Source organism: Actinophytocola oryzae, assembly GCF_004364325.1.
Taxonomy (GTDB): domain Bacteria; phylum Actinomycetota; class Actinomycetes; order Mycobacteriales; family Pseudonocardiaceae; genus Actinophytocola; species Actinophytocola oryzae.
Genome location: NZ_SOCP01000005.1, coordinates 394157 through 449684, shown reverse-complemented (window position 1 = coordinate 449684; position 55528 = coordinate 394157). Strand labels below are relative to the sequence as shown.

General features: G+C 69.1%; 58 protein-coding genes (2 of these 58 cut by a window edge). 34 read left to right on the top strand and 24 right to left on the bottom strand.

Annotation, left to right across the window (positions count from 1 at the left end):
* Window positions 1-140: the 3' end of a hypothetical protein gene (locus CLV71_RS16765; protein WP_208297588.1), read on the top strand. The gene continues 403 nt to the left of window position 1, outside the view; the window shows 140 of its 543 coding nt (coding positions 404-543); the start codon falls outside the window, past its left edge; the stop codon is at window positions 138-140.
* Between the two features lie 60 nt (window positions 141-200).
* On the opposite strand, the gene CLV71_RS16760 is transcribed toward CLV71_RS16765, so the two are convergent.
* Entirely contained in the window at window positions 201-662 is a 462-nt protein-coding gene (locus CLV71_RS16760; RefSeq protein WP_166664123.1) for an FxsA family protein, read from the bottom strand.
* An 85-nt stretch (window positions 663-747) separates the two neighbouring features.
* Here CLV71_RS16760 and boxC point away from each other — a divergent pair, with 85 nt between their 5' ends.
* From boxC to CLV71_RS16740, 4 genes are read left to right on the top strand one after another with little or no spacing between them, the layout of a single operon-like run.
* On the top strand, window positions 748-2340 hold the full coding sequence (boxC, locus tag CLV71_RS16755; RefSeq protein WP_133903671.1) for a 2,3-epoxybenzoyl-CoA dihydrolase: 1593 nt from the start codon (window positions 748-750) through the stop codon (window positions 2338-2340).
* A gap of 1 nt (window position 2341) precedes the next feature.
* On the top strand, window positions 2342-3763 hold the full coding sequence (gene boxB, locus CLV71_RS16750) for a benzoyl-CoA 2,3-epoxidase subunit BoxB (RefSeq protein WP_133903670.1): 1422 nt from the start codon (window positions 2342-2344) through the stop codon (window positions 3761-3763).
* A 23-nt stretch (window positions 3764-3786) separates the two neighbouring features.
* Complete coding sequence (locus tag CLV71_RS16745) at window positions 3787-5364, top strand: benzoate-CoA ligase family protein (RefSeq protein WP_133903669.1); 1578 nt, start codon at window positions 3787-3789, stop codon at window positions 5362-5364.
* A complete protein-coding gene (locus CLV71_RS16740; protein ID WP_133903668.1) occupies window positions 5364-6215 on the top strand; it encodes an amidohydrolase family protein in 852 nt (283 codons plus the stop codon). Before CLV71_RS16745 ends, CLV71_RS16740 begins: the two co-directional genes overlap by 1 nt.
* A gap of 127 nt (window positions 6216-6342) precedes the next feature.
* Here the strand turns inward: CLV71_RS16740 and CLV71_RS16735 are convergent, their stop codons facing one another.
* Both CLV71_RS16735 and CLV71_RS16730 read right to left on the bottom strand, forming a co-directional pair.
* Window positions 6343-7056: an SAM-dependent methyltransferase gene (locus CLV71_RS16735; protein WP_243866520.1), complete on the bottom strand. Its 714-nt coding sequence runs from the start codon at window positions 7054-7056 to the stop codon at window positions 6343-6345.
* Window positions 7053-7955: a GNAT family N-acetyltransferase gene (locus CLV71_RS16730; RefSeq protein ID WP_133903667.1), complete on the bottom strand. Its 903-nt coding sequence runs from the start codon at window positions 7953-7955 to the stop codon at window positions 7053-7055. The genes CLV71_RS16735 and CLV71_RS16730 overlap by 4 nt, the downstream gene beginning before the upstream one ends.
* A gap of 149 nt (window positions 7956-8104) precedes the next feature.
* Here CLV71_RS16730 and CLV71_RS16725 point away from each other — a divergent pair, with 149 nt between their 5' ends.
* Both CLV71_RS16725 and CLV71_RS50135 read left to right on the top strand, forming a co-directional pair.
* Window positions 8105-8458, top strand: a complete 354-nt coding sequence (locus tag CLV71_RS16725; RefSeq protein WP_133903666.1) for a YybH family protein — start codon at window positions 8105-8107, stop codon at window positions 8456-8458.
* A 15-nt stretch (window positions 8459-8473) separates the two neighbouring features.
* A complete protein-coding gene (locus CLV71_RS50135; RefSeq protein ID WP_279588736.1) occupies window positions 8474-8605 on the top strand; it encodes a hypothetical protein in 132 nt (43 codons plus the stop codon).
* Between the two features lie 636 nt (window positions 8606-9241).
* Here the strand turns inward: CLV71_RS50135 and CLV71_RS16720 are convergent.
* The 8 genes from CLV71_RS16720 to CLV71_RS16685 form a co-directional block, all read right to left on the bottom strand.
* Complete coding sequence (locus CLV71_RS16720) at window positions 9242-10075, bottom strand: PaaX family transcriptional regulator (RefSeq protein ID WP_133903665.1); 834 nt, start codon at window positions 10073-10075, stop codon at window positions 9242-9244.
* 11 nt (window positions 10076-10086) lie between these two features.
* Entirely contained in the window at window positions 10087-10617 is a 531-nt protein-coding gene (locus CLV71_RS16715; RefSeq protein WP_133903664.1) for a methylated-DNA--[protein]-cysteine S-methyltransferase, read from the bottom strand.
* Between the two features lie 18 nt (window positions 10618-10635).
* Window positions 10636-10896: a helix-turn-helix transcriptional regulator gene (locus tag CLV71_RS16710; protein ID WP_133903663.1), complete on the bottom strand. Its 261-nt coding sequence runs from the start codon at window positions 10894-10896 to the stop codon at window positions 10636-10638.
* Window positions 10893-11732, bottom strand: coding sequence for an ABC transporter permease (locus CLV71_RS16705; protein ID WP_133903662.1), 840 nt, complete (start codon window positions 11730-11732; stop codon window positions 10893-10895). The genes CLV71_RS16710 and CLV71_RS16705 overlap by 4 nt, the downstream gene beginning before the upstream one ends.
* Entirely contained in the window at window positions 11729-12610 is an 882-nt protein-coding gene (locus CLV71_RS16700) for an ABC transporter ATP-binding protein (RefSeq protein WP_208297604.1), read from the bottom strand. Before CLV71_RS16700 ends, CLV71_RS16705 begins: the two co-directional genes overlap by 4 nt.
* Before the next feature lie 182 nt (window positions 12611-12792).
* Complete coding sequence (locus CLV71_RS16695; protein ID WP_133903661.1) at window positions 12793-13602, bottom strand: enoyl-CoA hydratase/isomerase family protein; 810 nt, start codon at window positions 13600-13602, stop codon at window positions 12793-12795.
* A 9-nt stretch (window positions 13603-13611) separates the two neighbouring features.
* Window positions 13612-14430, bottom strand: coding sequence for a siderophore-interacting protein (locus CLV71_RS16690; RefSeq protein ID WP_243866519.1), 819 nt, complete (start codon window positions 14428-14430; stop codon window positions 13612-13614).
* A complete protein-coding gene (locus CLV71_RS16685; protein ID WP_133903660.1) occupies window positions 14427-15755 on the bottom strand; it encodes a lysine N(6)-hydroxylase/L-ornithine N(5)-oxygenase family protein in 1329 nt (442 codons plus the stop codon). Before CLV71_RS16685 ends, CLV71_RS16690 begins: the two co-directional genes overlap by 4 nt.
* Window positions 15756-15861: 106 nt before the next feature.
* On the opposite strand from CLV71_RS16685, the gene CLV71_RS16680 reads away from it, so the two are divergent.
* The 4 genes from CLV71_RS16680 to CLV71_RS16665 all read left to right on the top strand — a co-directional run bounded on the left by CLV71_RS16680 (window position 15862) and on the right by CLV71_RS16665 (window position 20050).
* The gene (locus tag CLV71_RS16680) at window positions 15862-16809 is read left to right on the top strand and encodes a methionyl-tRNA formyltransferase (protein WP_133903659.1); all 948 of its coding nucleotides are present in this window, start codon (window positions 15862-15864) and stop codon (window positions 16807-16809) included.
* Between the two features lie 41 nt (window positions 16810-16850).
* A complete protein-coding gene (locus CLV71_RS16675; RefSeq protein WP_424923886.1) occupies window positions 16851-17666 on the top strand; it encodes an ABC transporter ATP-binding protein in 816 nt (271 codons plus the stop codon).
* A 57-nt stretch (window positions 17667-17723) separates the two neighbouring features.
* Window positions 17724-17912, top strand: coding sequence for a hypothetical protein (locus CLV71_RS16670; RefSeq protein ID WP_133903657.1), 189 nt, complete (start codon window positions 17724-17726; stop codon window positions 17910-17912).
* A 1097-nt stretch (window positions 17913-19009) separates the two neighbouring features.
* Window positions 19010-20050: an MBL fold metallo-hydrolase gene (locus CLV71_RS16665; protein ID WP_133903656.1), complete on the top strand. Its 1041-nt coding sequence runs from the start codon at window positions 19010-19012 to the stop codon at window positions 20048-20050.
* On the opposite strand, the gene CLV71_RS16660 is transcribed toward CLV71_RS16665, so the two are convergent.
* The 3 genes from CLV71_RS16660 to CLV71_RS16650 all read right to left on the bottom strand — a co-directional run bounded on the left by CLV71_RS16660 (window position 20028) and on the right by CLV71_RS16650 (window position 22472).
* Window positions 20028-20174, bottom strand: a complete 147-nt coding sequence (locus CLV71_RS16660; protein ID WP_243866518.1) for a hypothetical protein — start codon at window positions 20172-20174, stop codon at window positions 20028-20030. The two genes, CLV71_RS16665 and CLV71_RS16660, sit on opposite strands and share 23 nt — an antisense overlap.
* 568 nt (window positions 20175-20742) lie before the next feature.
* Window positions 20743-21528 (bottom strand): ABC transporter permease, encoded by a 786-nt coding sequence (locus tag CLV71_RS16655; protein WP_133903654.1) that lies wholly within the window; start codon window positions 21526-21528, stop codon window positions 20743-20745.
* On the bottom strand, window positions 21525-22472 hold the full coding sequence (locus tag CLV71_RS16650; protein ID WP_243866517.1) for an ATP-binding cassette domain-containing protein: 948 nt from the start codon (window positions 22470-22472) through the stop codon (window positions 21525-21527). Before CLV71_RS16650 ends, CLV71_RS16655 begins: the two co-directional genes overlap by 4 nt.
* Window positions 22473-22550: 78 nt before the next feature.
* Between CLV71_RS16650 and CLV71_RS16645 the strand changes: the two genes are divergently transcribed.
* The 5 genes from CLV71_RS16645 to CLV71_RS16625 all read left to right on the top strand — a co-directional run bounded on the left by CLV71_RS16645 (window position 22551) and on the right by CLV71_RS16625 (window position 29283).
* The gene (locus CLV71_RS16645) at window positions 22551-23330 is read left to right on the top strand and encodes a TetR/AcrR family transcriptional regulator (RefSeq protein WP_133903652.1); all 780 of its coding nucleotides are present in this window, start codon (window positions 22551-22553) and stop codon (window positions 23328-23330) included.
* A 43-nt stretch (window positions 23331-23373) separates the two neighbouring features.
* Window positions 23374-23829 carry a GNAT family N-acetyltransferase gene (locus CLV71_RS16640; RefSeq protein ID WP_208297587.1) on the top strand — a complete coding sequence of 152 codons (456 nt, stop codon included), beginning with the start codon at window positions 23374-23376 and terminating at the stop codon, window positions 23827-23829.
* Between the two features lie 246 nt (window positions 23830-24075).
* On the top strand, window positions 24076-26301 hold the full coding sequence (locus CLV71_RS16635) for a (Fe-S)-binding protein (protein WP_166664122.1): 2226 nt from the start codon (window positions 24076-24078) through the stop codon (window positions 26299-26301).
* A gap of 76 nt (window positions 26302-26377) precedes the next feature.
* Window positions 26378-28240, top strand: a complete 1863-nt coding sequence (locus CLV71_RS16630; RefSeq protein WP_243866516.1) for a 2-oxoacid:acceptor oxidoreductase subunit alpha — start codon at window positions 26378-26380, stop codon at window positions 28238-28240.
* A complete protein-coding gene (locus tag CLV71_RS16625; protein WP_133903898.1) occupies window positions 28237-29283 on the top strand; it encodes a 2-oxoacid:ferredoxin oxidoreductase subunit beta in 1047 nt (348 codons plus the stop codon). The genes CLV71_RS16630 and CLV71_RS16625 overlap by 4 nt, the downstream gene beginning before the upstream one ends.
* Here the strand turns inward: CLV71_RS16625 and CLV71_RS16620 are convergent.
* Window positions 29236-29436: a hypothetical protein gene (locus CLV71_RS16620; protein WP_133903650.1), complete on the bottom strand. Its 201-nt coding sequence runs from the start codon at window positions 29434-29436 to the stop codon at window positions 29236-29238. The genes CLV71_RS16625 and CLV71_RS16620 overlap by 48 nt on opposite strands.
* A gap of 208 nt (window positions 29437-29644) precedes the next feature.
* Here CLV71_RS16620 and CLV71_RS16615 point away from each other — a divergent pair, with 208 nt between their 5' ends.
* From CLV71_RS16615 to CLV71_RS16605, 3 genes are read left to right on the top strand one after another with little or no spacing between them, the layout of a single operon-like run.
* Complete coding sequence (locus CLV71_RS16615) at window positions 29645-30121, top strand: aromatase/cyclase (RefSeq protein WP_133903649.1); 477 nt, start codon at window positions 29645-29647, stop codon at window positions 30119-30121.
* 12 nt (window positions 30122-30133) lie between these two features.
* Window positions 30134-30862: an AMP-binding protein gene (locus CLV71_RS16610; protein WP_133903648.1), complete on the top strand. Its 729-nt coding sequence runs from the start codon at window positions 30134-30136 to the stop codon at window positions 30860-30862.
* Window positions 30859-31368 (top strand): flavin reductase family protein, encoded by a 510-nt coding sequence (locus tag CLV71_RS16605; RefSeq protein ID WP_133903647.1) that lies wholly within the window; start codon window positions 30859-30861, stop codon window positions 31366-31368. Before CLV71_RS16610 ends, CLV71_RS16605 begins: the two co-directional genes overlap by 4 nt.
* A 338-nt stretch (window positions 31369-31706) precedes the next feature.
* On the opposite strand, the gene CLV71_RS16595 is transcribed toward CLV71_RS16605, so the two are convergent.
* The 4 genes from CLV71_RS16595 to CLV71_RS16580 all read right to left on the bottom strand — a co-directional run bounded on the left by CLV71_RS16595 (window position 31707) and on the right by CLV71_RS16580 (window position 35460).
* Entirely contained in the window at window positions 31707-31997 is a 291-nt protein-coding gene (locus tag CLV71_RS16595; RefSeq protein WP_133903645.1) for a hypothetical protein, read from the bottom strand.
* Window positions 31998-32075: 78 nt separating this feature from the next.
* Entirely contained in the window at window positions 32076-33881 is a 1806-nt protein-coding gene (locus CLV71_RS16590; protein WP_133903644.1) for an AMP-dependent synthetase/ligase, read from the bottom strand.
* A gap of 176 nt (window positions 33882-34057) precedes the next feature.
* Complete coding sequence (locus tag CLV71_RS16585; protein WP_243866515.1) at window positions 34058-34873, bottom strand: enoyl-CoA hydratase-related protein; 816 nt, start codon at window positions 34871-34873, stop codon at window positions 34058-34060.
* A gap of 20 nt (window positions 34874-34893) precedes the next feature.
* A complete protein-coding gene (locus tag CLV71_RS16580; protein ID WP_133903643.1) occupies window positions 34894-35460 on the bottom strand; it encodes a TetR/AcrR family transcriptional regulator in 567 nt (188 codons plus the stop codon).
* 51 nt (window positions 35461-35511) lie between these two features.
* Here CLV71_RS16580 and CLV71_RS16575 point away from each other — a divergent pair, with 51 nt between their 5' ends.
* Genes CLV71_RS16575 through CLV71_RS16565 form a run of 3 tightly spaced genes read left to right on the top strand, consistent with a single transcriptional unit; the run spans window position 35512 to window position 38628 of the window.
* Window positions 35512-36684: an FAD-dependent monooxygenase gene (locus CLV71_RS16575; protein WP_133903642.1), complete on the top strand. Its 1173-nt coding sequence runs from the start codon at window positions 35512-35514 to the stop codon at window positions 36682-36684.
* Window positions 36685-36696: 12 nt separating this feature from the next.
* Window positions 36697-37368 (top strand): M50 family metallopeptidase, encoded by a 672-nt coding sequence (locus tag CLV71_RS16570; RefSeq protein WP_243866514.1) that lies wholly within the window; start codon window positions 36697-36699, stop codon window positions 37366-37368.
* Between the two features lie 15 nt (window positions 37369-37383).
* The gene (locus tag CLV71_RS16565; RefSeq protein ID WP_133903641.1) at window positions 37384-38628 is read left to right on the top strand and encodes an aldehyde dehydrogenase family protein; all 1245 of its coding nucleotides are present in this window, start codon (window positions 37384-37386) and stop codon (window positions 38626-38628) included.
* A 193-nt stretch (window positions 38629-38821) separates the two neighbouring features.
* Here the strand turns inward: CLV71_RS16565 and CLV71_RS16560 are convergent, their stop codons facing one another.
* A complete protein-coding gene (locus tag CLV71_RS16560) occupies window positions 38822-39841 on the bottom strand; it encodes a LacI family DNA-binding transcriptional regulator (protein WP_133903640.1) in 1020 nt (339 codons plus the stop codon).
* A gap of 150 nt (window positions 39842-39991) precedes the next feature.
* Between CLV71_RS16560 and CLV71_RS16555 the strand changes: the two genes are divergently transcribed.
* The 8 genes from CLV71_RS16555 to CLV71_RS16520 all read left to right on the top strand — a co-directional run bounded on the left by CLV71_RS16555 (window position 39992) and on the right by CLV71_RS16520 (window position 49003).
* Window positions 39992-40693, top strand: coding sequence for a cupin domain-containing protein (locus tag CLV71_RS16555; RefSeq protein WP_133903639.1), 702 nt, complete (start codon window positions 39992-39994; stop codon window positions 40691-40693).
* Between the two features lie 92 nt (window positions 40694-40785).
* Entirely contained in the window at window positions 40786-43182 is a 2397-nt protein-coding gene (locus tag CLV71_RS16550) for a PQQ-dependent sugar dehydrogenase (RefSeq protein WP_133903638.1), read from the top strand.
* A gap of 49 nt (window positions 43183-43231) precedes the next feature.
* Complete coding sequence (locus CLV71_RS16545; protein ID WP_133903637.1) at window positions 43232-44092, top strand: ABC transporter permease; 861 nt, start codon at window positions 43232-43234, stop codon at window positions 44090-44092.
* A 12-nt stretch (window positions 44093-44104) separates the two neighbouring features.
* Window positions 44105-45127 carry an ABC transporter substrate-binding protein gene (locus tag CLV71_RS16540; protein WP_133903636.1) on the top strand — a complete coding sequence of 341 codons (1023 nt, stop codon included), beginning with the start codon at window positions 44105-44107 and terminating at the stop codon, window positions 45125-45127.
* Window positions 45124-45909 carry an ABC transporter ATP-binding protein gene (locus tag CLV71_RS16535; protein ID WP_243866512.1) on the top strand — a complete coding sequence of 262 codons (786 nt, stop codon included), beginning with the start codon at window positions 45124-45126 and terminating at the stop codon, window positions 45907-45909. The genes CLV71_RS16540 and CLV71_RS16535 overlap by 4 nt, the downstream gene beginning before the upstream one ends.
* Before the next feature lie 12 nt (window positions 45910-45921).
* Window positions 45922-47070, top strand: a complete 1149-nt coding sequence (locus CLV71_RS16530; RefSeq protein ID WP_133903635.1) for a Gfo/Idh/MocA family protein — start codon at window positions 45922-45924, stop codon at window positions 47068-47070.
* Between the two features lie 5 nt (window positions 47071-47075).
* On the top strand, window positions 47076-48212 hold the full coding sequence (locus tag CLV71_RS16525) for a dihydrodipicolinate synthase family protein (RefSeq protein WP_133903894.1): 1137 nt from the start codon (window positions 47076-47078) through the stop codon (window positions 48210-48212).
* Window positions 48209-49003: a sugar phosphate isomerase/epimerase family protein gene (locus CLV71_RS16520; protein WP_133903634.1), complete on the top strand. Its 795-nt coding sequence runs from the start codon at window positions 48209-48211 to the stop codon at window positions 49001-49003. Before CLV71_RS16525 ends, CLV71_RS16520 begins: the two co-directional genes overlap by 4 nt.
* An 8-nt stretch (window positions 49004-49011) precedes the next feature.
* On the opposite strand, the gene CLV71_RS16515 is transcribed toward CLV71_RS16520, so the two are convergent.
* Window positions 49012-49836 carry a phosphotransferase family protein gene (locus CLV71_RS16515; protein ID WP_243866511.1) on the bottom strand — a complete coding sequence of 275 codons (825 nt, stop codon included), beginning with the start codon at window positions 49834-49836 and terminating at the stop codon, window positions 49012-49014.
* Window positions 49837-49962: 126 nt separating this feature from the next.
* On the opposite strand from CLV71_RS16515, the gene ctaD reads away from it, so the two are divergent.
* The 3 genes from ctaD to CLV71_RS16500 are packed head-to-tail and all read left to right on the top strand — an operon-like array spanning window position 49963 to window position 53735.
* Entirely contained in the window at window positions 49963-51732 is a 1770-nt protein-coding gene (gene ctaD / locus CLV71_RS16510; RefSeq protein ID WP_133903633.1) for an aa3-type cytochrome oxidase subunit I, read from the top strand.
* A 6-nt stretch (window positions 51733-51738) separates the two neighbouring features.
* Window positions 51739-52968, top strand: coding sequence for a phosphoserine phosphatase SerB (serB, locus tag CLV71_RS16505; RefSeq protein ID WP_133903632.1), 1230 nt, complete (start codon window positions 51739-51741; stop codon window positions 52966-52968).
* On the top strand, window positions 52965-53735 hold the full coding sequence (locus CLV71_RS16500; protein ID WP_133903631.1) for a peptidyl-tRNA hydrolase: 771 nt from the start codon (window positions 52965-52967) through the stop codon (window positions 53733-53735). The genes serB and CLV71_RS16500 overlap by 4 nt, the downstream gene beginning before the upstream one ends.
* A gap of 140 nt (window positions 53736-53875) precedes the next feature.
* Here the strand turns inward: CLV71_RS16500 and CLV71_RS16495 are convergent, their stop codons facing one another.
* Window positions 53876-54577 carry a Crp/Fnr family transcriptional regulator gene (locus tag CLV71_RS16495; RefSeq protein ID WP_133903630.1) on the bottom strand — a complete coding sequence of 234 codons (702 nt, stop codon included), beginning with the start codon at window positions 54575-54577 and terminating at the stop codon, window positions 53876-53878.
* Between the two features lie 121 nt (window positions 54578-54698).
* Between CLV71_RS16495 and CLV71_RS16490 the strand changes: the two genes are divergently transcribed.
* Complete coding sequence (locus CLV71_RS16490) at window positions 54699-55052, top strand: hypothetical protein (protein WP_133903629.1); 354 nt, start codon at window positions 54699-54701, stop codon at window positions 55050-55052.
* On the opposite strand, the gene CLV71_RS16485 is transcribed toward CLV71_RS16490, so the two are convergent.
* On the bottom strand, window positions 55049-55363 hold the full coding sequence (locus CLV71_RS16485; protein ID WP_133903628.1) for a hypothetical protein: 315 nt from the start codon (window positions 55361-55363) through the stop codon (window positions 55049-55051). The genes CLV71_RS16490 and CLV71_RS16485 overlap by 4 nt on opposite strands.
* Window positions 55360-55528 carry the end of an ATP-dependent DNA helicase gene (locus CLV71_RS16480; protein ID WP_133903627.1) on the bottom strand. It continues 1874 nt past the right edge of the window, so only the last 169 of its 2043 coding nucleotides appear in the window; its start codon lies off the right edge, out of view; its stop codon occupies window positions 55360-55362. Before CLV71_RS16480 ends, CLV71_RS16485 begins: the two co-directional genes overlap by 4 nt.

Sequence of the window (55528 nt, the reverse complement as noted above, 5' to 3'; positions counted from 1 at the left end):
TGAACATCACCGCCGAGGGTGGCCCGGGCAACCTGCTCGGCAACCTCCTCTGCGCGGTCGCCAACCTGCTGAACGGACCGTCGCTCGACCTCAACGGTCTGATCGCACTGCTCAACCAGATCCTGGCGATCCTGCGCTAGCGCAACCAAGGGCCCCGGCGGGCCGTTACCCCGCCGGGGCCCTGGCGCGCGCGTCAGGCCTCAGTCCTCCCGACGCGAGTCGATGACGATGGGCTGTTCGATCACGACAGGGGGCTCGTCGACGACCTCCCCGTCGACCACCTCGCCGTTCACCACCGGATAACCCCTGCGCCGGCCGGCCGCCCGCCGCAGGAGCCTACGACGCACCAGTGCGCGGGTCGGCGGGAACAGCAGGAACAACGCGGCGACGTCGCTCAGGAACCCCGGGAACACGACGAGGGCCGCGGCCACCGCGAGCAGCGCCCCGTCCGTCACCTCCGGGCTCACGTCCCGCCGTGCACGGGCCCCGTCGGTGAGGTTCATCAGGGTTCGCAGGCCCTGCCTGCGCAGCAGCGTCATCCCCAGCGCCGAGACCCCGATGAGCAGCAGGATCGTCAGCAGCACTCCGATGGCCTTCCCGACCGCGATGATCACGGCGAGCTCGGCGACGACGGCGATGAGCAGCAGCACGAGAACAGGCATATCCCCCCAACGCGCGAGCCGCCGGAATGGTGCCAATCTTCTACATAACCTTGACGGTCGCTGATGACGTGTCGACAATAGGTCCATGGTGTCGTTCGAGACACATCCGGACCGGTACCGGCACTGGCGGCTGCGGGTCGACGGCGAGGTCGCGTGGCTGACCCTCGACGTCGACGAGCAGGGCGGTCTCCAGCCCGGTTACGAGCTCAAGCTCAACTCCTACGACCTCGGCGTCGACATCGAGCTGTACGACGCCACCCAGCGCCTCCGCTTCGAGCACCCCGGCGTCCGCACGGTCGTCGTGACGAGCGGCAAGGACAAGGTCTTCTGCGCGGGCGCCAACATCCGCATGCTCGCGGCCGCCTCGCACGAGTGGAAGGTCAACTTCTGCAAGTTCACGAACGAGACCCGCAACGGCATGGAGGACGCCACCGCGAACTCCGGCCAGACCTATCTCGCCGCGGTCAACGGCGCCTGCGCGGGCGGCGGGTACGAGTTGGCGCTCGCGTGTGACCACATCGTCCTGGTCGACGACAACTCCTCGACCGTCGCGCTGCCCGAGGTCCCGCTGCTCGGCGTGCTGCCGGGCACCGGCGGCCTGACCCGCGTGGTCGACAAGCGCGGCACCCGCAAGGACCTCGCGGACGTCTTCGCCACCCGCTCCGACGGCGTGAAGGGCCGCACCGCGGTCGAGTGGAAGCTGGTCGACGAGCTGGCGCCGCCCCGGCGGTTCGCGGAGGCGGTCACCGAACGCGCGAAGCAGCTGGCGGCCCGCTCGACCCGCCCACGCGACGTCGACGGTGTCGAGCTGCCGCCGCTGCGACGCGACCGGTACGTCACCTCGGTGCCCGACCGGGACGCGGGCACGGTCACCATCACCGTCCACGTGCCGGAGGCGGCGGGCGCACTCGCGGACGGCGCCGAGTTCTGGCCGCTGGCCATGACCCGCGAGCTGGACGACCTGATCCTCGACCTGCGGGCCAACGAACCGGAGCTGGGCACCTGGCTCCTGCGGACCGAGGGCGACCCGCAGGTCCTCCTCGACGTCGAGCGCCTGTTGGACACCGACCACTGGCTGGCGAACGAGATCGTCCACTACTACAAGCGCGCGCTCAAGCGCCTGGACGTCACCAGCCGGACCCTGATCGCCCTGGTCGAGCCGGGGTCCTGTTTCGCGGGCATGCTCGCGGAGCTGGCCTTCGCCTGCGACCGCCAGTACCTCCTCGACGACGAGGAGGCGGGGGAGGCGGGCAGGCTGATGCTGACCGAGGCGAACTTCGGGCGTTACCCCATGGGCAACGGACTGTCCCGCCTCGAGTCCCGCTTCTGGGGCGACCGGTCGCATGTGGACACCCTGCGCAAGGAGACCGGCGCCCTGCTGACGCCGGGAGCCGCGAAGGAACTGGGCCTGGTCACCGACGTCCTCGACGACATCGACTGGGCGGACGAGATCAGGATCGTCGTCGAGGGCAGGAATGCGCTGTCGCCCGACGCCTGCACCGGCATGGAGGCCAACCACCGCTTCGTCGGACCGGAGACCGTGGAGACCAAGATCTTCGGCCGCCTCTCCGCCTGGCAGAACTGGGTCTTCGTGCGCCCCAACGCGTCCGGCGAACAGGGCGCGCTCCGCCGGTACGGCACGGGCCAGAAAGCGGTATTCGACAGGAAACGGGTGTGAGATGACGACCTCGGTCAACTACGAGGACAAGATCCCGAACAACGTCGACCTCTCGTCGGACCGCAGGCTCCAGCGCGCGTTGGAGGGCTGGCAGCCGAAGTTCATGAACTGGTGGGCCGAGATGGGGCCCACGCTGGAGACCCAGGGCGTCTACCTGCGCACGGCCGTCGCCGTCGGCAGGGACGGCTGGGCGCACTTCGACCACGTGAACGTGCCGGACTACCGCTGGGGCATCTTCCTCGCCGAGCGCGACACCGACCGCCGCATCGCGTTCGGCGAGCACATGGGGGAGCCCGCCTGGCAGCAGGTGCCCGGCGAGTACCGCGCGGACCTGCAGCGGCTCATCGTCATCCAGGGCGACACCGAGCCGGCGTCCGTCGAGCAGCAGAAGCTGCTGGGGCTCACCGCGCCGTCGCTCTACGACCTGCGGAACCTGTTCCAGGTCAACGTGGAGGAGGGCCGTCACCTGTGGGCGATGGTGTACCTGCTGCACGCGTACTTCGGCAAGGAGGGCCGCGAGGAGGCGGAGGCGTTGCTGCTGCGCAACTCCGGCAGCCCCGACTCGCCACGCATCCTCGGCGCGTTCAACGAGGAGACCGCCGACTGGCTCGCGTTCTTCATGTTCACCTACTTCACCGACCGCGACGGCAAGTACCAGCTGGGCACGCTCAAGGAGTCCGCGTTCGACCCGCTGTCCCGCACGTGCGAGTTCATGCTCAAGGAGGAGGCGCACCACATGTTCGTGGGCACCACCGGCGTGGACCGCGTGGTGGAGCGCAGCGCCGCGCTGATCCGCGAGCACGACACCCTCGACATCGCGCCACGCGGCGGCATCCCGCTCGACATCATCCAGAAGTACATCAACTTCCACTACACGGTCTCACTCGACCTCTTCGGCAGCGAGACGTCCACGAACGCGGCCAACTACTTCACGGCGGGACTCAAGGGCCGGTGGCAGGAGACACGCCGCAAGGACGACCATAAACTGACCGAGGACGGGTTCTTCCTGGCCCGCCCGACGACTCAGGGCACCTGGGAGGAGGACGAGATCCCCGCGCTGCTGGCGCTGAACCTGGACCTGCGCGGGGAGTACATCGCGGACTGCGAGACCGGTATCAAGCGCTGGAACAGGATCCTCGAGTCCGCCGAGATCGACTTCCGCTTCGCGTTGCCGCATCCGGGGTTCAACCGGTCGGTCGGGGTCAGCGCGGAGTACCACGTCACACCGGAGGGCACCGTCGTCGACGAGGCGACCTGGCAGGCGGCGAAGCACAGGTGGCTGCCGACGAGCGAGGACCTCGCCTTCGTGCGGTCGATGATGCGTCCGGTGTACGAACGCGGCAAGATCGCCAGCTGGGTGGCACCACCACGCAACGGCATCAACGGCAAGCCCTTCGACTACGAGTACGTCTACCTCGCCTGAACCCCGAACCGAGGCGGTCACCGATGGCACCCACCACGTTCAACGCCACCGACTACTTACTCAACCGGCACGTGCGGGACGGTCTGGGTGACCGCACGGCCGTCGTCTGCGCCGGTCAGTCGCTGACCTACTCGGAGCTCACCGACGAAACCCAGCGAGTCGCCGCCGGGTTCCGCGCACTGGGTGTGCGGCCGGAGGAGCGGGTGATGCTGTGCATGGCAGACGGCGTCGAGCTGCTGACCGGCATCCTCGGTGCGATGTACCTCGGCGCCGTGCCGGTACCGGTGTCCACAATGGTCACGGGTGGCGAGCTGGCGACCGTCCTCGCCGACTCCCGAGCGCGGATCCTGTGCGTGTCGACGGAGTTCGCCGAGGCCGCAGGGATCGCGCTGGCGTCGTCGTCGGACGTCACGGACGTCCTCGCCGACGGCGACACCGACCTGCGTGCGACCCGGTGGTCCGAGCTGCGCACCCACGGCCAGGTAACCGAGCCGTACGGGACGTGGGCCGACTCGCCCGCGTTCTGGCTGTACACGTCCGGCACCACGGGCAAGCCGAAGGGCGCCATGCACCGGCACGGCAGCGTCCGCGACGTGGCCGAGCTGTACGGCCGGGGTGTCCTCGGTGTCGAGCCGGAGGACCGCACGCTGTCGGTGGCCAAGCTGTTCTTCGCCTACGGCCTGGGAAACTCGGGCTTCTTCCCGCTGTCGGCCTGCGCCACGACGATCCTGGAACGTGCCCGCCCGACCCCCGCCGTGATCGCCGAACGGGTGCGCGCCACGGAGCCGACACTGTTCTTCGGCGTGCCGACGTTCTACTCGGCACTGCTCAACTCCGACATCCCCGACGACACGTTCTCCTCGGTGCGCCAGGGAGTCTCGGCAGGCGAGCCACTGCCGCCCGTGTTGTTCTCCCGCTTCCGCGAGCGGTTCGGCGTGGAGATCCTGGACGGCCTCGGTTCCACGGAGGCACTGCACATCTTCCTGTCGAACCGGCCCGGCAGGGCGCGCCCCGGCTCGTCGGGCACACCGGTGGGCGGCTACCGCGTCGAGCTGCGTGACCAGACCGGTGCCCCGATCGCCGAAGCGGGTCAACCGGGCGACCTGTACCTGTCGGGCCCGTCGGTGGCCACGGGTTACTGGTGCCGCACGGAGACCACCCGAGCGGTGTTCCAGGGCGAGTGGCTGCGCACCGGCGATACCTACGCCCGCAACGAGGACGGCACGTACACCTGCCTCGGCCGCTCGAACGACATGCTGAAGGCGGGCGGCATCTGGGTGTCACCCGCGGAGGTCGAGGAGCGGCTGCTGCAGCACCCGGACGTCGCGGAGGCGGCGGTGGTCGCGGGACGGGACACGGACGGCCTGGACAAGCCGATCGCGTGCGTGGTCCCGGTGCCCGGTGCCACAGTGGACCCGGCGGCGCTGGTGCGGTGGTGCCGTGAGGGACTGGCCGCGTACAAGCGCCCGAGGGCCGTGGTGGGGATGACGGAGCTGCCGAAGACGGCGACGGGCAAGATCCGCCGCAACGTGCTGCGCGAGGTGGTGGCGGACGAGCTGGTGGTGCGCCCCGTCGCGCCGGAGGAGACGGTGCTGACCTGATGCTGGACGGAATGCCGTTGGTGGACGCGCATGTGCACGCGCCACGACTGTCCACTCTGAAGCCGGCCTGGCGCGAATGGGCAGCGGAGTTCGGCGCAGGCTACGACTGGCGCTCGACCTACGACGATGACGGCAACCCGATCCCGGCAAGGTTGGATGCGCTGCTGGAGTCGGAGGGCGTGGACCGGGCCCTGCTCTTCTGCGAGTACAGCCCGAGAGCCACCGGTATACAGTCCATAGAGGACAACCTGCCGATACTGGAACAGAACCCGGTGCGCTTCCGCCTGGTGGCGAACGTGAACCCGCACCTGCATCACCCCGTGGCGTCCGAAGTAGAGCGCCAGCTGTCGCTGGGTGCGGTAGCCCTGAAGATCCATCCGGTCCACGGCGCCTTCGACCCGGGCGACAAGGAGCTGTACGCGGCCTACAGCGTCTGCGCGGACCGAGGCGTGCCGGTGATCGTGCACACGGGTACGTCGACGTTCCCGGGTTCACGTGCCCGCTACGGAGACCCGGCACTGATGCTGGATCCCGTGGAGGACTTCCCCGGCGTGAACTTCGTGTTCGCACACGCGGGCCGTGGCTGGTGGTACGACGCGGCGGCGGTACTGGCGATGCAGAAGCCGAACGTGTGGCTGGACCTGGCGGGCCTGCCACCGAAGAACCTGCCGAAGTACTTCCCGAACCTGTCGCGCCTGGCGCCGAAGATGATCTTCGGTACCGACTGGCCGGGTGTGCCCGGCGTGGCACACAACGCGCGCGCGGTACAGGCCCTGAACTGGCCGGACGACGTGCTGCGTGGCGTACTGGCAGGCAACGCGGCAAAACTGTTCCCAGGTCTGGACATCTGACCCGAGACGGTCACCAACCGCAACTCCCGCACCCTGCGACTGCCGTATCCCTGTACGACTCTCGTGCCTTCCGCGATTGTCGTACCTCCGTGGGACAATGGAACCGGGGGGCCGGAGGCCACGGCGCCTACCGCGCGAGCACCAGGTACGCGAAGCCCAGCACCCCGCGATACGCCGTCAGGTACTCGCGCTCCCTGGCGTCCTGCGTGGCCCGGACCACGGCCGCCTTCGGGTCGGAAGGGTTGGCCAGCAACCACTCCCGCGACCCCGCCCGGTGACGCGACTCGAAGTCGTCCCACTCCCGCTGGTCCGCGGTGCTCAGGTGCATCACCTGCCAGCCCTCCTCACCGAACGCCGCGACCAGGTCGGCGAGTGGCAGGACGTCGTCACCGAAGATCTCGTGCGCGGCCTCGGTCGGCGGGCGTTCCCAACAGCCGTCGCCCACCAGCACCCGGCCGTGCGGCACCACTGTCGCCAGCCTCGCAGGCATCGCGTGGCCGCCACCCAGCGTGTGCGACGAGCCGACGCACAGCGCGCGGTCCGCGGTGCCGCGCCAGTCGGCGGCCTGCTGCTCGACGAAGGTGACGTCGAGCCCACGGTCGAGGGCCGCTCGCCGCCCGCGGTCCAGGCCTGCCGGCTCGATGTCGACGCCGGTGACCTTCGCACCCGTTCGTGTCGCCACGCGGAGGAGCAACTCGCCCCAGCCGCAGCCGAGGTCGACGACGCTCGTCGCACCGGCCAGGTCGAGGTGGTCGAGCAGTTCGTCCGCGTGGGTCTCCGACAGCGGGGTGTTCCACCGCATCGCGGCGTACCGCGCGGCGGCGAGCGTCCTCTGGTTCACTTCAGGTAAAGCCTTTCCTGGACGATCGGGTAGCCGGCACGCCTGAACGTGGCTGCCATGGGCGTGTTGGTCGTGTCGGTCTCGGCGCCGATCCGGTCCACGCCCGCCTCGACGAGCAGGTGCGTCGCCTCGACGAGCAGGTCGAACGCGTACCGGTTGCCGCGCTGTTCCGGCACGACACCGATGATCCCGATGACCGGCCTCGTGTAGTTACGCCCCGGCACCGTCAGTCCGACAATTTCACCAGAAGGTGTGAAAGCAAGCCGCCACCAGTCGCGCGATGACGGCATCCAGTGCAGGAACTCGAGGTTGTCCCGGGCGGCCTCGTCGACGCCGCCCTTTTCGCGACTGCGCCGGTCGTGAGCGTCGAGGGAGCCCTCGGCGATGCGGCGGAGCACGTCGAGGACGACGTCGTCGTCGGCTTCCGGCCGGTACTCCAGCCGTCCCGGACGGGGCGGCAGTGTGTTCGCCGGTGTCCACAGGTAGTTGAGCCGCTCGATGAACGGCCGCATGCCGACGCGTTGCGCGACGTCGACACGGGCCTCGCCCGCGGCACGTGTCTCGGGCCGGTCCCGCCAGGCGGGTGGCAGGACGAGGCAGTACTCGGCGTCGAAACCGGCCTTTCGCAGGAGTTCGACCGCTGTCCCGTCCTCGCCGGGGGCGAAGTCGAGCCAGTCGAGCGCCATGGGTGCGTCGTCGTCGGGCCCGGCCCACCAGGCCGCGCGGGCCACGACCGCGCCGTCACGCAGCGCGACCCACGTCCACTCGAGACGATACTGGCCGAGGGCGAGCAGCTCGCGGTAGTCCCGGCCGACGCTCTGAACGCCGACGAGCGCGGGTTCTTGCAGGGACAGGAACAGATCTTCCTCACCCGCGGTGAGCGGGCGGAGTTCAAGCATGTCAGTCCTTAAGACAGGGAGTGACGTGCTCCGCGGTGGGAGCACGTGAACGTCGGAGTGGTCACGGTCTCACCTCCTTTCGCGGTCGGGCTTCAGCCAATCACGCTGGTCAACCGGTTTTGTCGGTGCATGGTGGCAGGGTGCCGGGCATGACGGCACACACCGAACGGGCAACGGCTCCCAACGACCTGGCCAGGCTTTTCGTGGAACGCGCGAACGCGGGTGACGTGGAGGGCCTGGTGGCGCTCTACGAGCCTGGCGCCGTGCTGGCGTTTCCACCGGGCAACGTCGCGACCGGACACGAGGAGATCAGGGCGGTGTACAGGGACTTCCTGGCGTCGCGGCCGGTCCTGTCGCACGGCAGGCAACGCCCGGCGCTGGTGAGCGGCTCGCTGGCGCTGACCTCGACGGAGCTGACCGCGGGCGGCCTGACGGTCGAGATCGCCCACCGCCAGCCGGACGGCTACTGGTTATGGGCGGTGGACCAACCGGCGGCGTCGTAGGCGTGGTGGCCGGCGGTGGCAGTCGTGAGTGCCATGGACCGCCGGCTGGATGACCTGCGCGCACGCAAGGCGGCGCGGGCCGCCGACCGCGCCGCCTTCGAGGAACGCCGACGCCACGGTTTGACGGCCCGCCACCTGGCGAACTGACCTACCTGAACGCCCGTGCCGCAGAGGCGGCCCGCACAGAAGAGGAGAACCGCGAGGACCCTGACAACTCAATACCGCCGCCAGAACAAGCCACGGCACCGGACGCGGCATAGGGAACAACGGCGGCTTGGCACGGCGAGCAACCGAGCCTGCCTCGGGTGCCCGGCCTGTGGCCGGCATCCGAGGGCGAGGCTTGGTGAGGGTGGTGCTCACCCTCACCAGGCTTGGCGTATTGGCTCGCGGCCAGTCCCACCTGACCCCTCCCAGCCTCGACGGGATCGCGTGATGGCCCGCACCGCGGGCCGTCACGGGGGCTGGGCCGTCACGGGGGCTGGGATGGTCCTGGCGGGTGTGGCGTTGGCAGCTCTTCTTATCCGCCCGCCGACCTGGGCCAATCCTTCTCCTTGGCCCGCCACCCTGCTGTGCCCGACAGCCATTCCTCTGTCGGCCGATGCCCCACAACGCTGGCCAGCCGACGGCCTTTCGGCCTGAGGTGGCCCATCAAGCGGCGGCCTCGGGTGGCCGCCGCCTGAGGCCGCCCCCTGCCACGGCTCCGGCTCGGATGGGCTCCCGGCAAGACAACTCGGCCAGAAAGCACCGCAGAGGAGGTGCCAGGCCGGGGGAGAAGACGCGCCCTCAGTCGCCCGCCAGCTCGGACCAGCGTTCCTGTGCCCGGGTGCGCCACCGAAGGTGCAGCTCGTTGAAGAGATCCGTCGCCGTGGTGCCGCTCCACTTCGCGGGCAGCAGCTCCGCAGGCAGCTGCGGGTCCAGGAACGGGAAACGCCGCCACTCGTGTACGAGGAGGGTCTGCGCGCGCAGGAACCCGTCCGGTGTCGTGGGCCGCATGGCCGAGAACTCGTCGACGAAGGACTGGTACCGCGCACCGACATCGGCCAGGTTCCACGCCCGTTCGACCATGGCCCGTTCCGAACCGAGCGCACCGTACGTCGCCAGGTACGACATGGCCTGCGACGACAGGTCCAGCTCGTCCAGGATCAGCTTCGCGTCCGCCTCGGCCGACAGGTGGGGCGTGATCCACACACCCGCCGTCGGTGAGCCGAACCCTGCCCACGTCAGACGAGTCCGCAGCTTGTGCCGCAGGTCCCGTAGCGTTTCCGGCACCGACACCAGCACGACCAGCCACCGGCCGTCCCACTCCTGCGCACCACTGCCGAACCCGTAGATCCGCCCCGCACCCTCGGCCAGCAGGTGACGGCCCGCCGACGTCAGGGTCCAGCGCACCCGGCGCCCGACCCGGTCCGACTCCAGCCAGCCCTCGGCCGCGGTCCTCGACAGTGCCTGACGTGCGGCTTTCTCCTCCACGTCGAAGAGAGCCAGCGACTCGACGAGCGTCGACGTCCACACGGGCCGCTCAGCAGGCAGGACGTACTCGCCCAACAGTGTCGTCAGGAGAGATCTCGCGCTACCACCGCTCACCTCGCGGCGGCGGCTGACCACCGGGACCGACATGGATGCCTAGTCTAGAAGAGAGTCGGCGGCAGATAGCCTTCGAGCGTCAACAAACGGCGTTTCGACTCCACACCGGTACCGCCGCTGAAGCCACCGAGACCATCGCCGGCGACCACGCGGTGGCACGGCACGACGATCGGAATCGGGTTGCTGCCCATGATCGAGCCTATGCCCCTCGGCGGAATCCCGCTGCCGCTCCTGGCCGCCAGCTCGCCGTAGGTCACGACACAGCCGTACGGCACGGTCGAGTACAGCGTGCCGAGCACCCGTCGCTGGGCCTGCGACATCAGCCGCCAGTCGACCGTCACCTCGAAGTCCTGTCGCGAGCCTGCGAAGTACTGGCTCAGCTGAGCCAGAATCCCGGCCAGCGCGGACGACGAGTCCGTTGCCGGGAGGCCGAGCCGCGTGGCGATCGCGGCTCTGATGTGTGGCGAGTCGGTGAAGGCGGTGGCCACCAGACCGTCGTCGGTGACCGCCGCCAGTACGTCGCCCAGTTCGGTCGGCACACTGCCGAACGCCACCGTGCCAGCGCTGTCCACCATCCGGCCATTATGCGCGCTCTAGGCCGACTGTTCCGACCCGCCGATGCGCGGGAACGGCGCGGTCGAGAACACCACCTCGACCGCGACCCCGAAGTACTCGGCTATCCGCAGCGCCAGGTAGAGCGACGGGCTGTACTCGCCGCGCTCCAGGTAGCCGATCGTCTGGTAGTGGACGCCCAACGCCTCCGCGAGCTGCCGGCGCGACACTCCGCGTTCGACGCGGAGCATCGCGATCCGGTTGTAGATCGTCTCGTTGCTGGACGTGCTCTTGCCTGTCATGTCACCCGCTGAAGTGCCCGTTCGCGACGCGCCGCAACACTCGAACCCGACTCACGGCGCGCCATCCTGCGCATCACCATAGGGGCAACGAGAATTCCGACAACCGCCCACGCCGCGAGCACGCCGAGGGTCTCCAGGTGGCGCCACGACTCGCCGATCTCCACCGCCGACAGCGAGTCCGGCAGCATTGCCGAGCGCATGCCGAGGCCGAGCCAGTAGATCGGGAACAGCTGCGCGACACCCTGCAGCCAGTCCGGCATCGAGCTGATCGGGTAGAAGATGCCCGATACCGCGGTGAGCCCGATCATCGGCAGCATGATCAGCCCCGCGTTGCGCGGGTTGGAGAACAGGGAGCCGATGGTCGCGCCGATCGGCAGTGTCGCGACCAGCCCGAGCACGACCACCCACACGAGCGTGAACCACTTGATGTCGATGCCGTCCAGCATGAACAGGCTCGGCACCAGGATCAGCACCTGCGAGCACACGACCATGCCCGACACCAGCACGATCTTGCCGATCAGGTACCCGAGCATGCCGTTGGGAATCGCCTTGGCACGCAGGAGTGTGCCGTCCTCGCGCTCCACCGCGAGCCCCATGGCCAGCGTCACCATGCCGGTGAACGCGACGCCCATGCCGATCGCGCTCGGCAGCGTGCGCGAGCCGAGCGAGAAGTTCGTGCCGGGCACCGCGGCGCCCTTCATGAAGAACATGACGATCAGCAGGGTCACCGTCGGGAAGACGTAGTTCCACAGGTCCTGGCCGCTCGTGAACGTCTGCTTCAGCTCGGTGCGGCCGCGCAGGAACCCTGTGCGGAACGTTGCCATGAACGGGTTCATCGTGCCACCACCTCGAACTCACGTACGGCGTCCTCGTGGCTGCCGGACTCGAACTGCCTGACCATCGCCATGTAGGTGTCCTCGAGGCTGGCTCGGCGCACCTCGAGGTCGGCGATCTTCTCGTCGTGCTCGCGGAACAGCTGCCGCACGAACTCCGTCGCGTCGGTCGTCGAGTGCACGAACCGCTGCCCGTCGACCATCCACCGCACCTCGGCCTCGGTCGACATCCGCCGCGCCAGCTCGTCGGCCGAGCCGTCGGCGATGATCGTGCCGCCCGCCAGGATCAGGATCCGGTCGGCCAGCTTCTCCGCCTCGTCGAGGTCGTGCGTGGTCAGCAGGATCGTCGTGTTCGCGTCGGAGAGCCGGTGCACCAGGTCGTGGAACTCCCTGCGCGCCTCCGGGTCGAACCCGGCGGTCGGCTCGTCGAGGAACAACAGCTCCGGCCGTCCCACGATGCCGATCGCGACGTCCAGCCGTCGCCGCTGCCCGCCCGAGAGCCGGGAGATCTTCTTCTGCGCGTGCTCGGTCAGCCCAACGGCCGCGATCAGCTCGTCCACGTCCCACGGACGGGTGATCTTCTCGGTCGAGTAGGGCGCGTAGTAGAGACCGAGGTGCGAGAGCAGCTCACGGACCCGCCACTTGCCGTGGTCGCGCCACGACTGCAGCACCACGCCCAGCCGGGCCCGCCAGTGCTCGTCCCCGTGCGCCGGGTCGGCCCCCAGCACGTCGACGTCCCCCGCCGAACGCATCCGGAACCCCTCGAGGATCTCGATGGTCGTCGTCTTGCCCGCCCCGTTCGGGCCGAGCAGTGCGACCACCTCACCCGGATGTGCCACGAAGTTGACGCCCGTCAGCACATCCTTCGTGCCGTACCGCATCCGCAGATCACGGACGTCCAAAACGTACGTCTCGTCCACCGGTCGACTCCCCCGCGTCAGTGCCCCCATGTGATCAACCACGGCCACGATCCACCTCCCATCGTTCTGATGCTGCGAACGATAGCAGGTGTACTACATATGAAGGTAGAAGTTTTATGCTTTGTTGTGTGTACGCAGCGTGGTCATTCCGAGGCGGGACCCGAGAACGTCGCCCGCCGCTTCTCGCGGATCGCCGACACGCCTTCCCGCACGTCAGGCCCGCCGAACCCGAGGAACTCCAGGCCGAGTGAGGTGTCGAAGATCGGCCCGGCCTGCCGCAGCCAGTTGTTGAGCGCGTACTTCGTCCACCGGACCGCGCTCTGCGACCCGTTCGCCAGCCGGGTGGCGATCTTGCGTGCGCGGTCGTGCAGCTCGTCGCCCGGCACGCACAGCGAGACGAGCCCGATCCGCTCGGCCTCCTCGCCGGACACCGGCTCGCACGTCAGCAGGTAGTACTTGGCCTTCGCCATCCCGCACAGCAGCGGCCACACGATCGCCGCGTGGTCGCCCGCCGCCACGCCGAGACGGGTGTGGCCGTCCATGATCCGGGCGTCCGGCGCGGCGATGGACACGTCCGCGAGCAGCCCGACCACCAGCCCGGCGCCGACCGCGGGTCCCTCGATGGCCGACACGATCGGCTTCGAGCAGTTGATCACGTTGTAGACGAGGTCACGGGCCTCGCGCAGCACCCTGATCCGGACGTCGAAGTCGGACGCCATGTCCGACACCAGGTCGAGGTCGCCGCCCGAGGAGAACACGCCGCCCTCGCCCCTGATGATCGCGACGCGCACGTCCGGGTCGGTGTCGACGGCGGTCCAGACGGCGGCCAGCTCGCGGTGCCCGTCGTGGCCGACGGCGTTCAGCCGCCCCGGCGCGGACATCGACACCTCGAGCACGCCGTCGCCGAGGTCGGCGAAGCGCAGGGTCGGGAACTGTGTGGAGTAGTCATGCACCCCACATGCCTACTCGATCGCGCCGCCCAACAGCCAGTAGCCCGAGAAGTAGACATCCTTTCGGTCGACACCGCGCTCGTTGACCAGGTGCCGCCGCAGTCCCGTGACCGCGCTGGACTCGCCCGCCAGCCACGCGTAGGGCCGCCCGGCCGGAAAGTCGGTCCGCGCGATGGCGCCACGCAGCAGCCCGCCGGGAGTCCCGGGTGCCCCGTCCCGCGACAGCCAGGTGATCCGCGCGTCGCCGGGGCAGGGCAGGTCCTTGATCTCCGCCGTCGACTCGACCTCGAGGAACACCAGCGCGCGTCGCCCGGCGGGCATGGCGGCCAGGATGCCGGTGATCGCGGGCAGCGCCGTCTCGTCGCCCGCGAGCAGGGTCCAGTCGGTGTCCGCGTCCGGCCGGTACTCGTAGCCGTAGATCGTGGGGCAGAGCAGGTTCGGGCCGAGGATCGCGACGCGGTCACCCGGTGTGGCGCGACCCGCCCACCTCGACGCGGGCCCGAGGTCGCCGTGGAGCACGAAGTCCACGTCCATCTCGCACACGTCCGGCCGCAGCGCGCGGATCGTGAACGTGCGCATGGCCGGCTTGACGTCCTGCGGCATCGCGCGGTAGTCGGGGAACCAGTTCGGCCCCTCCGGCACGACCGGGTCGGTCTCGCCGGCACGCGGGAAGAACATCTTGATCCGCTGGTCGTGGCCCGCGGTGACGCAGCCGGCCAGCTCCGGCCCCGCGAACGTCACACGCAGCATCTTCGGGCTCAGCCGCTCGGTCCGCACCACCTCGACGCGGAAGAGGACGTAGGACTGGACCTCTGTCTCTGTCGTGGTCACTTCGCGCTCACCGCCAGCTGTTCGGGCACCGTCGTGGCGATCGAGTCGAGGATCTGCCCGGCACGCACGGCCGTGGTGGACAGCAGCGACGACGAGATGCCGTGCGTGTGCTCGGTGCTGCCCTGCAGGTAGAGGCCCGCGGCCAGCTCCGGCGCGGTCTCCAGCCGGTAGTCGCGGGCGACGAGTGGCCGCCCCAGGTCGTCGCGCCTGCAGTGCCCGGCGAGGTCACCGAGCAGCGCCAGCGGGTTGGTCGGCCGGTACCCGGTCGCGTACACGAGGACGTCGCAGTCCAGCACGGTCTTCTCGTGCGTGGTCAGGGACTCCACGGTCGCGCGTACCCCGTCGTCGGTCTCGACGGTCTCCACCACCTTCGACACGTTGAACATCTTCAGCCGCCGCGTCCCCAGCACCTTCTCCTGGTAGACCCGCCGGTACAGCTCCTCGATGAGGTCGGTGTCCACCACCGAGTAGTTCGTGTTGGCGTGGTAGCCCATGATCAGCTGCTTGACCTCGGGCGGTGCCACGTAGAACTGGTCGACGGCGTCCGGGTCGAACACGCGGTTGGCGAACGGGCTGTCGTCGGACGGGCTGTAGCCGTAGCGGGAGAAGACCGCGCACACCTCGGCGTGCGGGAAGCTGTCGTGCAGGTACTTCGTCACCTCGGCGGCACTCTGGCCCGCGCCGACGACAGCGAACCTGACCGGCGGCGGGTAGGCGGTCGACCGCTGGAGGCGCTCGACCTTGTCGAGCAGGTCGCGGTTGTGCCACACGCGCTCCGACAGCGCCGCCCCCGAGGGCAGGTACGGCGTGAGGCCCATGCCGAACACCAGGTTGCGTGCGCGCACGGTGGTAGTGCCGCCCGGACCCGACGCCGTGACGTCGAAGCCCTCGACCCTGCCGTTCTCCGTCACCGGCTCGACGGTCGTCACCTCGTGGCCGTAGCGGACCTCGTCGGTGAACCTCGCCGCCGCCCACTCGAGGTAGTCGTGGAACTCGACCCGCAGCGGGAACAGGGACTTCTGGTTGATGAAGTCGACGAGCCGGTCGGCACTGTGCAGGTAGGACAGGAAGCTGAAGTCGCTGGTGGGGTTCCGCAGGGTGACGAGGTCCTTCAGGAAGGACACCTGCATCGTGGCGTCGTCGATCAGCATGCCTCGGTGCCAGCCGAAGCGCCGCTGCCTCTCCAGGAACAGGCTCCGCACCGGCACCGCGTCCTGCCGGGCGTTGTGTTCCGCGACGGCGATCGCCAGTGCGAGATTTGCTGGTCCGAAACCGACGCCGACCACGTCATACGTGTCCGGCTCCCCGACGAGTTCCTGTGGCATTACCGTCCTTCCCTCGATCCCACCGAGGTAAGGCTAACCTAATGTCACTCAGTAAGGATAGCCTCGCTTCACTTAGTGAACATCACTCGGCAGGAACGGAGAAGTCATGCGCGTGGTGCTTTTCGGGTACCAGACCTGGGGGTACCGGACCCTGGAGGCGCTGCTCGGGTCGGAGCACGAGGTCGTGCTGGCGGTCACGCACCCGGCGAGCGACCACGCGTACGAGTCGATCTGGAGCGACTCCGTCGCGGAGTTGGCCGCCGCCAACGGGGTTCCGGTCGTGACGCGCAACCGGCCGGACGAGAAGGTCGTGGCAGCGCTGGCGGAGGCGCGGCCGGACATCATCGTGGCGAACAACTGGCGGACGTGGATCCCGCCGCACATCTTCGACTTCCCGCCCAGGGGCACGCTGAACGTGCACGACTCGCTGCTCCCGGCCTACGCGGGCTTCGCGCCGGTGATCTGGGCGCTCATCAACGGCGAGGCCGAGGTCGGCGTGACCGCGCACATGATGAACGACACGCTCGACGCGGGCGACATCGTGCTGCAGCGGTCCGTGCCGGTCGGTCCGAAGGACACCGCCGCCGATCTGTTCCACCGCACGGTCGACCTCATCGGACCGATCGTGGTGGACGCGCTGGCCAGGATCGCCCGTGGTGACACGGATTTCGCGAAGCAGGACCCGGCGAAGGCGTCGTTCTTCCACAAGCGGTCCGTCGAGGACAGCCGGATCGACTGGCAGTGGTCGGCCGAGGAGCTGGAGCGGCTGGTCCGCGCGCAGTCCGACCCGTACCCGAACGCCTTCGTCTACCACGGCTCGACGCGCCTGCGGGTGATCGAGGCGGACGTCTCCGAGGGCCGCTACGGTGGCACGCCCGGCCGGATCTTCATCAAGGAGGGCGACGGCGTGGTGATCGTCGCGGGTGCCGACGCCCGCCGAGGACGTAGCCAGGGCCTGCTCCTGCGCAGACTGCGCCTCGACGACGGCACCGAGCTGGCGGCCACCGAGTACTTCCGCACGATGGGCGGCTACCTCACCTCTCACCCCTCCTGAGGTATACCTAACCTAACCTCGACGCGTAGGGTGAGCCTGTGATCGAGTTACGCGCCGAGCACCTCCGCCTGGCCTACGACGACCGGGTGGTGGTCGACGACCTCGACCTGCTCGTGCCCCCCGGTCGCATCACCGTCATCGTCGGCGCCAACGCGTGCGGCAAGTCCACTCTGCTGCGTGCGTTGGCGCGACTGATGGCCCCGCAGGCCGGAACGGTGTACCTGGACGGCCGCTCCGTCCGCAGCACGCCGACCAGGCAGGTCGCGCGGCAGCTCGGCATCCTGCCGCAGTCGCCGGTCGCGCCGGACGGCCTGACCGTGGTGGACCTCGTGACCAGGGGGCGCGCGCCGCACCAGAGCTGGTGGCGCCAGTGGTCCGCCGACGACGAAGCCGCGGTGGCGGCGGCCCTGCGTGCCACGGAGCTGACCGACCTCGCCGACCGGCCAGTGGACGAGCTGTCCGGCGGGCAGCGGCAGCGGGCGTGGATCGCGATGGCGATCGCGCAGGAGACCCCGGTGCTGCTGCTGGACGAGCCGACCACGTTCCTGGACCTGGCGCACCAGATCGACGTGCTGGACCTCGTCGTCGATCTCAACCGGCGCGAGGGCAGGACCATCGTGATGGTTTTGCACGATTTGAACCAGGCATGCCGTTATGCCGACCACGTGATCGCGATGAAATCGGGCCGAATTGTCGCCGAGGGGTCACCGAGCGCGGTCGTCACGCCCGAATTGGTCGAGGGTGTATTCGATGTCCGGTGTCAGGTGACAACCGACCCCGTGAGTGAAACACCCCTGGTCATCCCCACCGGGCGCCATCATTCGATCACTCTTCGTGAGAGCGAGCACTCTCGGTAACATTCAAGCCGGTCCCCACGAAAAACAAATTGTCGTGCACTTTTTGTTGGGGGAGTGATGGCTACCCGCTGGATCCTCGGTCTCGTTTCAGGACTCGCTTTCGTGGTGGGTCTCGCCTATCAGCTGCTGATGGTCGCGCTGGTGGGACTGCTCGGCCTGCTCGGCGTGGTGGTGATCCACCCACGGCCCGGCATCAACCCCCTGACCGAGGCCTACCGGGACGTACGCCCGTTCGATCGGGTCTAATTGCTGTGTCTAATTGGCTCGCTCCGCTCGCTGGTGAGCGGGCTGTGTGCATGGCCTCGCTCCGCTCGGCGGTGAGCGGGCCTTCTCCCGGCGTCTTCCCTCCTGCGCGCGGAAGTCCCTGGGCTCGCTTCGCTCGCGCAGGGACTTCCGTGCTCGTCAGTCCAGACGCCGGCGGCCCGCTCACGGTGACATTGGCTCGCTCCGCTCGCGGGTGAGCGGGCCTTTGTCCGGCGTCTTCCCTCCTGCGCGCGCAAGTCCCTGGGCTCGCTTCGCTCGCGCAGGGACTTCCGTGCTCGTCAGTCCAGACACCGGCGGCCCGCTCACGGAGACATTGGCTCGCTCCGCTCGCGGGTGAGCGGGCCTTTGTCCGGCGTCTTCCCTCCTGCGCGCGCAAGTCCCTGGGCTCGCTTCGCTCGCGCAGAGACTTCCGTGCTCGTCAGTCCAGACACCGGCGGCCCGCTCACGGAGACATTGGCTCGCTCCGCTCGCGGGTGAGCGGGCCTTTACCCGGCGTCTTCCCTCCTGCGCGCGGAAGTCCCTGGGCTCGCTTCGCTCGCGCAGGGACTTCCGTGCTCGTCAGTCCAGACGCCGGCGGCCCGCTCACGGAGACATTGGCTCGCTCCGCTCGCGGGTGAGCGGGCCTTTACCCGGCGTCTTCCCTCCTGCGCGCGGAAGTCCCTGGGCTCGCTTCGCTCGCGCAGGGACTTCCGTGCTCGTCAGTCCAGACGCCGGCGGCCCGCTCACGCCTTGCGTGGTTGCACTGTCTCTTCGCTTTCGTAGCGGGGGCTTCACCGGAGCCGTCGCTTCCCCGTTGGGTCGGGTCGGTCGTTCGGTTCGGTGCCTTCGCTGTCTGGTCGGGCCTGGCGCTGGCGGTGCGGTGAGAGTGGTTTGCGCCGCTTGTTGGTGAGTCGGCGGCTCATTCTCGGCGTTGTGTGGTTGTGGGCGTCTGATCTCTCGGGGCGGGGGCGCTCTTGGTGGCTTTGCCTCTTGCCTGGTGCTCAGGAGCGTTGTGCCGGTGCTGTCTGTGGCATTGGCTAGCTCACACCCGTAAGTGAATCAAGATTTGCTAAGTTCGGGTTGCTGACGAGGAGGTGGCCATGGCCGACGAACAGGACGACCGGCACGCGTGGTTGGAGCCGGGTGCGTTCGAGGTCGCCCCCGGAGTGCACCGGATCCCGCTGCCCCTGCCGATGGACGGCCTGCGTGCGGTCAACGTCTATGCCGTGGAGACCGGCGGCGGCCTGGTCATGATCGACTCTGGCTGGGCGCTCGACGTCGCCGAGAAGCAGTTGGAGCGGGCGCTCGGCGCGATCGGGTTCGAGTTCGGTGACATCCAGCGCTTCCTTGTCACCCACATCCACCGCGACCACTACACGCTCGCCATCCAGCTGCGCCGGGTCTACGGCACCAAGGTCGCGCTCGGCATCGGCGAGCAGCCGTCGCTGGAGCGTGCCATGACTCGCAGGCCACCCGACGGTCAGGCACGTCAGATGGTTCGCTGGGGCGCGGAGCCGCTGGTGAAGCAGTGGATCGAGTCCGTAGGCGAGCGCGGGGTCATCGACCACTACGAGGAGCCGGACGAGTGGCTCGACGGCATCACGACCATCGAGTTCGGCGACCGCACGCTCACCGTGCTGCCGACGCCCGGCCACACGCAGGGCCACGTCGTCTTCGTCGACGAGCAGGCTCGAACCCTGTTCGCGGGTGACCACGTGCTGCCGCACATCACGCCGTCGATCGGGTTCCAGCCGGAGCCTGCCAAGCTGCCGCTCGCCGACTACCTCGAGAGCCTGCGCCTCGTGCGGTCCTATCCGGACCTGCGGCTGCTGCCCGCCCACGGGCCGGTCGCGCCCAGCACGCACGCGCGGGTCGACGAGCTACTGGCCCATCACGAGGAACGCCTCGCCGAGACCCTCGCCGCCGTTCGGGACGGGGCGGGTACGGCCTTCGAAGCAGCCGGCCGGCTGGGGTGGACTCGTCGGCGCCGGCGCTACGACGAACTCGACCTGTTCAACCAGACACTCGCGGCCGGGGAAACCGCGGCGCATCTGGATGTACTGGTACTTCGTGGTGAACTCAGCTCGACCATGGTCGACGGAGTGGCCGAGTACGCGGTTACTCCGCCGTCGGCACCCTGATCGCGCCGTTCTCGTCGAGCTGGTCGAGGCCCAGCATCGCGAGGAGGCTCGCGCAGTCCTGCGCGTCGGAGGCGTGGCACGCGACCGTGCGCGCGGCCTTCCGGTTCTGTACCGCGTAGTGCATCTTCTCGCTAGCCCGTGCTTCCGCGAAGCGGCCTTGCTCAAGGGTCGGACTGGCGTGTCGTGCCCAGGTCATGTGGAGCCTTTCTGCCTGCGTGCCGGTAGTCGGGGGCCTACCCGCAGCTTTATTGTTGACCGTGTTCGCTCGGTAACCAACACCGGCTAGTCGCGGTCGGGCCGGGATACGGTCCCGGCGCCGGGCATCCTGACACCCGCCTCGTGGTTCACACCACCCCCGGCCTGGTCTGACCGAGTGGATTTCCCAGTTGATCGTAAACGTTTTCGAGCAGGTAGACCATACTTTATTGATTTAGGCTCTCAGGTTTTTCCCAGCTTTCACGGATATCGACGTTGTGCACGTTCCGGGGCCGTTCGGTTACCGCGGGTGGGCGGTTCACATATCGATCACACTGGCTGACATCGCTGTAACGTCACTCTCCGTAGAGTTTTCTCGTTCGCGTAGCCGTCCGGGTAGCGGGTGACACAACAGGGGACGTGGCGAGTCGGCGACCGGTTCATGTGGTAACGGCGGTTCTCGTCCCGGTGACGCTCGCGCGTCACCGGGACGAGCGTCACCGGTTCAGTCCCTGGAACCGCCGCACGGAGAGCGGGAAGAAGACCGCGATGATGACGACCGGCCACACGACCGCCATGAGGAGCGCGTGCTCGGCGGCCCAGGATCCCCCGCCCCAGGAAGGGTTCCCGAAAAGCTCCCGGGTGGCGGCGACGGTCGAGGAGAGCGGGTTCCAGTCCGCGGCGGTGCCGAGCCACCCCGGCATGGTGTCCGGCGCGACGAAGGTGTTGGCGAGAAAGCTGACCGGCCACACGAGAATCTGCACGATCATCGCGCTTTCCGGGCCCCTGATGACGAGCCCGAGGTAGATCCCGAGCCAGAGAAGGGCGAACCTCAGCAACAGCAACAGTCCGACCGCGGCGAGCACGGGCAACAGTCCATTGTGGGCACGCCACCCGACGAGCAGGCCCGCCGCCATGATGACTGCCAGTCCCAGCACCGAGTTGAGCATGTCCGCGCCCGCTCTGCCTGTCACCACAGCGGAAGGCGCCATGGGCATGGACCGGAACCGGTCGGTCACCCCCTTGGTGGCGTCGGTGCTGACCGCGATCATGGTGGTCTCGAGGCCGAACGCCATCGTCATGGCGAACATGCCGGGCAGGACGAACTCGCGGTACCCGTCACCGCCGCCCGGCACGGCCATCGCCCCGCCGAACAAATACCCGAACATGACGACCATCAGAACGGGAAAAAGAAGTCCGACAATTACCGGACCGGGGTCCCGAACCCAGTGCAGAACATCACGCCGGGTCATCGTCAGTCCGTCCGCGAACGCCCATTTCATGCCGGTACCCCCTCTTTCCTGTCGCCGGTCAGGTGGAGGAAGACCTCGTCCAGTGTCGGGCGGCGCAGGGTCACGTCCTCCACCGCGAGACCCGCCGCCCGCAACGCGTGCACGGCGTTCGCGAGTGCCGCGAGCGGGTCGCTCACCTGGGCGCTGACCCTGCGGTCGTCCTCGTCGGTCTCCGCGACGGCGTCGGTCACCGCGGCCACCACCTCCGCCGCCCTGGGCAGCTCGGCCACGTCGTGGAGCACCACATCAAGCCGGTCACCGCCGAGGCGGGACTTCAGCGTCGCCGGGCTGCCCTCCGCGATCACACGGCCGTGGTCGATCACCGAGACGGCGCTCGCCAGCTGGTCGGCCTCGTCGAGGTACTGGGTGGTCAGCAGCACTGTCGTGCCCTCGCGGACCAGCGAGCGCACCGCCTCCCACACCTCGTTGCGGCCGCGCGGGTCAAGCCCGGTCGTCGGCTCGTCGAGGAACAGGACCCGTGGTCGCAGGATCAGGCTCGCCGCCAGGTCCAGCCGTCGGCGCATGCCGCCCGAGAACTGCTTGACCGGCTTCTTCCCGGTGTCCGCGAGACCGAACCGGGTCAGCAGCTCCTCGGCTCTGACCCGCGCCCTCGACCCGGACAGGTGGTAGAGGCGGCCGAACAGCTCGAGGTTCTGCCGCGCGGACAGTACCTCGTCGACGGCGGCGTGCTGGCCGACCAGCCCGATGTGCGCCCGGACCTCGCCGGGTGAGCGTCTGACGTCGAAGCCGGCCACCGTGGCGTGGCCCGCGTCGGGTCTCAGCAGCGTGGTGAGGATGCGCACGGCCGTCGTCTTGCCCGCGCCGTTGGGCTCGAGCACCCCGTGGACGGTGCCCTCGGCGACGGCCAGGTCGACGCCGTCGAGCGCGGTCTTGTCGCCGAACCGCTTGCGCAGCGCCTCTGCGGCGATGGTCACCAGATGTCTCCCTAGTCGTACGTTGTACGTAGTTGCACGCTACCGTACATCGTACGGAGATTCTAGGATGTTACGGCGATGGCAGCCAAGGACGAGAGCAGGCACTACGGCGGGCGGGGCGACCCCGTGCGCAGCATGGAGCTGCTGTGGGGCACCGGCCCCGCGCCGAGGTCACGCGGACCCAGGCAGGGGCTGACCGTCGAGCGGATCGTGCGGGCGGGCATCGAGATCGCCGACGCCGAGGGGCTCGCCGCGCTGTCGATGCGACGCGTGGCCGACCGGCTCGGGGTGGGCACGATGTCGCTGTACACGTACGTGCCGTCGAAGGCCGAGCTGGTCGACGTGATGTTCGACCGCGCACTCGGCCCCGAGGACCGCCCGGTGGTCGAGGGTGGCTGGCGCGAGAGGCTGACGGCGGTCGCGTGGGCCGAGTGGGACCTCTACCGGCGGCACCCGTGGATGCTGCAGGTCATGGCCATGTCGAGGCCGCCGCTGGGCCCGAACGGCATCGCCGCCTACGACCACAACCTGCGAGCCGTCGACGGCATCGGCCTCACCGAGCTGGAGATGGACTCGGTGGTCAACATGGTCTCGGTGTACGTCCAGGGCTCGGCCCGCGCCGCGGCGCAGGCCGCCACGTCGGTCACCGACACGGGCGTGACCGACGCCGAGTGGTGGTCCACCTACGGCCCGCTGCTGGAGAAGGTCTTCGACCCGGAGAAGCACCCGACGGCCGCCAGGGTGGGCGCCGTCGCGGGCGAGACCTACCAGTCCGCCTACGACGCGAAGCACGGCTTCGAGTTCGGCCTGGCCCGCATCCTCGACGGCGTGGCCACCCTGGTCGACTCACGTGGCTGACCGTCCACGGCGGCGGACGCACTCTTCCCGAGGAGGAACCGGCATGACCGAGGTGCTGTTGCGCGATGTCGACGACGCGGACCTCGAGGTGTTCTACGAGCAGCAGCGCGAGGAGGAGGCGGTGCGGCGGGCGCGGTTTCCCGCCCGCGACCGGGACCGCTTCCTGACGCACTGGCGGACGAAGGTGCTCGGCAACCCCACCGGGCACGTCCAGACCGTCACGGTCGACGGGGAGGTCGCGGGCAACATCGTCGCGTGGTGGCAGGACGACCGGCGTTTCGTCGGCTACTGGTTCGGGCAGCGGTTCTGGGGTCGCGGCGTCGGGACCGCGGCGCTGCGGCAGTTCCTGCGGCGTGAGCAGGTCCGACCGCTCCACGCCGACCTGTTCGTGGGCAACACCGCGTCGGTGCGGCTCCTCGAGCGCTGCGGCTTCCGGTCGGTGGACACCGACCGCGACGGCGATCCCGAGTTCGTGGTGCTCAGGCTCGACGAGGGCTGACCGGACCTCCTCTGGGGTCGGGCACCTCGGGCGGAACGGCTGGTCAAGGCGGTGTCGTAGCCTAGGCAGACCGGTCGATGGTCTTTTTGTCCGTTTGACGTGCGCCTCGGGCGCGACCCGACCGATCAAGTAGGCGGCAAAGGTCACAACCCTGTTGTGCGACTCGCGACCCCATCGGAAATACTGGCGAGTAACAAGCAAGACTGACACCGTTGCAAGCCAATGTCGCCGGACGCGGGAGAGCTCGTGGTCGTTCGTCTCATCATCGGACTGCTGATCACCGTCGGCGTCCTCGCGTTCGCCGGGCGCCGCGCGAAGTTCCTCTACGAGCTGATCAAGTCCGGTCAGCCCGTCGACCGGTTCGACAACCTCGGGGCGCGCCTCTGGGCACAGGCCAGGGAGGTCTTCGGCCAGCGCAAGCTGCTGAAGTGGTCCATCCCCGGCGCGGCCCACGCGTTCACGTTCTGGGGCTTCGTCATCCTCGCCTCCGTCTACCTCGAGGCGTACGGCACCCTGTTCGACCACGACTTCCACATCTGGTGGATCGGCCGCTGGTCCGTGCTCGGCTTCGCGCAGGACTTCATCGCGGTGATGGTGGTGATCTCCCTCGTCGCCTTCGCGATCATCCGGGTGCGCAACGCCCCGGAGAAGAAGGAACGGGGCTCCCGCTTCTACGGCTCGCACACGTCCGGCGCGTGGCTGATCCTCTTCATGATCTTCAACGTCATCTGGACGATGTTCCTGTTCCGCGGCGCGTCCGCGGCCCTCGGCAACTTCCCGTACGACTCGGGTGCCTGGGTCTCGCTCGGCGTCGGCGACCTGCTGCGGCCGCTCGGTGACACCCCGAACGAGTGGATCGAGTCGATCGCGCTGCTGCTGCACATCGGCGTGATGCTCTCGTTCACGATCATCATCCTGCACTCCAAGCACCTGCACGTCTTCATCGCGCCGATCAACGTCTCCACCAAGCGCCTGCCGGACGGCCTCGGCCCGCTGCTGCCCATGGAGTCCCACGGCAAGCCGATCGACTTCGAGGACCCCGGCGACGAGGACGTCTTCGGGCGCGGCAAGATCGAGGACTTCACCTGGAAGGGCATGCTCGACTTCGCCACGTGCACCGAGTGCGGGCGCTGCCAGAGCCTGTGCCCCGCGTGGAACACCGGCAAGCCGCTCTCGCCGAAGCTCGTGATCATGGACCTGCGTGACCACCTGTTCGCGAAGGCGCCGTACCTGATCGGCGGCCAGGAGATCCCCGACCACAGCGACGTCGACGTCCTGGAGCTGGCCGAGAACGGGCACAAGGGCCCGGCGCACGGCGGCGTTCCCGAGTCCGGCTTCGGCCGCGTGCCTGCCAAGGGTGCCGCCCAGGCGACCCGCCCGCTCGTCGGCACCGCCGAGGTCGGCGGCGTCATCGACCCCGACGTCCTGTGGTCCTGCACGACCTGCGGTGCGTGCGTCGACCAGTGCCCGGTGGACATCGAGCACGTCGACCACATCGTCGACATGCGCCGCTACCAGGTCATGATCGAGTCGGAGTTCCCCTCCGAGCTGGGCACCCTGTTCCGCAACCTGGAGAACAAGGGCAACCCGTGGGGCCAGAACAACTCCGAGCGCATGGACTGGGCCAAGGACCTGCCGTTCGAGGTCCCGGTCTACGACGGCGAGCTGGCCGACGACGTCGAGTACCTGTACTGGATCGGCTGCGCGGGCGCGTTCGACGACCAGGCCAAGAAGACCGTCCGCGCCACGGCCGAGCTGCTGCACATCGCCGGTGTGAAGTACGTGGTGCTCGGCAAGGAGGAGTCGTGCACCGGCGACCCGGCACGCCGCTCCGGCAACGAGTTCCTCTTCCAGATGATGGCGCAGCAGACCGCGGAGCTGCTCAACGGCGTGTTCGAGGGTCGCGAGCCGACCAGGCGGAAGATCGTCACGACCTGCCCGCACTGCATGAACACGCTCGGCCGCGAGTACCCGCAGCTGGAGGGCATGATCCCGAGCTTCGAGGGCACGAACGGCCACTGGGACGTCATGCACCACACGCAGGTGCTGAACCGCCTGGTGCGCGACGGCAAGCTGACGCCGGTCAAGCCCGCCGACGGCGGCGCGCCCGTCACCTACCACGATCCCTGCTACCTGGGCCGTCACAACAAGGTCTACGAGCCGCCGCGTGAGCTGGTCGGTGCCGCGGGCGCGACGCTGACCGAGATGCCCCGCCACGCCGACACCGCGCTGTGCTGTGGCGCGGGTGGTGCGCGGATGTGGATGGAGGAGAACCTCGGCAAGCGCATCAACCTGGAGCGCGTCGACGAGGCGCTGGGCACCGACGCGAAGGAGATCGTGACCGGCTGCCCCTTCTGTCGTGTCATGGTGACCGACGGGCTCGTGCAGCGCCAGAGCGAGGACAAGGGCACGGACGTGCAGGTCAGGGACGTCTCGCAAATGTTGCTCGAGTCCGTGAAGCGCGGTCTCTAGGTCCGTTCCAGCCTCCTTCGTCCAGATCTCCGGCCCGGTTCCGCACACTGGGCCGGTGATCACCGGTGGAGAACCCGTGCCTGGACAACCCGTCAAGCTCGACCGGGTGGTGATCAGGTTCGCCGGTGACTCGGGTGACGGGATGCAGCTCACGGGCGACCGGTTCACCTCCGAGTCGGCGGCGTTCGGCAACGACCTGGCCACGCTGCCCAACTTCCCGGCCGAGATCCGGGCGCCTGCGGGGACGCTGCCGGGGGTGTCGTCGTTCCAGCTGCACTTCGCGGACTACGACATCCTGACCCCCGGCGACCGGCCCGACGTCCTCGTCGCCATGAACCCGGCAGCGCTGAAGGCGAACCTGCCTGACGTGCCCGCGGGCGGGACGGTGCTCGTCAACACCGACGAGTTTGTCAAGCGCAACCTGAGCAAGGTCGGTTACACCACGAACCCCCTCGAGGACGGCACGCTCGACCGCTACCAGCTGCTGCCGGTCGCGATGGCCACGCTGACCCAGGGCGCGCTCGCGGAGACCGGTCTTTCCAAAAAGGATGCCGAGCGCTGCAAGAACATGTTCGCGCTCGGGCTGCTGTCGTGGATGTACGGGCGGCCCACCGAGGGCACCGAGCGGTTCCTGCGGGAGAAGTTCGCCCGCAAGCCCGACATCGCCGAGGCCAACGTGCTGGCGTTCCGGGCCGGTTACAACTACGGCGAGACGACCGAGGCGTTCGCGACGACCTACGAGATCGCGCCCGCGTCGTTCCCGCCGGGGGAGTACCGGCAGATCACGGGGAACACGGCGCTGGCGTACGGGATCGTGGCGGCCGGGCAGTGCGCCCAGCTCCCGGTCTTCCTGGGCAGCTACCCGATCACGCCGGCGTCGGACATCCTGCACGAGCTGTCCAGGCACAAGAACTTCAACGTCACCACCATGCAGGCCGAGGACGAGATCGCGGGTGTGGGTGCCGCGCTCGGCGCCGCCTACGGTGGCTCTCTTGGCGTGACGACGACGTCCGGGCCGGGCATCGCGTTGAAGGCCGAGACGATCGGTCTCGCGGTGATGGCCGAGCTGCCGCTGTTGGTGATCGACGTCCAGCGGGGTGGCCCCTCGACCGGGCTGCCGACCAAGACCGAGCAGGCGGACCTGTTGCAGGCGATGTTCGGGCGCAACGGCGAGTCGCCGCTGCCGGTGCTGGCGCCGAAGTCGCCGGGTGACTGCTTCGGGGTCGTGCTGGAGGCGACGCGGATCGCCCTGCGGTACCGGACGCCGGTGCTGGTGCTGTCGGACGGCGCCATCGCGACGGGCTCGGAGCCGTGGCTGGTGCCGTCCGTCGACGACCTGCCGGACCTGCGGGTGACGTTCGCGACCGAACCGAACGCCGACGACGGCAGCGGCGAGCACTGGCCGTACGTCCGTGACGCGTCACTGGCCAGGGAGTGGGCCATTCCGGGCACGCCCGGCCTGCAGCACCGCATCGGCGGCCTGGAGAAGGCCGACGGCAAGGGCAACATCTCCTACGACCCCGACAACCACGACCGCATGGTGCGGCTGCGCCAGGCCAAAGTGGACCGTGTCGAGGTGCCGGACCTCGAGGTCGAGGACCCGTCCGGTCGGGCGGACGTCCTGGTGCTGGGCTGGGGTTCGACGTACGGGCCGATCGGCGCGGCGTGCCGGACTCTGCGCAGGCGCGGGAAGTCGATCGCGCACGCGCACCTGCGGTACCTGAACCCCTTCCCGGCCAACCTCGGCGAGGTGCTGCGGAGCTACGACCGGGTGGTTGTCCCGGAGATGAACCTCGGTCAGCTGGCGATGCTGCTGCGGGCCAGGTTCCTGGTGGACGCGGTCTCGTACACGAAGGTGGCGGGGACGCCGTTCATGGAGTCCGAGCTGGTGGACGTGCTCACCGGCTACTTCGGCACGACCCTGGCGGAGGCGGCCTGATGACGACGGATCTGGGTTTACCTGGCGGCCTCTCGCTCGTGCCCAAGGACGATGTGCCGCAGAAGGCGAAGGACTTCAAGTCGGACCAGGAGGTCCGCTGGTGTCCCGGCTGCGGGGACTACGTCGTCCTCAACGCCATGCAGTCCTTCCTGCCGAGCCTGGGCCTCAAACGCGAGAACATCGTGTTCATCTCCGGAATCGGCTGCTCGTCGAGATTCCCGTACTACATGAACACCTACGGCATGCACTCCATCCACGGACGTGCCCCCGCCATCGCCACCGGACTCGCCGTGACCCGACCCGACCTGTCCGTGTGGGTCGTCACGGGTGACGGGGACGCGTTGTCGATCGGCGGCAACCACTTGATCCACGCGTTGCGCCGGAACGTGAACATCAAGATCCTGTTGTTCAACAACCGCATCTACGGCCTCACCAAGGGCCAGTACTCGCCGACGTCCGAGACGGGCAAGGTCACGAAGTCCACCCCGGTCGGCTCTGTGGACCACCCGTTCAACCCGCTGTCCCTGGCGATCGGCGCCGAGGCCACGTTCGTCGCCAGGACACTGGACAACGACCGCGCGCAGCTCACCGACATCCTCACCGCCGCCGCCCAACACCGCGGCTCGGCACTCGTGGAGATCTACCAGAACTGCCCGATCTTCAACGACGGCGCCTTCGACGTCCTCAAGGACACCGGCGAGAAGGAACAGCGCCTGATCCCGGTCGAGCACGGCAGGCCGATCCGGTTCGGCGCCGACGGCGAGCTGGCCGTGCTGCGTGGCGCCTCCGGTGACCTGGAGATCGGCCCGTACGACGAGGACCGCGTGGTGGTGCACGACACCGGCCGGGTGGACCCGTCCTACGCGTTCGCCCTGTCCAGACTGTCCACACAGGACCTCTCGCACGTCGTGACCGGGATCTACCGCGACGTCGACCGGCCGGCCTACGACGACCTGGCGCGCGGCCAGGTCGCCGCCGCGACGAAGCCCGCTGACCTAGGCGCACTCCTGCGAGGGGGCGACACCTGGATCGTCGGGGGCTGAGCAGCGCAGCCACGCAGGACCGCGGGTGCCCGTCTCCCACTCGCGGTAGGCCCGCACGACCAGCGCGTGGAACCGCACCCGCACCCCCGCACCGGCGTCCACTGTGACGACCGTGGGGGTGAGACGCCGTGGCGCGCCCTGTGTGTCCACCATGTCTGCCTCCTTCCCGCGGTAACCAGCATGTGGTCAGTACCTTGAGGCGCACTCGAAACAAACAAGAAAACCAGCGGTAGCGATCTCATTACCATGAGCTGCCAGGCTGTAGACGGCTTGTCGAGCCGTCTTCGAGTCACCCTCCAGGTGCGGTGAAGAAAATCACAGGAAGCCCCGACCGCACCGGTTCACCGGAGGGAGCGAAGACATGACGGAGCTGAGGATCTGGACGGCTCGCCACACGATCAGGGTCACCGCGCCCCCGAAACGCGTGTACGAGGCGGTCGCGAACGTCGACCGCTGGCCCGCGCTGGTCGGCACGCTGAACGCCGTCGAGCACCTCGGCTTCGACGGGGCGTGCGAGCGCGTGCGGTTCGCGAAGCGGGTCGACGGCGTCGACCACGACCTGACGATGGTGCGCGAGCTCAACCCCCGGCGCCTGCGGGTGCGCTTCCGGCAGGTGAACGTGGTGCCGCCGGTCGTGTCCATGGGCGGCATCTGGCTGGTGCTGCCGAAGGGCACCGGGTCGACGGTGGTGATCGACCACTACTACCGCGTCCTGGACGACTGCCCGGTCGCCGCGGCCGGGGTCGAGGCGGACCTGGCCGAGGAGAGCACGTCGATGCTCGCCGCCCTGCGCGACGCCATGGAGTTCCACGATCTTCTCGGACAGACCTACCGCTGAGGGGGAACAGCAGTGACGACCAACGCAGACTTACCCATCGGTTCCGTGGACGTGCTCCCGAGCATCGCCGCGGCGGCGTGGCCCACCAGGGCCGCCCTGCGCACGGGTACGAGCGCCGTGACCTTCGCGGAGCTGGACCGCGCGATCTCCAGCCTGGCGGCAGGGCTGCGCAGGCACCTGGGCGGCGAGGGCCTGACGGTGGTCGTCTCGGCGCTGCCGGGTCTCGACTTCCCGACGGCGTTCTACGCGATCGTGCGAAGCGGCAACGTGGCGGCGCCGGTGGACCCGAGGATGCCCGCGGACGAGCTGGCGGACTTCCTCTCGGTGACCCGCGCGCACGGCGTGGTCCTGGGCCGGGCGATGTACGAACGCGTCGCGCACGTGCTGAGCCCGAGCCTGGAGCTGACCCTGCTGCTGGACGCCCCCACGGCGACCGGCGTCCTGACCTGTGCGGAGCTGGCCACGACCGGCCCGCTGCCGGTGGAGCCGAGGGACCGGGACGAACGCCTTCCTGCCGCGATCATGTCCGGTCTGTTGACACACCACGCCCTGAAGCGCAGAGCGGCCGCGATGGGCCTGAGCCCGGAGACGGTGGTGCTGAACGCGGCCCCGGTCTTCGACGCGACCCAGCTCTGCGCCGGCGTGCTGGCCGGCGCGACCCAGCTGTTGTCGAGGGACAACGCCCTGCGGGGCGACGCCACCCACGTGCTGACCGACCACGGCCTGCGGGACGCGTCATGATCACCACGGCCACGGTCTACCCGATCTCGACCCGCCAGGCGATGACCCGCTGGCCGACCGGTGTCGCCATCCTGACCACCGCGGACCGCGAGGGTTGGTGGTGGGGCTGCACGGTCAGCTCGGTGGCGTCGGTGTCCACGGCCCCGCCGATCGTCGCGGTGAGCATCCCGAGGGAGACCGCGGGTCGCCAGACCTTCACCTCGGCGGACGCGGTGGCGATCCACGTGCTGCGGGAGGGCCAGCAAGCACTGGCAGAACACTTCGCGACGTCCCCGACGGACTTCGACACAGTCCAGTCGACCCACGGCATCCCGATCGAGTGCGGCTTCGAGTCGGTACCGCTGCTCGGCGACGTGACCACCCGCCTGGAATGCCGCCCGGTGAACACCGTCGCGGCAGGCACCAACGTCCTGCTGCTCGCCGAGATAGTCAGAGCCCGCACCGGCCCGGGCGACCCCCTGATCCACGTGGGCGACGACTACCGCCACCTGGCCCGCCCAGCCTGAACACCTACCCACGGTCATGGAGGTCGGGCTGACCAGTGCTCAGGGATGAGGTCCCACGGTTACGACGATGATCTCGTCAGGTTGGCCATAGATCCACCAGATGCGCCACGCGGAAGGGGTGCTGTTCTCCACGTAGGACTCCCACAGCGCGGCGCCACCCGGGCCTGGAACCGACTGATAGCGGTGTGAGTTCAGGCCTGGATGGCTCGGTCCGACGTCCCGCAGCAGTCTCAGCGTCTTCCGGACCTTCTTGAGCTTGACCGCGTACTGCGGCTTTCCCAGCTCCCCGATGACCTTCTCAGCCTCTTGGGTGTACCTGAGGACGTATGGCGGAGCGCTCACTCGTCGTCGTCATTCTCGTCTTCGGTGAGCCAGTCGAGCCGCGTCGTCTTATCTTCCGCAGCGTCAGCGAGGCCGCGGAACAGGGATGCCTTCAGCTCCTCGTTCTCCCATACGAGCAGCTCACGCTTGGGGATGGAGGCGAGGGGGGTGAGCAGAATTGCGCCATCGGAGTTGATCGAGACCGCGTACCGGTCGTCCTTGTGCACGCCGGCCTTGCCGAACGCGATGCGAGAACGTTCGTCGGCCGCGACCTCGGTGACGGGGCGAAAGCCATCCAGGATCGACATGGCAGCCTCCTCTCTCCCACCAAGATACGGGAGAGTGGGTAAGTGGGCAATGCCCCGCCGAACTGGTCCGCGGGTCGGCTACGGCTGCAGGACGTCCTCGCCGGGCGACTCCGCGAACAGGGAGTCGATCTCGTGGGCGTACTTCTCCGCGATGGGCTTGCGGCGGAGCTTCATCGTGGGGGTCAGCTCGTCGCCGCCCGGCTCCCAGGACGACGGCAGCAGGCGGATGCGCTTCACCTGCTCGACCCTGGCCAGCCGCTCGTTGCCCTCCTTGACCCCGGCCAGCACGGCAGCGCGGATCTCCGGGTGCGCCACCAGCTCGGCCGGTGACGCGCCGCCGAAACCGTGCTGCTTGGCGAAGGCGTCCGCCGCGTCCGGGTCCAGTACCGCGATCGCCGCGACGTACGAGCGGTTGTCCCCGATCGCCACCACCTGGCCCACGAGCGACGTCGCCGCCTTGATGGCGTTCTCGATGTTCGACGGGGACATGTTCTTGCCCGACGCGTTGATGATCAGTTCCTTCTTGCGGTCCACGATCGTCACGTAGCCGCCGGAGTCGATCTGCGCGATGTCACCCGTGTGGAGCCACCCGTCGGCGTCGATGGCCTCCGCCGTCTTCTCCGGCGCGTTGCGGTAGCCACGCATCAGCGCCGCGCCCCGGGTCAGCAGCTCGCCGTCCTCCGCGAGCTTGATCTCCATGCCCTGCAGCGCCTTGCCGACCGTGCCGATCTTCGTCTGGCCGGGTGCGTTCGCGGTGGTCGCCCCGCCCGTCTCGGACATGCCCCACACCTCGTAGATCGGGATGCCGAGTCCCCAGAAGAACTCCAGCAGCTCCGGTGCGATCGCGGAGGCACCCGACGACGGCGCCTTCGCCTGTTCGAGGCCGAGCAGGTGGCGCAGCTTCGACAGCACCAGCTTGTCCGCGACCTTCCGCTGCATGCCCAGCACCGGCGAGATCTCACCCGCCAGCTCGGCACGCGCGGCGCGGATACCCGTCTGGATGGCCCACTCGGCGATCCTGCGCTTGGCTGGGCTCTTCTCCGCGGCCAGCCCGACGTCGATCGCGGCCTTCAGCTTCTGCCACACCCTCGGGACGGCGAAGAACGAGTGCGGCCTGCAGTCGTTGAGCGCCTCGCCGAGCTTGGTGAGGTCGGCGACGCACGTGACCTGGATGCCGAACAGGATCGCGAAGTACTGGCCGGTCACGCGGTCGGCGATGTGTGCCGACGGCAGGTACGACAGCACGCGGTCGCCGGGGTTGGCCTCGAACAGGACGCGCACGGCGTCGGTCTCGGCGATCACGTTGGCGTGCGTCAGCTCGACGCCCTTCGGCGGGCCGGTGGTGCCGGACGTGTAGATGATCGTCGCGAGGTCGTCCGGCTCGACGGCCTGCCAGGCGGCCTCGAAGTCGAAGTCCGGGTCGCCCTTGGCCTCGAGGTCGGCGAGGGTCATCACGCCGTCCACATCGGACACTTCGTCGACGCACACGATGTGCTCGACGCCGCCGCGGACCTCCTGGATGCGGGTCAGGAACCGCTCGTCGCAGAAGACGACCTTGTTGGCGGCGTTGGCGAACAGGTAGCCGATCTGCTCGGGCGCCGACGTGTTGTAGATCGAGAACGGCGTGGCGCCCAGGTGCAGTGCCGCGGCGTCGGCGAGGTGGAACTCGGGCCGGTTGGCCACCATCAGCCCGACCGTGTCGCCCCTGCTGACGCCGAGGGCGGCGAGGCCCGCGGCGAGCCTGCGGACACGCCGGTCCCACTCGCGCCAGGTGATCTCCTGTCCGCCGCCGGTCGTGCGGATGATCACCGCGTCCGGACTCTGCTTGGCGAAGGACTGGAACGCCGCGCAGAGCGTCGCGAACGAGGAGGGTGTCTGGTTCATGTGCCACGCTCCGATGCGCCGGGTCGGCCCTGATTCAAGCCGTGATCGTAGGCATCCACGCCGAGCCCCGTCCATGGAGAACAGGGCATTTACGGCATTTGGCCGCCCGGGACCACTGTTGGCAGTCGGCCAACAACACTACGCCGCCGAAATCCCGGCCGCACGTCCGCCGGTGGTCACCACGGGAGGTAGTGCGGCAGGTCCCTCGGGACCTCACCCGTCCACTGTGGATCACGGCGCTGCAGGAACGACATGATGCCCTCCGCCGCGTCCGGGCTCGTCATCGAGTCGGCTATGAGACGGGAGTCGAGGCGCTGTACCGGCAGCGGGGAGTCCAGTGGGCTCATCCGGTACAGCATCTGGCGGATCACGGCCGTCGAGACCGGCGCCGTGTTCCTGATCAGGTCCCTGGCCAGGGCGTATGCCTCGGACAGGACCTCGTCCGGGTCGTGGAGGGAGGTGACCAGGCCGGCCGACAACGCCTCGGCGGCGTCGAAGACCCGGCCGCTCACCATCCAGTCCATCGCCCTGCCGAGCCCCACCAGCCTCGGCAGGAACCAGGTCGATGCGCCCTCGGGGTAGAGGCCGCGCCTGGAGAACACGAAACCGAAGCGCGCATCGGTCGAGGCGAGGCGGAAGTCCGCCGACAGGATGATCGTCGAGCCCGCCCCGACCGCCGCGCCCCGGACCGCGGCGATCACCGGCTTGTTCATCGCGAAGACACGCAGTGAGCACCGGCCCGCCGGTTCGTTCCACTCCGGGTCGGCCGGGTCCTGGAGGTCAAGACCGCCCGCCGAGAGGTCGGCGCCGACGCAGAAGTCCCTGCCCTCGCCGGTCAGGACCACCACCCGAACCGCGGGGTCCGCGTCCGCCGTGTCGAACGCCTCGGCCAGCTCGTCCGACATCCGCACCGTGTAGCCGTTGCGGGCCTCGGGCCGGTTCAGTGTCACTGTCGCTGTCTGGTCCGCTACCGCGTAGCTCACGTGCTCCACGGCGTCCACGCTAGTGCCGGTCACGCCAGGGCCATCACCAACAGGTCCCGGCACGCGGCACGCAGCTCGGCCTCGCTCAGCTCGCCGACGCCGACCTGCGTCAGCTGGTGCAACAGGAGGCCGTCGAGGTGGGCCACCATCGTGCGTGCCCGGCGCTTGGGCTCCGTCGCGCCTGCCGCCGCGATCGTCTCCTCGGTCATCAGGCGGAACGTCGCGCTGTGGGACATCAGCCGTGCCCGCAGCGCGGGCCGCCGCGTCGACTCCAGCGTCAGCTCGTACCTGGCCAGCGCCCGCTCCCTGCCGTCGGTCAGCCAGCGCCACACCACCGCCGCCAGCAGGTCGCCCAGCGTGTCCGTGTCCACCGCGCCGCCAAGGTCGGGCACGTCGCCGATGTCCACCGTGTCCAGTTCCGCCATCCGCGCCAGCGCCGCGAACATCAAGGCCTCGCGCGTGCGGAAGTAGTACGACGTCGAACCCTCCGCGAGCCCCGCGGTCCGGTCGACGGCGCGATGCGTGAAGCCACGCATGCCCTCACGCGCGATGGTGCTGATCGCCGCGTCCGCGATCACAGTCCGGCGGTCTGTCACACGGCGACTCTACTGTTGTAGAGTCACTACAGCTGTAGAGGAGGGGGCGGGATGAAGGCAGTCATCGCAGGTGGGGGCATCGGTGGTCTGGCGGTCGCGGCCGGGCTGTGCAGGCGGGGCTGGGACGTCGCCGTCCTGGAGCAGACGCAGGAGTTCAGCGTCGTGGGATCGGCGATCTCGTTGTGGCCCAACGCCTTTCGCGCGCTCGACGCGGTCGGGGTCGAGCTGGGCGGGGACCGGTTGGGTGCGGCGGGCGGCCTGCGGGACTGGCGCGGCGGGTGGATCGTGCGGATGGACGAGGGGCCCGCGCTGACCCACACCGCCGCTGCCGTCGTCGCCCACCGGCACGACCTGCGCACCGCGCTGCTCGCACACGTGCCGGTCGCGTCCCGCATGGCCGGCGTCCGGGTCACCGGGGTGCGTTCGGAAGGGGAACGCGCGGTCGTCGAGTACGACGGCGGCGAGCTGAGCGCCGACCTGGTCGTCGGCGCCGACGGCGTGCACAGCGCGACCCGCAGGGCCCTCTGGCCGCTGGCCGCGCCGCCCGAGTACGCGGGCCACACCGCCTGGCGGCTGATCATCGACCGGCCGGTGGGACTGGCGGACGCAGGCAGCACGATCTGGGCCGAGACCTGGGGACCCAACGCCGTGTTCGGCATGTTCCCCGTCGGCGCGGACCGCGTGTACTGCTACGGCACCGGCGCGGTCCCGCCCGGCCTGCACGGTCCCGACGGCGAGCTGGCCGAGCTGAAGCGACGGTTCGGCGACTGGTGTCAGCCGATCCCGGCGGTACTCGACGCCGCGACCGAGGAACAGGTGCTGCGCCACGACATCCACGTGCTGCCGCCGCTCGACACCTACGTCCACGGCAGGGTCGCACTGCTCGGCGACGCCGCCCACGCGATGGCCCCGTACCTGGGTCAGGGCGGCTGCCAGGCACTCGAGGACGCCGCCACCCTGTGCGTCGCCGTCGAGACGCAGCCCGACCTCGCCACCGCGTTGCGCCGCTACGACGAGCTGCGCAGGCCGCGCACGCAGGCGATGGCCAGGAAGTCGTTGACCAGCGGGAAGGTCGGGCACCTGTCCTGGGCGCCTGCCCGGGTCCTGCGCAACGCCGTCCTGCGTGCGGTGCCGAGTTCGTTGTTCGTGAGGTCGCTCGCCAGGCCCTTCACGTGGCGCCCGGAGGACGGACTGGACATAACACCGATCCGACCCGCCGTGTGATCAGCTGACCGCGTGGACTTCTTCCATGACCAGCCGGCCACCGTGGTGCTGGTGACCGGCGCGGCCGCCCTGGTCGTGGTCGTCTTCCGCGAGCTGTGGCGGCCCGCCCGCAACGTGATCACGATCGTGCACGAGGCCGGGCACGCGCTGGTCGCGGTGCTGGCAGGCAGACGGCTGTCCGGCATCCGCCTGCACTCCGACACCTCGGGGCTGACGCTGACCAGGGGCAAGCCGTACGGACCCGGCATGGTGTCGACCGCGCTCGCCGGCTACGTCGCGCCGTCGCTGCTCGGCCTCGGGTTCGCGGGCCTCGTCGGCGCCGAGCAGACCGCGACGGTGCTGGTCGTGTGTGCGGTGCTCCTCCTGGGCGTGCTGGTGATGGTGCGCAACGTGTACGGCGTGTTCACCGTGCTGCTCACCGGGGCGGTGTTGTTCGCCGTGGCATGGTGGACGACCCCGACCGTGCAGGCCGCGTTCGCGTACCTGATCACCTGGTTCCTGCTGCTGGGCGGCGTGCGGCCGATCGGCGAGCTGCAGAGCAAGCGCCGCAGGGGCAGGGCCCGCGACTCCGACGCCGACCAGCTCGCCCGGCTCACCGGCGCGCCGGGTTGGCTGTGGGTCGCCATGTTCTTCTTCGTCAACCTCGGTTCGCTGGTGCTCGCGGCGGCGTGGCTGCTGGGGTGAGGCAGACTTGACGCCATGACTGTGGTGTCCGAGTCCGTGTCGTCTGCCGTCTCGTCGTGTGCGCAAGCCGCCTACCGGGCCGCCCCGGCCCTGGCCGCCGCGCCGGACGAGACGATCGACGGCGCGCTGTCGGCGATGGCAGGGCACCTGCGGGCGTCGGCCGAGGACCTGTTGGCCGCCAACGAGGCCGACGTCCAGGCCGCGGTCGCCGACGGCATGAGCGCGGGCCTGCTCGACCGCCTGCGCCTGTCGCCGGAGCGCCTCGACACGATGGCGTCCGCACTGGAACTGCTGGCGTCGACGCCGCACCCGCAGAAGTCGACGTTCGTGCGTGACCTGCCGGACGGGCTCAAGCTGTACGAGCGGCGCAGGCCGGTAGGCGTGATCGGCGCGAACTACGAGGCCCGCCCGAACGTGACCGTCGATGTCGCGTCACAGCTCGTGAAGTCCCGCAACGCCGGCGTTCTCCGTACGGGTGGCGCGGCACTCGGCTCAGCGACGGCCCTGGTGCGCTCCGTCATCGCCCCGGCGCTGGAGGACGTGTCGCTGGACCCCGCGGCCATCCAGCTGGTGCCGACCCCGGACCGGGCTGCCGCGTCCGCGCTGGTCGCCCAGCCCGCGCACATCCCGCTGGTGATCCTGCGGGGGAGCGGCGACACCACCCGCACGCTGGGCCAGGAGGCCGCACGACACGGCGTCCGCACGCTCGCCCACGCCGACGGTGGCGGTGTCCTGTACGTGGACGTGGACGCGGACCAGGACGTCGCCCTGGACCTGGTGAAGAACAGCGTCGACCGGCTCGGGGTGTGCAACCGGCTCAACCTGCTGCTGATCCACTCGAACGTGTACGAGGCTGTGCTGCCGAGGGTGGAGAAACTGCTGGCGGGCCTGGACATCGCGGTCTCTCTGCCACCCCACTCTCACCCGATCGGGTACGAATGGGCACTCGACTCCGACCGCGAGGCGACGGTGACCGTGCTGCCGGTGTCGTCGGCACGGGAGGCCGCCGAGGTGGCCGACCGCGAGACGTCCGGCCTCGCGGCCTGCATCGCGACGACCTCGCGGGAGACCGCCGAGCTGTTCATGGACGCCTACACCGGCACGGGCGTGTTCTGGAACGCGACGACCCGGCTCCTGGACGGCTTCAAGCTCCTCGCCGTCCCGGAGACCGGCATCAACATCGACAAGGTGCCGGGGCCACGCGGTCCTGTCACGTACCCGGACCTGTGCCTGCGCCAGTACGCGGTACTACCCGCCTGACCCACGCCCCGCCCTGGCATCGCACTGAAGGACGCCTTCGTAACGCTGGGCGTACTGAAGGACGCCTTCATAACGTCCGGCTTGGCCCGCTCCGCCGATCCACGCCCGCAGTCAGGAAGAGTCCTTCAGCGCACTCGTGGAACCGTCACTGATCGCACTCGTGGAACCCGCCACTCGTCGCACTCGGGGGCCGTCACTCGTCGCGGGGTGCGGCCAGTGACTCACGCATGATGACCTCCGCGCCCACTTCCTCCACCCGGGGAGACGCACGCGGCGCCTCCAGCGCGAGCGTGATCGCCCGCGCACCGATCTCCACCAGCGGAAGCCGCACGGTCGTCAGACGGGGGGTCACGTCCCGGGCAATGGGCATGTCGTCGAACCCCACCACCGAGACGTCGGATGGAACCGACAGCCCCCGATCGCGCAGTGCCGACATCGCCCCGATCGCCATCGAGTCGTTCAACGCCATGATCGCGGTGAGCCGAGGATCGGCGTCCAGCAGCGCGGCCGTCGCGGCAGCACCCCCGTCGCGGTCGAACTCGGCGTAGGCGATGCGGCGGGTCGGCAGCGTGCGGCGGTGCTCCCGCGCGGCGCGGCGCAGGCCCGCGAGCCGGTCGGTCGTCGTCGTCAGCTGCCTGGGTGCCGCCACCACGCCGACGTGCCGGTGCCCCAGCTCGAACACGGCCGACCCGATCAGGTACCCGCCCTCCTCGTTGGCCGGCATGACCGCGTCCCCCGCCAGCTTGTGCCTGCCGACGACCGACACCCGCCCGCCCGTCGCCATGTAGGCGGCCAGTTTCGCGTTCAGGGACTTCGTGAAGGTCGGGTCGTGGTACCCCGAGCCCGCCAGGATGATCGCCTCGACCTGGTGTGCCCGCAGCAGCTCCACGTACTCCAGCTCGCGGTCCGGGTCGCGGTAGGAGTTGCAGATGATCACCAGCCGGCCCTGCTCGGACGCCACCCGCTGCAGACCCCTGGTGATCTCCGCGAAGTACGGGTCGGACACGTCGTGCACGATCACGCCGACGGTCGTCCGGTGCGAGCGGGCAAGCAACTGCGCATGCGCGTTCGGCACGTACTGCAACTCCTGGACCGCACGCAGTACACGTTCGCGCAATTCGTCCGACACGATCTTGGGACTGCCGTTCACGATGCGTGACACGGTCGCCGCGGACACGCCGGCCCGACGAGCGACATCGGCAAGCGTCGCCATGCCAGACCTCCGATGTTTGACACCAATAACTATGTCCGCCTAGCGTCAGGCTACAAGGAAAGGCCTTTCCTTCAGCCTGGAGGCGTGATTACCGCCAGTGTCCAATGTGCGGCCCCGCAACAGCAAGGCCGCCACGCCGGAGGGGTACCGATGCGTGATCCACTGCCGGGCGCGGTAGGCGTCTCGAAACTCTCCGTGTACGACACGGCCGCCCCCGACGGGCTCCACGGCGGCACCCCGCACCTCCACCTCTGCTGCACCGAGGCCTACGTCGTCGCCGCGGGCAGTGGGCGGGTCCAGACCCTCTCCGGACAGGACGGCTTCCAGGAGCACGACCTCGCGCCGGGCACGGTCCTGTGGTTCACCCCCGGCACCATCCACCGCCTGGTCAACCACGGCGGCCTGGAGATCACCGTGCTCATGGCCAACTCCGGTCTGCCGGAGGCGGGCGACGCGGTCCTGACCTTCCCGCTCGACATCGTGCGGGACCCCGACCGCTACGCCGAGGCCGCCGCGCTGCCGAACGGCGGCGCACCGGGCACCGACGTCACCGCTGCCCACCGCCGCCGTGACCTCGCCGTCCAGGGCTTCCACGAGCTGAGGAAGAACGACGGCCTCGACGAGTTCTACGCGGCGGCGACGAGGCTGAAGGAGCCGCTGCTCGGCGAGTGGCGGCGACGCTGGGAGCAGGGCGCGATGTCGGCCGCCGCGCGGACCGGGGGGCAGCTCGCCGCGCTGGCCGACGGCGACCCCGCTCACCTGCGGGAATCCCGCGTCAGCCACAAGCAGGGACCCGACGAACGGGGCCGGCTGGGGATGTGTGGACTGCTGAACACGTACCGTTACGACTGATCACGGGAAAGCCCTTGCCGCGACTAGCTTCGGACAAATAGAGTCCTAGGAAAGCGCTTGCCTGGCAGTGTCGCCCACGGCGGGAGGACTTCGTGCGCAAGAGGTGTTACACGATCGCGTTCTGTTTGTCGCTGGTCATCGGGGCCGCCACAGCTCCGGTGTCCTCGGCGCAGGACCGACTCTCCGAGGCCGTCGGTGCGGCCGAGGAGGGCCACTGGGAGAAGACCCTCATCGAGGGTGACACCGACGACCCACTGCAGATCGAACTCGACAACAGGGGCCGCGTCTTCTACATCCAGCGGTGGGGCCAGCTCAACGTGTACGACCCCAAGGCCGGCTACAGCCACGAGGCGGCCAAGTTCGACGCGTTCGTCCTGCAGACCCACGGCATGCACGGCTTCGCGCTCGACCCGGACTTCGCCAGGAACGGTTACATCTACGTCTACTACTCGCCGCGCACCAAGGACGTGAACCGCCTTTCCCGCGTCACGTTCGACAACTTCACCAACACGGTGAACATGGCGAGCGAGAAGGTGCTGCTGGAGTTCTTCTCCCAGCGGGAGATCAACGCCCACGAGGGCGGCGGCATGGACTTCGACAGCCACGGCAACCTCTACCTCGCCACCGGCGACAACACGGACCCGTGCTGCGAGGGCTACGCTCCCATCGACGAGCGCCCCGGCCGCCAGAACCAGGACGCCCAGCGCACGTCGGCGAACACCGACGACCTGCGCGGCAAGATCCTCCGCGTCCACCCGGAAGCCGACGGCACCTACACGGTCCCCAACGGGAACCTGTTCCCGCCCGGCACCGAGAAGACCCGGCCCGAGATCTGGGTGATGGGCCTGCGCAACCCGTACCGCCTGCACGTCGACCGCACGAACGACTGGGTCTACTGGGGCGAGGTCGGCCCGGACGCGCAGGACGACAACGTCGCCAGGGGCCCGATGGGCTACGACGAGTTCAACATCGCCAAGGCGGCGGGCAACTTCGGCTGGCCGCTGTGCATCGGCAGGAACCGACCGTACGTGGAGTACGACTTCACGACCGGCACGTCCGGCCAGCCCTACGACTGCGACGGCGGACCCACCAACAACTCGCCGAACAACACGGGCCTGACGAAGCTCCCGCCCGCGCAGCCCGCCTGGCTGCCCTACCCGTACCGCGTGAGCCCCGAGTGGCCCCAGCTGGGCACGGGCGGCCGGCTCGCGGTCGGCGGCCCGACCTACCACTACAACCCGGACCTCGACTCGGAGACGAAGGTCCCGGAGTCCTACGACAACACCACGTTCATCGCGGACTGGACGCGCAACGCGATGTTCGAGGTGCGCAACGACGCGGCGGGCAACGTCGCCTCGGTCAACAGGTTCCTGCCCGACATGACGTTCCTGCGCCCGATCGACATGGAGATCGGCCCGGACGGCGCGCTGTACGTGGTCGAGTGGGGCACCAACTACGGCGGCTCCGGCCGGGGCGACCCGAACTGGGACTCGGGCATCTACCGCCTCGACTACGTCAGACCGGGTGAGCGGGCCCCGATCGCCAGGGCCACCGCAACGCCGTCGTCCGGCCACGCACCGCTGACGGTCCGCTTCGGCAACCAGTCCACCGACCCCGACGCCGGCCAGGCCCTCACCTACGCATGGGACTTCGACGGCGACGGCACCACGGACTCGACCGAGGCCAACCCCAGCCACACCTTCACGACCGACGGCACCCACCGGGTCAGGCTCACCGTCGCCGACCCGACGGGCAGGCGGACGCCGGTCTACGTCACCGTGACGGTCGGCAACACCGCGCCGAGGCTCGAGCTGACCACGCCGCTGGACGGCCAGGTCTTCGACTGGGAGGTGCCGATCCAGTACACGCTGGCGGTGAGCGACCTGGACGGCACCGTCGACTGCGACCAGCCGCTCACCAGGGGCGGGGTCGGGCACATGCGCCAGGTCCACCCGGTCAGCCAGAACCGTGGCTGCGCGGGAGAGCTGACGCCGCACATCGTCGCCGGCCACGAGCCGAAGGACAACCTGACCTACGTCCTCGACGCGAGCTACACCGACGACGGCACCCCGGCACTCACGGCGACCGACCGCGTGACGCTGCAGCCCCGGCACAAGGAGGCCGAGCACTACAGCCGCCAGAGCGGCACCCGCGTGGTGAACAACAGCGAGGGCAACGGCGCCGGCCTCGTCAGCGGGATCTCCAACGGGGACTGGCTGTCCGTGACTCCGGTCAACCTGAAGGACGTGTCCAGCATCGGGTTCCGCGTCGCCAGCGCCGCGAACGGCGGCACGATCGAGCTGCGGCAGGGCAACCCGGACGGGCCGCTGCTCGGCAGCGTCGCCGTGCCGGTCACGGGCGGTGGCCAGAACTGGACCGTCGTCTCGGCGCCGGTGACCGATCCCGGTGTCACGCACGAGCTGTTCGTCGTCGCGAAGGGCGGCTCCGGAGACCTGTTCAACCTCGACTGGTTCGAGTTCGGAGGTTGACGTGCACACACGCTCGACGTGGAGAAGGTGGCGGGATTAGGTGTCAAGCATGGTGACCTCAAACGAAGCACCGGCGCGGGCCCGGCCCGCGCCGGAACCGGCGCCGCGCGTGACGTTCGGCGCCAGGGCCGTGCGCCTGCTCGACGCGTTGTGGCGCCCGGCCCTGCTGCTCGGGCTCATCTTCGTGGCGTGGTGGGTGGTTACCGCGGCAGGCTGGGTCGCGCCGTACCTCGTGCCCGCGCCGGACGCCGTGTGGGATCGGGTCACGCAGGACTGGTCCTCGCTGATGTACCACTCCTACGTCACGCTCTACGAGACGGTGATCGGCTTCCTGCTGGCGTCCGTGCTGGGCCTCGCCACGGCCGTCGCGATCGCGTACTCGCGGACGCTGGAGCGCACGCTCTACCCGATCGTGCTGTTCGCACAGGTGATCCCGAAGATCGCGATCGCGCCGCTGATCGTGGTGTGGTTCGGCAACGACCTCGCCCCGAAGATCATCCTGGCGGTGCTCATCGCGTTCTTCCCCGTGGTCGTCTCGGGGGTGGCCGGCCTGCGCTCGACCGACCCCGAACTGCTCGAGCTGCCCGCCACGATGGGTGCGAGCCGGTGGCAGACGTTCCGCAAGATCCGTTTCCCCAACGCGTTGCCGCACCTCATGGCCGGGGAGAAGGTGGCGGTGACGCTCGCCGTCGTCGGCGCGGTGGTCGGCGAGTTCGTCGGCGCCAGCGAGGGTCTCGGCTACCAGCTGATGATCGCCAACGGGAACCTCGACGCACCGCTGCTCTTCGCCGCGCTGATCCTCATGTCGCTCATCGGCATCCTGCTGTTCGTGATCGTCGAGGTGCTGGAGGCGTTGCTCATCCCCTGGCACGCCAGCCGCCGCTCCGCCACGCCACTCACCACCTCCTGAAAGGGCAACCCCATGAAGCGTCTACTCACCGGCTTAACCGCGGCGGCGCTGCTCGTCGCCTGTGCCCCCAGCGGGCAGGACAACGACGGGGCCGGCTCCGGCAGCGCGGACAACGGTCCCAAGGAGACGGTCACCTTCACCCTCAACTGGGTGCCCTACGGCGAGCACGCGCCGTTCTACTACGGCGTCCAGAAGGGTTTCTACGCCGACGAGGGCATCGACCTGAAGATCGAGCCGGGCAGCGGTTCCGGCACCACGATCAAGTCCGTCGCCCAGGGCCAGACGATGTTCGGCTGGGCCGACACGCCGCCGCTGCTCAACGCGATCACCACGGGCATGCCGGTGAAGAGCGTCGGGGTGTTCCTGCAGAAGGGCCCGGCGTCGATCGAGTTCCTGTCGGACAAGAACATCAAGTCCATTCAGGACCTGAAGGGCAAGACGGTCGGCGGCACGCCTGGTGACGCGATGTACGCGACGTTCCCCGCGCTGTTGGCCGCCAACGACATGCAGCCGACCGACGTGACCGTCGTGAACATGGACGCCGCCAACAAGATCGCACAGCTGGCCGAGGGACAGGTCGACGCGATCATGGGCTTCTTCCACGACCAGGGCCCGACCATCGAGGCACGCACCGGCAAGAAGGTCGACCACCTGCTGTTCGCCGACTCGGGCCTGAACATGCTCGGCACCGGTATCGTGGTGAGCGACGAGACCATGTCGTCCCAAAAGGACCTCGTCGGGAAGTTCGTCCGGGCGACGCAGAAGTCGTGGGCGGAGGCCGTGAAGCACCCGGAGGACGCCGCGAAGGCCATGGCGGAGCTGGCGGAGAACGAGCCGCCGCTGGAGGTGCTCGTGAAACAGCTCAAGTTGGCCGAGCCGCTGCTGCAGCTGAACACCGCCGGTGAACCGGGCGTCAACATCGACATGCAGTGGTCGGACACGATCGAGCTGATGTCGAAGTACTCGAGCCTCAAGGAGCCCGGCGAGCCGTCGAAGTACTGGGACGGCAGCTTCGCCAAGGGCGACGGGTCGTGACGGACGTCGTGACGGGTGCGGCCGTCGACATCGCCGACCTGTCGGTGCGGTTCCGCTCGAAGCGGTCCACCACCACGGCGATCGAGGACGTCTCCATGCGGGTGGCGGCGGGCGAGTTCATCTCGATCGTCGGTCCGTCCGGCTGCGGCAAGTCCACGCTGCTCAAGACCGTGGCCGGCCTGGTGCGACCGACCAGCGGCACGGTGTCCCTGTTCGGCGACGAGGTCACCGGGCCGCAGCGCGACATCGGCTTCGCGTTCCAGCGCGCGGCACTGCTGGAGTGGCGGGGCGTGCGCAAGAACATCCTGCTGCAGGCGGAGATGCGCGGGATGGACCGGGACAGGGCCGCGCGCCGCGCCGACGAGCTGATCGAGCTGGTCGGCCTGACCGGCTTCGAGAAGGCGCTGCCGCACGAGCTGTCCGGCGGCATGCAGCAGCGCGTCGCGTTGTGCCGCGCGCTGTTGCACGAGCCGCCGGTGCTGCTCATGGACGAGCCGTTCGGCGCGCTCGACGCGCTGACCCGCGAGCAGCTCAACGCCGAGCTGAACCGGATCTGGCGGGAGACCGGCACGACGATCATGCTCGTGACGCACTCCATCGCCGAGGCCGTGTTCCTCGGTACCCGGGTGGAGGTGATGAGCCCACGCCCCGGCCGGGTGATGCGCACGCTTCCCGTCGAGCTGCCGGCGGAACGGGAGTACGCGCAGGTCATGACGGACCCCCGGTTCGGTGCGCTCACCCGTGAGATCCGCGAACTGCTCGGCGCACACGAGTCTCACTAATAGGAGAACCACATGTCCCGTAGGTCGATCGGCATCGTGCTCAACGGCGTGACCGGACGCATGGGCTACCGACAGCACCTGGTCCGCTCGATCCTGGCCATCCGCGACGACGGCGGCCTCCGGCTGTCCGACGGCACGGTGCTGTGGCCGGAGCCGGTGCTGGTCGGCCGCAACGAGCGCAAGCTCGCCGAGATCGCCCAGCGGCACGGTCTGTCCGACTGGACGACGGACCTGCACGCCGCACTGGCCCGCGACGACGTGGACATCTACTTCGACGCGCTCACCACGCAGCGGCGCGAGAAGGCGATCAAGGCGGCGATCGACGCGGGCAAGCACATCTACACCGAGAAACCGCTTGCCATGGACCTCGCCGGCGCGCTCGACCTGACGCGTGCGGCCGCCTCGGCAGGGGTGCGCAACGGGGTCGTGGCGGACAAGATCTTCCTGCCGGGGCTGCGGAAGCTGAAGCGGTTGGTCGACAGCGGCTTCTTCGGCCGGGTCCTGTCCGTGCGCGCCGAGTTCGGCTACTGGGTGTTCGAGGGTGACTGGCAGCGCGCGCAGCGGCCGTCGTGGAACTACCGCGCCGAGGATGGCGGCGGCGTCGCGCTGGACATGTTCCCGCACTGGCACTACGTGCTGGAGCACATGTTCGGGCCGGTCCGTGCCGTGCAGGCCACGCTGCGCACGCACATCCCGAAGCGCTGGGACGAGAACGGCGAGGAGTACACGGCGACGGCCGACGACGCGGCGTACGCGATCTTCGAGCTGGACGGCGGCACGATCGCGCAGTTCAACTCGTCCTGGTGCGTCAGGGTGTTCCGCGACGAGCTGGTCGAGTTCCAGGTGGACGGCACGCTCGGCTCGGCGGTCGCGGGCCTGCGGCGCTGCCGTGCCCAGTCGAGGGCCGCCATGCCGATGGCGGTGTGGGACCCGGACACCCCCGCGGGCGGCGACGGCCGCGGCGACTGGTCGGAAGTTCCGGACAACATGCACTTCGACAACGGTTTCCGCGTGCAGTGGGAGGGTTTCCTGCGCCACGTCTACGCGGACGAGCCGTTCCCGTGGGACTTCGCCGCCGCCGCACGGGGTGTGCAGCTGGCCGAGCTGGGCATCCAGGCCGCGCGTGAGGGCAGGCGAATCGAGATTCCGGAGCTGTCGTGAGTCACATCGTGCTTCCTGGTGGGGAGCGCCACGAGCTGCGTGGCGGAGCCGTCGTCGGTGCCGGCGCCACGCCCGCCACCAGCCGGATCGCCTACGCCGCCGCACACGTGGTCGCCGATCCGTTGGCGGAGAACGTGCCGGGGGCGCCCGCCGCGCTCGACTGGGACGCGACGCTGGCGTTCCGGCACCACCTGTGGCGCAACGGGCTCGGTGTCGCCGAGGCCATGGACACCGCGCAACGCGGCATGGGCCTGGACTACCCGGCGGTGCGGGAGTTGGTCAGACGCAGTGCCGGCGAGGCCCGTTCGGTCGGTGGGCGCATCGTCGCCGGGGTGGCGACGGACCAGCTCGACGGCCCTGCCTCGTTGGAGAAGGTCCTCGACGCCTACCGGGAACAGCTCGCCGACGTGGTCGAGGCAGGTGCGGTGCCGGTGATCATGTGCAGCAGGCAGCTGGCCGCGGTGGCATCGACCCCGGACGAGTACCTGACGGTGTACTCGGCGCTACTGTCCGAGGTGGACTCACCGGTGCTGCTGCACTGGCTGGGCCCCGTGTTCGACCCCGCGCTCGCGGGCTACTGGGGCTCGATGGACCTGTCGGTGGCCACGGACGTCGTGCTCGGCCTGCTGAAGGACCACTCGTCCAAGGTGGACGGCATCAAGATGTCGTTGCTGGACGCGGACTTCGAGATCCTGTTCCGCCGCAGGCTGCCCGACGGCGTGCGCATGTACACCGGCGACGACTTCAACTACCCCGACCTGATCGCGGGCGACGAGCACGGGTACTCCGACGCGCTGCTGGGGGTGTTCGCGGCTATCGCGCCGGTCGTGGGTCCCGCGCTGGCTGAGCTGGACAAGGGCTCGGCCGACGGCTTCCACGCGCTGCTCGACCCCACGGTGCCCCTGGCACGCCACCTCTTCGGCGCCCCGACGCAGTACTACAAGACCGGGATCGTGTTCCTGTCGTGGCTTTCCGGCCACCAGCAGCACTTCACGATGGTGGGTGGCCTGCAGTCGGGTCGTTCGGTGACGCACCTGGCCCGGCTGCTGGTGCTGGCCGACGAGGCCGGACTGCTGCCGCACGCCGACCTGGCCGCCGCACGGGCGCGGTCCTTCTTCGCGGTGGCGGGAGTTCCCCAGTGACAGAGTTCTCGTTCAACCAGGCGACGGCGAAGTACTGGCCGTTGGTCGACGTGGTCAAGGGCTGCGCGGCGGCGGGTGTGCGGCATGTCGGCCTGTGGCGCGAGCCCGTGGCGGAGTACGGGCTGGAGCGGTCGGTCGCGCTGGTACAGGACGCGGGCCTGTCCGTCAGCTCACTGTGCCGGGGAGGCTTCTTCGGCGCCCCCGACTGGCTCGACGACAACCGCAGGGCGTTGGACGAGGCGGCTGCCCTCGGCGCCCCCGCGCTGGTGCTCGTCTGCGGCGGCTTGTTCGACCGCCCGCTGGCCGACGCCCGCGCCAGGGTGGCGTCCGGCCTCGGGGCGTTGGCGCCCCACGCGCTGGACCTGGGCGTGACGCTGGCCGTCGAGCCGATGCACCCGATGTTCTGCGCGGACCGCAGCGTGGTGTCGACCCTGGCCGGGGCGCTGGCGCTGTGCGAGCCGTTCCCCCCGGAAGCCGTGGGTATCACGCTGGACACCTACCACGTGTGGTGGGACGAGCGGGTGCTGGAGCTGATCCCGCTGGCCGGCCCGCGAATCGCGTCGTTCCAGCTGGCGGACTGGGTGATCCCCCTGCCCGCGGACGTCCTGGTGGGCAGGGGCCTGCCCGGTGCCGGACACGTCGACTTCGCCCCGCTGGTCGACGCCGTCCTCGCCACGGGCTACGACCGCCCGATCGAGGTCGAGGTCTTCAACGCGGAACTGTGGGAGCGCCCTGGCGAGGAGATCCTGCGGGACACGATCGCGGCCTACCGGTCAGTCATCCACGACTGAGCTGTGGGTCAGGTCACACGGTCCGCGAGCCAGCGTGACAGGTGCTCGTCCGCCTCGGCACGCCGTGCGGGGAAGCGGGTCGCCATGACGAACCGCCACACGACACCGAACAACGTCCGCAGCTCGACGCACGCGTCCAACTCCTCGGCGGGCACCGAACCCGGGTAGGCCGCCACGGCCGCGGCGCCGTCCACCCGGCCCGACGTCGCCAGGCAGGACAGGTCCCACCCCAGCGGCCCGAGCCACGTGTCCTCGAAGTCGTTCCACATCAGCCCTGACGGCGTGGCCAGCAGGTTTCCCGGATGCGCGTCCCCGTGCAGTGGCCGAGTCGGGAACCGCGACAGTGTCTCTTCCAGTCGCCCGGCCTCCGTCCGCAACGTCTCCGCCGCCGGCAGCACCCCCTCGACCAGCCGAAACGCGTGGCGCAGGTCCGAGAAGGGGGAGAGCCGGGGCAGGGCGGCGTCCAGGTCCGCCAGCGCGACGTGCAGGTCGTACAGCCGCGTGGCCACCTCGCCAGGGGAGATCACATGGGACGGATCGTGCGTTTCGTACCGCCACAGCCCGACCGTGTACCCGTCGACGTGGACCGCGGGCTCGATCGGCGTGGTCGCGAGAACCCCTCGGGACGCCAGGTGACGGGCCACGAGCGCGTCCCGGCGGAACCACGACCCGATGCCGGGCCTGATGCTCGCCGTCAGCGTCGCGACCCTGGCCACGACGGGTGCCGGCCGCAGGTGGACGACGACATTGGAGCCGTCGTGCAGCACCACCGGATCGTCGCAGACGACGCCGAGTGACGTGGCGGCCGTCACGGCCGCACGGGTGGGTGACACGATCATCATCGTGGCACCCGCCCGACCAGCGGCGCGCCCCGTTTCGCCAGGCAAGCCCAGGCGTGCCCGCCCATTCCGCGAGGGCTACGATCGCTGCGAATCTTGTAGACCCGCAGGAGGCATGGAGTGACGGCAGTAGCCCCGAAGCCGATCGCCACGCGGCCCTACCCGGCGCGTCCGGCTGCCAAGGGTTCATACCTGCTGCAGCTGTTCCGGGAGACCGACCCGAAGAAGATCGGCGTGATGTACCTGGTCACGGCGTTCGCCTTCTTCATGGTCGGTGGCGCGATGGCGATGCTCATCCGCTCCGAGCTGGCGTTCCCCGGGCAGCAGTTCCTGTCCCAGGAGCAGTACAACCAGCTGTTCACCATGCACGGCACGATCATGCTGCTGCTGTACGCGACACCGATCCTCTTCGGCTTCGCGAACTTCGTGCTGCCGATCCAGATCGGCGCCCCGGACGTGGCATTCCCCCGACTGAACGCCTTCAGTTACTGGCTGTTCCTCTTCGGTGGGCTCATCGTCCTGTCGGGGTTCCTCACCCCGGGTGGCGCCGCAGACTTCGGCTGGTTCGCGTACACGCCGCTGTCGGACAAGATTCACTCGCCCGGTGTCGGCGGTGACCTGTGGATCGTCGGCCTGATCCTCTCGGGTCTCGGCACCATTCTCGGTGGCGTCAACATGCTCACCACCGTCATCTGCCTGCGTGCCCCCGGCATGACGATGTTCCGGATGCCGATCTTCACCTGGAACATCTTCATCACGTCGATCCTGATCCTGATCGCGTTCCCGATCCTGACCGCGGCCCTGTTCGGCCTGCTGGCGGACCGACAGTTCGGCGCGCACGTGTTCGACCCGGCCAACGGCGGCGTGATCCTCTGGCAACACCTCTTCTGGTTCTTCGGCCATCCAGAGGTCTATATCGTCGCGCTACCGTTCTTCGGCATCGTGTCCGAGATCTTCCCGGTCTTCAGCCGCAAGCCGCTGTTCGGCTACCGCGGCCTGGTCTACGCGACGCTGGGCATCGCGGCGCTGTCCGTGGCCGTCTGGGCGCACCACATGTACGCGACCGGCGCCGTGCTGCTGCCGTTCTTCTCCTTCATGACGTTCCTCATCGCGGTCCCGACCGGGGTGAAGTTCTTCAACTGGATCGGCACGATGTGGAAGGGTTCGCTGACCTTCGAGACCCCGATGCTGTTCAGCGTCGGCTTCCTGGTCACGTTCCTCTTCGGCGGCCTGACGGGCATCCTGCTGGCCGCGCCCGCCATCGACTTCCACGTGTCGGACACGTACTTCGTCGTCGCGCACTTCCACTACGTGCTCTACGGCACGATCGCGTTCGCGACGTTCGCGGGCATCTACTTCTGGTTCCCGAAGATCACCGGCCGGTTCCTCGACGAGCGACTCGGCAAGCTGCACTTCTGGACCACGTTCATCGGCTTCCACGGCACGTTCCTCGTCCAGCACTGGCTGGGCAACGAGGGCATGCCGCGCCGCTACGCCGACTACCTGGCGTCGGACGGGTTCACCACCCTGAACACGATCTCCACGATCGGGGCCTACATCCTCGGCGCCTCGACCCTGCCGTTCATCTGGAACGTGTTCAAGAGCTACCGCTACGGCGAGATCACCACCGCGGACGACCCGTGGGGCTACGGCAACTCGCTGGAGTGGGCGACCACGACCCCGCCGCCGAGGCACAACTTCCTCGAGCTGCCGCGCATCCGGTCCGAGCGCCCCGCGTTCGACCTGCACTACCCGCACGCGATCGACGATGCGCACCGCGACAAGTACATCGGCCCGTTCAGCGCCAAGCACCGAGGGCACACGCCCCCCGCGCCGTCGGAGAAACTCTCCGAGGCCATGGGCGAAGACGACGTCAAGAACAACGACTGACTGACCGTGTCACCCCAACCGACCAGCACGCCGGTCCTCGTCACCGTCACTGGGCCGGACAAACCGGGTGTCTCGTCCGTCCTGTTCGCGGTGCTGACCAGGCACGGTGTCGAGATCCTCGACGTCGAGCAGGTCACCATCAGGGGACAGCTGGTGCTCGGGGTCCTGGTCAGCACCGACCACGACCCGGAGGGCCTGCAGGAGGCGGTCGAGCAGGCGATGGCGACCGTGACCATGCACGTCACGGTCGAGATGGACGTGGACCCGCAGACCCCGGCCCGGGTTGGCTCCAGCCACGTGCTGGTGGTCCTGGGCCGCCCGATGCCGGCGCGGGCGTTCGCGGAGGTGGCCCGCCGCCTGGCCGCGTTGGACGTCAACATCGACGCCATCCGCAGGGTGGCCGACTACCCGGTGACGGGTCTCGAGCTGCGGGTGTCGGTGGCGCAGGACACGCCGGAGTCGGACGCGCAGCTGCGCTCGGCCCTGGCCGACGTGTCCGCCCGCGTCGACCTTGACGTGGCCGTGGAACGCGAGGGCCTGACGCGCCGGGCCAAGCGCCTGGTCGTGTTCGACGTCGACTCGACGCTGATCCAGGGCGAGGTCATCGAGATGCTGGCGGCCCACGCAGGCTGCGAGGCCGAGGTCCGCGAGATCACCGAGGCCGCGATGCGGGGCGAACTGGACTTCACGGCGTCGCTGGAACGTCGAGTGGCGTGCCTGGCGGGTCTCCCGGTGTCGGCGCTGGACGAGGTGGCCGACTCCCTGACCCTGACTCCCGGCGCCAGGACGACCATCCGCACCCTCAAGCGCATAGGTTTCCGCTGCGGCGTGGTGTCGGGCGGGTTCACACCGATCATCGAGCGCCTGGCGGAGGACCTTGGCCTGGACTTCCACGTGGCCAACGACCTGGAAGTCGAAGACGGCAAGCTGACGGGCAGGGTGACAGGTGAGGTCGTCGATCGGGCAGGCAAGGCTACGGCGCTGCGCCGGTTCGCAGACCAGTTCGACATCCCGCTGTCCCAGTGCGTGGCGATAGGCGACGGCGCGAACGACATAGACATGCTCAGCACGGCGGGCCTGGGCGTGGCGTTCAACGCGAAGCCGGCACTGCGCGAGGTGGCGGACACGGCGCTGTCGCACCCGTACCTGGATGTGGTGCTGTTCGTGCTGGGCGTGACAAGGGCCGAGGTGGAAGCCGCGGACGCGGCGGACGGCCTGCCGCTACCCCGCCAATGACCGGCACGGTCCTGGACACACTGGCCGACCGCTACGCCCACTGGCTGGGCCTACCAGCGTCGGCGACGAATGACGTCTCGGACGAGGACCCGGCAGAAGTCCGCGCGATGCCGGTGATCCTGCGGATAGAACGAGGCGACCCGCCGCAGCGCACCCCACTGCTGGAGGCCGCGGCAGCCGCGGCGGTGGCCGTGTGCCTGGACCCCCGTGCCGAGGCGGAAGGCGAGTGGCACGACCAGGTGAAGGCGTGGGTGGACAGCAGGATCCGCAAGGTCTCCCGCCGCGCGCGAGGTGCGCACTGGGAGGCGGTGCAGTCCCTGCCGGGCGTGACGATCACGGTGGACGGCGCGTCGGCGAGGGCCCTGGTTCCGGGCCTGGTGGCGGAGACGCCGAAGGAAGTGTCGCGCCTGCAGATCTCCGGCAGCGAGATCCCGGCCGACGACCCGGGCCCCGCGCCACCGGACGTGCCGACCCTGTGGCTGAACCCGAAGGTCCCGATGACCGCGGGCAAGGCGGCAGCCCAGGTGGGCCACGCGTCGATGCTGCTGGCAGCAGCCCTGAAAGCCGACGGCCGGGAGTCGTACTTCGAGGACTGGAAGGACTTCCGCTGCGCCGTGCGTACTCCGCCCCTGCGCACGTGGGCATCCCTCCACCCCGGTGACGACCCCCTGAACGCGTGGCGCCGCCGTCAGGTGGTCGCGGTGAGGGACGCGGGCTTCACGGAAGTAGCTCCCGGCACGGTAACGGTTCTGGCGCAACTGCCCTGAGATCCGGAAATACTGCCCGCCCTGATTTTCGCGCGCGGGCGTGAGGTGACCCCCCTCGCGATCGTGCTGGGATTCGTCCTCATCGTGATCGTGCTGATCGTGGCCGGTTCCATCGTGATCCCGCTTACCCGCTGACCCGACTACGGGGGTGGGGGATTACCTGCGGCCAGATCCCGAAGAATGTGTGGTTCGGTGATCGTCACCCGATGTCTGCCGGTCGCTATCACTGACAGGCGTTTCAGGTCGTCAAGGCCGCGCAGCAGGGTTCGGCGGGAAACTCTGGCATAACTCGCCAGATCTTCCTGGGTGACGTTCAGGCTCGCCCTTTCCACGTTCGTCCAGTCGGGGTAGTACTGGACCGCCAACTCCAGAAGGACCGCCGCCAGGCGCTGGGTGAGGTCCGAGCCGCCCGACTCGAGGCGTAATCGATCAGACTGCTGCAGGCGAATGCCGGTCGTCCTGAGGAGTTCTCTCGCTATTCCCGGGTGGCGCTGGAGCAGGTTCAACAACCGGTCGTGGGGGACCACCAGCGTGCGGACCTTGTCGAGCGCGGTGATGGTCGCCGAGCGGGAGAGTTGGCTGATCGGGGACAGTTCTCCGACGATCTCCGCGGGCCCTCTCGCCGCCAGGGGAGCGTCCTCACCTCGGTAGTTCCGGGCCGTGATCTTTACCCAGCCCTCCAGAATCACGTACATGCTGCTCGGCGGACTTCCCTCCAGTGCGAGGATTTCGCCGGGTAACCAGGTGCGTTCGTAACCCGATTCGGTCAGCGCGGTGCGGTCCGCCTGCCGTAGGCGCAGCCATGCTCGGCGTTCGCCGTGGGTGTCATCTGACGGAGCCATCGGTTGGCCTCCCCCGAGCCCGGTGAATTCGTGTCACCGAACGCGCCATTTGACACATTACCTCCCCCCGAACTCGGCGAGCATGGTCATACAGGATAAATACAGAGATCAGGAGCCAACGATGGAAAGTCATCATGTGGCCGACTGGGCACCCCGTTCACAGGCGAGCAAGCCGATCGCCTTCCCGCCGCATCCGCCGTTGCAGTCGGGCGGCTGGTACCACGGCACGACCATCGAGGTGGCAGGACCTGGTCGGCCGGCCGTAAGCACGCCATCGCCCAAGTCGGCCACGACCGCGGTCCTGCTCAGCCTGCTGTTCGGGCCCCTGGGGCTGTGCTACCTGTCCGTCACCGGCGGGCTCGTCGCGACCGTGGTCACGGTGGCCGTACTGGGCTGGGCGGGCGCCGGGTTCCTGCCGCTGCTGTTCCTGTGGCCACTGGCCGTCGCGGTGGCGGTGTACGGGTCCCGGCTCTAGCCCTCCCGCTGCCAGATCACGAAGAGGCCGTCCTCGATGGTGGTCATGGCCTCGACGAACGCGTCGTTGTCGAAGTTGGGGAGCGACTGCAGGCGCGACATCAGGTCATCGGCCGACGGGTCGCCGGCCGGGACGGCACAGCCGCCACCGCCCTCGGCCACCAACAGGAAGAACGTGTCCTCCTTCCATGGGCCCTCCGGGGTGGTCCGGATGGCCACCTCCTTGAGCTTCGCCCACGTCACCGATTCCTCGGTGCCGTCGGCCAACTGCCGGCGGACGCCGTCGTCGTCGATGGTGATGCTGGTGGTCACGCACTCTCCTTTGATGAGCTTGACGCGTCCAGACGGCGCAGTGCCGCCCGCACTACCTCTGGATCGCTCGTCGTCCAGTAGCTCGGCAGCGACGAGCGCAGGAAGCCGCCGTACCGCGCGGTGGCCAGTCGGGGGTCGAGGATCGCGATCACGCCGCGGTCCTCG

Bases quoted from the DNA above. Each gene is read 5' to 3' on its own strand.
- CLV71_RS16760 (WP_166664123.1), bottom strand. From the start codon at position 662: ATGCCTGTTCTCGTGCTGCTGCTCATCGCCGTCGTCGCCGAGCTCGCC.
- boxC (WP_133903671.1), top strand. From the start codon at position 748: ATGGTGTCGTTCGAGACACATCCGGACCGGTACCGGCACTGGCGGCTG.
- boxB (WP_133903670.1), top strand. From the start codon at position 2,342: ATGACGACCTCGGTCAACTACGAGGACAAGATCCCGAACAACGTCGAC.
- CLV71_RS16745 (WP_133903669.1), top strand. From the start codon at position 3,787: ATGGCACCCACCACGTTCAACGCCACCGACTACTTACTCAACCGGCAC.
- CLV71_RS16740 (WP_133903668.1), top strand. From the start codon at position 5,364: ATGCTGGACGGAATGCCGTTGGTGGACGCGCATGTGCACGCGCCACGA.
- CLV71_RS16730 (WP_133903667.1), bottom strand. From the start codon at position 7,955: ATGCTTGAACTCCGCCCGCTCACCGCGGGTGAGGAAGATCTGTTCCTG.
- CLV71_RS16725 (WP_133903666.1), top strand. From the start codon at position 8,105: ATGACGGCACACACCGAACGGGCAACGGCTCCCAACGACCTGGCCAGG.
- CLV71_RS16720 (WP_133903665.1), bottom strand. From the start codon at position 10,075: ATGTCGGTCCCGGTGGTCAGCCGCCGCCGCGAGGTGAGCGGTGGTAGC.
- CLV71_RS16715 (WP_133903664.1), bottom strand. From the start codon at position 10,617: ATGGTGGACAGCGCTGGCACGGTGGCGTTCGGCAGTGTGCCGACCGAA.
- CLV71_RS16710 (WP_133903663.1), bottom strand. From the start codon at position 10,896: ATGACAGGCAAGAGCACGTCCAGCAACGAGACGATCTACAACCGGATC.
- CLV71_RS16705 (WP_133903662.1), bottom strand. From the start codon at position 11,732: ATGAACCCGTTCATGGCAACGTTCCGCACAGGGTTCCTGCGCGGCCGC.
- CLV71_RS16700 (WP_208297604.1), bottom strand. From the start codon at position 12,610: ATGCGGTACGGCACGAAGGATGTGCTGACGGGCGTCAACTTCGTGGCA.
- CLV71_RS16685 (WP_133903660.1), bottom strand. From the start codon at position 15,755: ATGCCACAGGAACTCGTCGGGGAGCCGGACACGTATGACGTGGTCGGC.
- CLV71_RS16680 (WP_133903659.1), top strand. From the start codon at position 15,862: ATGCGCGTGGTGCTTTTCGGGTACCAGACCTGGGGGTACCGGACCCTG.
- CLV71_RS16670 (WP_133903657.1), top strand. From the start codon at position 17,724: ATGGCTACCCGCTGGATCCTCGGTCTCGTTTCAGGACTCGCTTTCGTG.
- CLV71_RS16665 (WP_133903656.1), top strand. From the start codon at position 19,010: ATGGCCGACGAACAGGACGACCGGCACGCGTGGTTGGAGCCGGGTGCG.
- CLV71_RS16660 (WP_243866518.1), bottom strand. From the start codon at position 20,174: ATGCACTACGCGGTACAGAACCGGAAGGCCGCGCGCACGGTCGCGTGC.
- CLV71_RS16655 (WP_133903654.1), bottom strand. From the start codon at position 21,528: ATGAAATGGGCGTTCGCGGACGGACTGACGATGACCCGGCGTGATGTT.
- CLV71_RS16645 (WP_133903652.1), top strand. From the start codon at position 22,551: ATGGCAGCCAAGGACGAGAGCAGGCACTACGGCGGGCGGGGCGACCCC.
- CLV71_RS16640 (WP_208297587.1), top strand. From the start codon at position 23,374: ATGACCGAGGTGCTGTTGCGCGATGTCGACGACGCGGACCTCGAGGTG.
- CLV71_RS16620 (WP_133903650.1), bottom strand. From the start codon at position 29,436: ATGGTGGACACACAGGGCGCGCCACGGCGTCTCACCCCCACGGTCGTC.
- CLV71_RS16615 (WP_133903649.1), top strand. From the start codon at position 29,645: ATGACGGAGCTGAGGATCTGGACGGCTCGCCACACGATCAGGGTCACC.
- CLV71_RS16605 (WP_133903647.1), top strand. From the start codon at position 30,859: ATGATCACCACGGCCACGGTCTACCCGATCTCGACCCGCCAGGCGATG.
- CLV71_RS16595 (WP_133903645.1), bottom strand. From the start codon at position 31,997: ATGTCGATCCTGGATGGCTTTCGCCCCGTCACCGAGGTCGCGGCCGAC.
- CLV71_RS16590 (WP_133903644.1), bottom strand. From the start codon at position 33,881: ATGAACCAGACACCCTCCTCGTTCGCGACGCTCTGCGCGGCGTTCCAG.
- CLV71_RS16575 (WP_133903642.1), top strand. From the start codon at position 35,512: ATGAAGGCAGTCATCGCAGGTGGGGGCATCGGTGGTCTGGCGGTCGCG.
- CLV71_RS16565 (WP_133903641.1), top strand. From the start codon at position 37,384: ATGACTGTGGTGTCCGAGTCCGTGTCGTCTGCCGTCTCGTCGTGTGCG.
- CLV71_RS16560 (WP_133903640.1), bottom strand. From the start codon at position 39,841: ATGGCGACGCTTGCCGATGTCGCTCGTCGGGCCGGCGTGTCCGCGGCG.
- CLV71_RS16555 (WP_133903639.1), top strand. From the start codon at position 39,992: ATGCGTGATCCACTGCCGGGCGCGGTAGGCGTCTCGAAACTCTCCGTG.
- CLV71_RS16545 (WP_133903637.1), top strand. From the start codon at position 43,232: ATGGTGACCTCAAACGAAGCACCGGCGCGGGCCCGGCCCGCGCCGGAA.
- CLV71_RS16540 (WP_133903636.1), top strand. From the start codon at position 44,105: ATGAAGCGTCTACTCACCGGCTTAACCGCGGCGGCGCTGCTCGTCGCC.
- CLV71_RS16530 (WP_133903635.1), top strand. From the start codon at position 45,922: ATGTCCCGTAGGTCGATCGGCATCGTGCTCAACGGCGTGACCGGACGC.
- CLV71_RS16500 (WP_133903631.1), top strand. From the start codon at position 52,965: ATGACCGGCACGGTCCTGGACACACTGGCCGACCGCTACGCCCACTGG.
- CLV71_RS16495 (WP_133903630.1), bottom strand. From the start codon at position 54,577: ATGGCTCCGTCAGATGACACCCACGGCGAACGCCGAGCATGGCTGCGC.
- CLV71_RS16490 (WP_133903629.1), top strand. From the start codon at position 54,699: ATGGAAAGTCATCATGTGGCCGACTGGGCACCCCGTTCACAGGCGAGC.